General features: G+C 70.6%; 54 protein-coding genes and 2 tRNA genes (2 of these 56 only partly in view). 38 read left to right on the top strand and 18 right to left on the bottom strand.

What is annotated here, in order from left to right:
- The 4 genes from FO059_RS02580 to FO059_RS02595 all read left to right on the top strand — a co-directional run.
- Positions 1–30, top strand: the 3' portion of a protein-coding gene (locus tag FO059_RS02580; protein ID WP_233267021.1) for a fluoride efflux transporter FluC. The gene continues 432 nt to the left of window position 1, outside the view; the window shows 30 of its 462 coding nt (coding positions 433–462); its start codon lies off the left edge, out of view; it ends in the stop codon at positions 28–30.
- The gene (gene crcB / locus FO059_RS02585) at positions 27–395 is read left to right on the top strand and encodes a fluoride efflux transporter CrcB (RefSeq protein WP_143906110.1); all 369 of its coding nucleotides are present in this window, start codon (positions 27–29) and stop codon (positions 393–395) included. Before FO059_RS02580 ends, crcB begins: the two co-directional genes overlap by 4 nt.
- A gap of 54 nt (positions 396–449) precedes the next feature.
- Positions 450–887, top strand: coding sequence for a universal stress protein (locus tag FO059_RS02590; protein WP_168226573.1), 438 nt, complete (start codon positions 450–452; stop codon positions 885–887).
- A gap of 70 nt (positions 888–957) precedes the next feature.
- Positions 958–1,767: an HAD-IIA family hydrolase gene (locus FO059_RS02595; RefSeq protein WP_143906114.1), complete on the top strand. Its 810-nt coding sequence runs from the start codon at positions 958–960 to the stop codon at positions 1,765–1,767.
- A 101-nt stretch (positions 1,768–1,868) separates the two neighbouring features.
- On the opposite strand, the gene FO059_RS02600 is transcribed toward FO059_RS02595, so the two are convergent.
- Both FO059_RS02600 and FO059_RS02605 read right to left on the bottom strand, forming a co-directional pair.
- A tRNA-Pro gene (locus tag FO059_RS02600) sits at positions 1,869–1,942 on the bottom strand.
- 63 nt (positions 1,943–2,005) lie between these two features.
- Positions 2,006–2,959, bottom strand: a complete 954-nt coding sequence (locus FO059_RS02605) for a metallophosphoesterase (protein ID WP_372497877.1) — start codon at positions 2,957–2,959, stop codon at positions 2,006–2,008.
- Between the two features lie 166 nt (positions 2,960–3,125).
- Between FO059_RS02605 and FO059_RS02610 the strand changes: the two genes are divergently transcribed.
- Positions 3,126–3,596 carry a GatB/YqeY domain-containing protein gene (locus tag FO059_RS02610; protein ID WP_143906116.1) on the top strand — a complete coding sequence of 157 codons (471 nt, stop codon included), beginning with the start codon at positions 3,126–3,128 and terminating at the stop codon, positions 3,594–3,596.
- Between the two features lie 13 nt (positions 3,597–3,609).
- Here FO059_RS02610 and FO059_RS02615 read toward each other — a convergent pair whose 3' ends face one another.
- Positions 3,610–5,982, bottom strand: coding sequence for a penicillin-binding protein (locus FO059_RS02615; RefSeq protein ID WP_143906118.1), 2,373 nt, complete (start codon positions 5,980–5,982; stop codon positions 3,610–3,612).
- A gap of 371 nt (positions 5,983–6,353) precedes the next feature.
- On the opposite strand from FO059_RS02615, the gene FO059_RS02620 reads away from it, so the two are divergent.
- Positions 6,354–6,620, top strand: coding sequence for a WhiB family transcriptional regulator (locus FO059_RS02620; protein WP_143910364.1), 267 nt, complete (start codon positions 6,354–6,356; stop codon positions 6,618–6,620).
- 4 nt (positions 6,621–6,624) lie between these two features.
- On the opposite strand, the gene FO059_RS02625 is transcribed toward FO059_RS02620, so the two are convergent.
- Together FO059_RS02625 and FO059_RS02630 are read right to left on the bottom strand one after the other, a co-directional pair.
- On the bottom strand, positions 6,625–7,776 hold the full coding sequence (locus FO059_RS02625; protein WP_143906120.1) for an ArsA family ATPase: 1,152 nt from the start codon (positions 7,774–7,776) through the stop codon (positions 6,625–6,627).
- A complete protein-coding gene (locus FO059_RS02630) occupies positions 7,773–8,801 on the bottom strand; it encodes an ArsA family ATPase (protein ID WP_199257115.1) in 1,029 nt (342 codons plus the stop codon). The genes FO059_RS02625 and FO059_RS02630 overlap by 4 nt, the downstream gene beginning before the upstream one ends.
- Before the next feature lie 128 nt (positions 8,802–8,929).
- On the opposite strand from FO059_RS02630, the gene FO059_RS02635 reads away from it, so the two are divergent.
- Genes FO059_RS02635 through FO059_RS02645 form a run of 3 tightly spaced genes read left to right on the top strand, consistent with a single transcriptional unit; the run spans position 8,930 to position 10,370 of the window.
- Positions 8,930–9,109 carry a hypothetical protein gene (locus FO059_RS02635; protein ID WP_143906122.1) on the top strand — a complete coding sequence of 60 codons (180 nt, stop codon included), beginning with the start codon at positions 8,930–8,932 and terminating at the stop codon, positions 9,107–9,109.
- Positions 9,106–9,573 (top strand): RidA family protein, encoded by a 468-nt coding sequence (locus FO059_RS02640; protein WP_143906124.1) that lies wholly within the window; start codon positions 9,106–9,108, stop codon positions 9,571–9,573. The genes FO059_RS02635 and FO059_RS02640 overlap by 4 nt, the downstream gene beginning before the upstream one ends.
- Positions 9,570–10,370 carry an MBL fold metallo-hydrolase gene (locus FO059_RS02645; protein ID WP_233267020.1) on the top strand — a complete coding sequence of 267 codons (801 nt, stop codon included), beginning with the start codon at positions 9,570–9,572 and terminating at the stop codon, positions 10,368–10,370. Before FO059_RS02640 ends, FO059_RS02645 begins: the two co-directional genes overlap by 4 nt.
- Before the next feature lie 87 nt (positions 10,371–10,457).
- Here FO059_RS02645 and FO059_RS02650 read toward each other — a convergent pair whose 3' ends face one another.
- A complete protein-coding gene (locus tag FO059_RS02650) occupies positions 10,458–11,132 on the bottom strand; it encodes a Crp/Fnr family transcriptional regulator (protein WP_143906126.1) in 675 nt (224 codons plus the stop codon).
- Positions 11,133–11,425: 293 nt separating this feature from the next.
- The gene (locus FO059_RS02655; protein ID WP_143906128.1) at positions 11,426–11,605 is read right to left on the bottom strand and encodes a hypothetical protein; all 180 of its coding nucleotides are present in this window, start codon (positions 11,603–11,605) and stop codon (positions 11,426–11,428) included.
- A gap of 235 nt (positions 11,606–11,840) precedes the next feature.
- Between FO059_RS02655 and nth the strand changes: the two genes are divergently transcribed.
- The 4 genes from nth to FO059_RS02675 all read left to right on the top strand — a co-directional run bounded on the left by nth (position 11,841) and on the right by FO059_RS02675 (position 15,167).
- Complete coding sequence (gene nth, locus FO059_RS02660) at positions 11,841–12,551, top strand: endonuclease III (protein ID WP_143910367.1); 711 nt, start codon at positions 11,841–11,843, stop codon at positions 12,549–12,551.
- A complete protein-coding gene (locus tag FO059_RS02665; protein ID WP_143906130.1) occupies positions 12,548–13,189 on the top strand; it encodes a TlpA family protein disulfide reductase in 642 nt (213 codons plus the stop codon). The genes nth and FO059_RS02665 overlap by 4 nt, the downstream gene beginning before the upstream one ends.
- A 77-nt stretch (positions 13,190–13,266) precedes the next feature.
- Entirely contained in the window at positions 13,267–13,980 is a 714-nt protein-coding gene (locus FO059_RS02670) for an NUDIX hydrolase (protein ID WP_143910368.1), read from the top strand.
- Entirely contained in the window at positions 13,977–15,167 is a 1,191-nt protein-coding gene (locus FO059_RS02675) for a MarP family serine protease (protein ID WP_143906133.1), read from the top strand. Before FO059_RS02670 ends, FO059_RS02675 begins: the two co-directional genes overlap by 4 nt.
- Before the next feature lie 31 nt (positions 15,168–15,198).
- On the opposite strand, the gene FO059_RS02680 is transcribed toward FO059_RS02675, so the two are convergent.
- From FO059_RS02680 to nhaA, 3 genes are all read right to left on the bottom strand, one after another.
- Positions 15,199–16,137, bottom strand: a complete 939-nt coding sequence (locus tag FO059_RS02680) for an alpha/beta fold hydrolase (RefSeq protein WP_143910369.1) — start codon at positions 16,135–16,137, stop codon at positions 15,199–15,201.
- 60 nt (positions 16,138–16,197) lie between these two features.
- Positions 16,198–16,761, bottom strand: coding sequence for a phage holin family protein (locus FO059_RS02685; RefSeq protein WP_143906134.1), 564 nt, complete (start codon positions 16,759–16,761; stop codon positions 16,198–16,200).
- A gap of 195 nt (positions 16,762–16,956) precedes the next feature.
- Complete coding sequence (gene nhaA / locus FO059_RS02690) at positions 16,957–18,201, bottom strand: Na+/H+ antiporter NhaA (protein ID WP_372497871.1); 1,245 nt, start codon at positions 18,199–18,201, stop codon at positions 16,957–16,959.
- Between the two features lie 761 nt (positions 18,202–18,962).
- Here nhaA and FO059_RS02695 point away from each other — a divergent pair.
- Both FO059_RS02695 and FO059_RS02700 read left to right on the top strand, forming a co-directional pair.
- Positions 18,963–21,323, top strand: coding sequence for a hypothetical protein (locus FO059_RS02695; protein ID WP_143906136.1), 2,361 nt, complete (start codon positions 18,963–18,965; stop codon positions 21,321–21,323).
- Between the two features lie 185 nt (positions 21,324–21,508).
- Positions 21,509–22,219: a Fic family protein gene (locus tag FO059_RS02700; protein ID WP_233267005.1), complete on the top strand. Its 711-nt coding sequence runs from the start codon at positions 21,509–21,511 to the stop codon at positions 22,217–22,219.
- Positions 22,220–22,687: 468 nt separating this feature from the next.
- Here the strand turns inward: FO059_RS02700 and FO059_RS02705 are convergent, their stop codons facing one another.
- Entirely contained in the window at positions 22,688–23,518 is an 831-nt protein-coding gene (locus tag FO059_RS02705; RefSeq protein ID WP_143906149.1) for an HAD family hydrolase, read from the bottom strand.
- A 362-nt stretch (positions 23,519–23,880) separates the two neighbouring features.
- On the opposite strand from FO059_RS02705, the gene ssd reads away from it, so the two are divergent.
- From ssd to FO059_RS02740, 7 genes are all read left to right on the top strand, one after another.
- Positions 23,881–25,017, top strand: a complete 1,137-nt coding sequence (ssd, locus tag FO059_RS02710) for a septum site-determining protein Ssd (RefSeq protein ID WP_143906151.1) — start codon at positions 23,881–23,883, stop codon at positions 25,015–25,017.
- Positions 25,018–25,040: 23 nt separating this feature from the next.
- Positions 25,041–26,216: a TadA family conjugal transfer-associated ATPase gene (locus FO059_RS02715; RefSeq protein ID WP_233267003.1), complete on the top strand. Its 1,176-nt coding sequence runs from the start codon at positions 25,041–25,043 to the stop codon at positions 26,214–26,216.
- Positions 26,217–26,243: 27 nt separating this feature from the next.
- Positions 26,244–27,065, top strand: coding sequence for a type II secretion system F family protein (locus FO059_RS02720; RefSeq protein ID WP_143906155.1), 822 nt, complete (start codon positions 26,244–26,246; stop codon positions 27,063–27,065).
- Between the two features lie 263 nt (positions 27,066–27,328).
- Positions 27,329–27,892, top strand: coding sequence for a type II secretion system F family protein (locus FO059_RS02725; RefSeq protein WP_143910371.1), 564 nt, complete (start codon positions 27,329–27,331; stop codon positions 27,890–27,892).
- 387 nt (positions 27,893–28,279) lie between these two features.
- A complete protein-coding gene (locus tag FO059_RS02730) occupies positions 28,280–28,444 on the top strand; it encodes a DUF4244 domain-containing protein (RefSeq protein WP_233267018.1) in 165 nt (54 codons plus the stop codon).
- A 116-nt stretch (positions 28,445–28,560) separates the two neighbouring features.
- Entirely contained in the window at positions 28,561–28,917 is a 357-nt protein-coding gene (locus FO059_RS02735) for a TadE family type IV pilus minor pilin (RefSeq protein ID WP_143906157.1), read from the top strand.
- A complete protein-coding gene (locus tag FO059_RS02740; RefSeq protein ID WP_143906159.1) occupies positions 28,914–29,303 on the top strand; it encodes an Rv3654c family TadE-like protein in 390 nt (129 codons plus the stop codon). Before FO059_RS02735 ends, FO059_RS02740 begins: the two co-directional genes overlap by 4 nt.
- Before the next feature lie 24 nt (positions 29,304–29,327).
- Here the strand turns inward: FO059_RS02740 and FO059_RS02745 are convergent, their stop codons facing one another.
- Complete coding sequence (locus FO059_RS02745; RefSeq protein WP_143906161.1) at positions 29,328–31,670, bottom strand: DEAD/DEAH box helicase; 2,343 nt, start codon at positions 31,668–31,670, stop codon at positions 29,328–29,330.
- A gap of 223 nt (positions 31,671–31,893) precedes the next feature.
- On the opposite strand from FO059_RS02745, the gene FO059_RS02750 reads away from it, so the two are divergent.
- The 3 genes from FO059_RS02750 to topA all read left to right on the top strand — a co-directional run bounded on the left by FO059_RS02750 (position 31,894) and on the right by topA (position 36,178).
- A complete protein-coding gene (locus FO059_RS02750) occupies positions 31,894–32,388 on the top strand; it encodes a hypothetical protein (protein ID WP_143906163.1) in 495 nt (164 codons plus the stop codon).
- A gap of 45 nt (positions 32,389–32,433) precedes the next feature.
- Positions 32,434–33,024 carry a hypothetical protein gene (locus FO059_RS02755; protein ID WP_143906165.1) on the top strand — a complete coding sequence of 197 codons (591 nt, stop codon included), beginning with the start codon at positions 32,434–32,436 and terminating at the stop codon, positions 33,022–33,024.
- Between the two features lie 181 nt (positions 33,025–33,205).
- A complete protein-coding gene (gene topA, locus FO059_RS02760) occupies positions 33,206–36,178 on the top strand; it encodes a type I DNA topoisomerase (RefSeq protein ID WP_143906167.1) in 2,973 nt (990 codons plus the stop codon).
- A 28-nt stretch (positions 36,179–36,206) separates the two neighbouring features.
- On the opposite strand, the gene FO059_RS02765 is transcribed toward topA, so the two are convergent.
- The 3 genes from FO059_RS02765 to FO059_RS02775 all read right to left on the bottom strand — a co-directional run bounded on the left by FO059_RS02765 (position 36,207) and on the right by FO059_RS02775 (position 40,863).
- Complete coding sequence (locus FO059_RS02765; protein WP_143906169.1) at positions 36,207–37,403, bottom strand: polysaccharide deacetylase family protein; 1,197 nt, start codon at positions 37,401–37,403, stop codon at positions 36,207–36,209.
- A gap of 341 nt (positions 37,404–37,744) precedes the next feature.
- On the bottom strand, positions 37,745–39,247 hold the full coding sequence (locus FO059_RS02770; protein WP_143906171.1) for an adenylate/guanylate cyclase domain-containing protein: 1,503 nt from the start codon (positions 39,245–39,247) through the stop codon (positions 37,745–37,747).
- A gap of 80 nt (positions 39,248–39,327) precedes the next feature.
- Entirely contained in the window at positions 39,328–40,863 is a 1,536-nt protein-coding gene (locus FO059_RS02775) for an adenylate/guanylate cyclase domain-containing protein (RefSeq protein ID WP_233267001.1), read from the bottom strand.
- A gap of 52 nt (positions 40,864–40,915) precedes the next feature.
- Here FO059_RS02775 and FO059_RS02780 point away from each other — a divergent pair, with 52 nt between their 5' ends.
- Both FO059_RS02780 and FO059_RS02785 read left to right on the top strand, forming a co-directional pair.
- Positions 40,916–42,130 carry a DNA polymerase III subunit delta' gene (locus FO059_RS02780; protein WP_143906175.1) on the top strand — a complete coding sequence of 405 codons (1,215 nt, stop codon included), beginning with the start codon at positions 40,916–40,918 and terminating at the stop codon, positions 42,128–42,130.
- A 110-nt stretch (positions 42,131–42,240) separates the two neighbouring features.
- A tRNA-Thr gene (locus FO059_RS02785) sits at positions 42,241–42,316 on the top strand.
- 328 nt (positions 42,317–42,644) lie between these two features.
- Here the strand turns inward: FO059_RS02785 and FO059_RS02795 are convergent.
- The gene (locus tag FO059_RS02795; RefSeq protein WP_158726657.1) at positions 42,645–44,141 is read right to left on the bottom strand and encodes an Ig-like domain-containing protein; all 1,497 of its coding nucleotides are present in this window, start codon (positions 44,139–44,141) and stop codon (positions 42,645–42,647) included.
- A 289-nt stretch (positions 44,142–44,430) separates the two neighbouring features.
- Here FO059_RS02795 and FO059_RS02800 point away from each other — a divergent pair, with 289 nt between their 5' ends.
- From FO059_RS02800 to FO059_RS02840, 9 genes are all read left to right on the top strand, one after another.
- Positions 44,431–45,363, top strand: a complete 933-nt coding sequence (locus FO059_RS02800; protein ID WP_143906179.1) for a GDP-mannose 4,6-dehydratase — start codon at positions 44,431–44,433, stop codon at positions 45,361–45,363.
- Position 45,364: 1 nt separating this feature from the next.
- Positions 45,365–46,384: a dTDP-glucose 4,6-dehydratase gene (gene rfbB, locus FO059_RS02805; RefSeq protein ID WP_143906180.1), complete on the top strand. Its 1,020-nt coding sequence runs from the start codon at positions 45,365–45,367 to the stop codon at positions 46,382–46,384.
- 12 nt (positions 46,385–46,396) lie between these two features.
- The gene (locus FO059_RS02810) at positions 46,397–47,041 is read left to right on the top strand and encodes a dTDP-4-dehydrorhamnose 3,5-epimerase family protein (RefSeq protein WP_143906182.1); all 645 of its coding nucleotides are present in this window, start codon (positions 46,397–46,399) and stop codon (positions 47,039–47,041) included.
- Positions 47,038–47,907, top strand: coding sequence for a glucose-1-phosphate thymidylyltransferase RfbA (rfbA, locus tag FO059_RS02815; protein ID WP_143906184.1), 870 nt, complete (start codon positions 47,038–47,040; stop codon positions 47,905–47,907). The genes FO059_RS02810 and rfbA overlap by 4 nt, the downstream gene beginning before the upstream one ends.
- Before the next feature lie 166 nt (positions 47,908–48,073).
- Entirely contained in the window at positions 48,074–48,862 is a 789-nt protein-coding gene (locus FO059_RS02820) for a class I SAM-dependent methyltransferase (protein WP_143906187.1), read from the top strand.
- Entirely contained in the window at positions 48,859–49,764 is a 906-nt protein-coding gene (locus FO059_RS02825; RefSeq protein WP_143906189.1) for a hypothetical protein, read from the top strand. Before FO059_RS02820 ends, FO059_RS02825 begins: the two co-directional genes overlap by 4 nt.
- Before the next feature lie 78 nt (positions 49,765–49,842).
- Entirely contained in the window at positions 49,843–50,583 is a 741-nt protein-coding gene (locus FO059_RS02830; protein WP_143906191.1) for an ABC transporter ATP-binding protein, read from the top strand.
- On the top strand, positions 50,580–51,371 hold the full coding sequence (locus FO059_RS02835) for a hypothetical protein (RefSeq protein WP_143906193.1): 792 nt from the start codon (positions 50,580–50,582) through the stop codon (positions 51,369–51,371). The genes FO059_RS02830 and FO059_RS02835 overlap by 4 nt, the downstream gene beginning before the upstream one ends.
- A 136-nt stretch (positions 51,372–51,507) precedes the next feature.
- Positions 51,508–52,638, top strand: a complete 1,131-nt coding sequence (locus tag FO059_RS02840) for a thiolase family protein (RefSeq protein ID WP_143906195.1) — start codon at positions 51,508–51,510, stop codon at positions 52,636–52,638.
- Positions 52,639–52,720: 82 nt separating this feature from the next.
- Here the strand turns inward: FO059_RS02840 and FO059_RS18285 are convergent, their stop codons facing one another.
- Positions 52,721–52,882 carry a hypothetical protein gene (locus FO059_RS18285; RefSeq protein ID WP_158726656.1) on the bottom strand — a complete coding sequence of 54 codons (162 nt, stop codon included), beginning with the start codon at positions 52,880–52,882 and terminating at the stop codon, positions 52,721–52,723.
- A gap of 292 nt (positions 52,883–53,174) precedes the next feature.
- Here FO059_RS18285 and FO059_RS02845 point away from each other — a divergent pair, with 292 nt between their 5' ends.
- On the top strand, positions 53,175–54,080 hold the full coding sequence (locus FO059_RS02845) for a glycosyltransferase family 2 protein (protein ID WP_308339552.1): 906 nt from the start codon (positions 53,175–53,177) through the stop codon (positions 54,078–54,080).
- Positions 54,081–54,341: 261 nt separating this feature from the next.
- Entirely contained in the window at positions 54,342–56,492 is a 2,151-nt protein-coding gene (locus FO059_RS02850) for a DUF6541 family protein (RefSeq protein ID WP_143906197.1), read from the top strand.
- A gap of 44 nt (positions 56,493–56,536) precedes the next feature.
- Here the strand turns inward: FO059_RS02850 and FO059_RS02855 are convergent, their stop codons facing one another.
- Positions 56,537–57,218 carry the 3' portion of a glycosyltransferase gene (locus FO059_RS02855; RefSeq protein WP_143906200.1) on the bottom strand. 182 nt of this gene lie beyond the right edge of the window, so 682 of the gene's 864 nt are visible here — the last part of the coding sequence; its start codon lies beyond the right edge, outside the window; its stop codon occupies positions 56,537–56,539.

Genomic DNA, 57,218 nt, shown 5'->3' on the forward strand with positions numbered 1-57,218 from the left:
GCCGGACGGCCTGAGCGTGACGGGTCATGACGACGCTGTGGGTCGCGCTCGCCGGCGGCGGGGGTGCGACGGCGCGGTTCCTCCTGGACGGTGCCATCACCTCGCGCCGCGCATGGCGGTTCCCGTGGGCGACGCTCGCGATCAACGTGCTCGGCTCCCTGCTGCTCGGTTATCTCACGGGACTCGCGATGTTCCACGATGCCCCGACGGGATTCACCGTGATCGCGGGCGTGGGATTCTGCGGTGGATTCACCACCTTCAGCGCCGCCAGCGTGGAGACCGTCCGCCTGCTGGAGACGCGCCGCTACGCGGCCGGGCTGGCGAACCTGGGCGGGACGCTCGTCGTCACGGCGGCCGCCGCGGCGCTGGGTCTGTGGCTGGCTTCGGTGTCGTAGCGGGGGTCGCTGAGGGGCGCACGGGAAGTGGGAGACGGGATGGACAGGGTCGGGATGGACAAATGCATCGTGGTGGGGTTCGACGGGCTCCCCGCAGGGCGGGCCGCGTTGGCGAAGTCCGCGGAGCTCGCGGCGGCGCTGGGGGCATGGCTGGCAGTGGTGCACGTTCCGGACACCGCCGACGAGCCGGTGGACCCGGACTCGCCGGCCTGGGCGGAGGGTCGCGATGCCGCGGTGGCGGCGGTGCGGGCCTCAGCGGAGCATGAGCTGGCCGCGACTGCGGTCCGCTGGCGGTTCGACGCGCTCGCGGGACCGCCGGCCGCGGTGCTGGGAAGCGTGGCCGACGAGGAGCACGCCGACATGATCGTGCTCGGGGCGCCGCGGGCGGGCCTGGCGGCGGCGATGGAACGGCTCCTGGGAGACGCCGTCGCGGTGCAACTGCTCCGGCACGGCCACCGCCCGGTCCTGGTCGTCCCGGAACACTCCCGGTGAGCGCCCCGCCCGCAACGGCATTCCCGCACGCCGCCTGTGCAGTGGATGCGGGGCAGGCCATGATGGGGAGATGGCGGACGATACGGATACCTCGGCGCGGCGCTGGACCTACCTGATGGACATGGACGGCGTCCTCGTCCACGAGGAGACACTGATCCCGGGTGCGGACGAGCTCATCGCCGAGCTCACCGTGGCCGGCAACCCGTTCCTGGTGCTCACCAACAACTCCATCCGCACGCCACGCGACCTGCGTGCGCGCCTGGAACAGACGGGATTGGACGTGCCCGAGTCGGCCATCTGGACCTCGGCCCTCGCCACGGCGAGTTTCCTGGACTCGCAGCGGCCCCGCGGCACCGCGTACGTCGTCGGCGAGTCCGGCCTGACCACGGCCCTGCACGACGTCGGCTACGTGCTCACCGACCGCGACCCGGACTACGTGGTGCTGGGGGAGACCCGCACCTACTCGTTCGAGGCGATCACCACGGCGATCCGACTGGTGGAGCGGGGTGCGCGGTTCATCGCCACCAACCCGGACCCGACGGGCCCGTCGCGCGACGGGTCGCTGCCCGCGACGGGTGCAGTGGCGGCGCTCATCAGCAGGGCGACGGGCCGCGAACCGTACTTCGTGGGCAAGCCGAACACGCTGATGATGCGGTCCGCGTTGCGCGCCCTGGGCGCGCACTCGGAGCAGACGCTGATGATCGGCGATCGGATGGACACCGACGTGGTGGTGGGCCTCGAAGCGGGCATGCGGACGATCCTCGTGCTCAGCGGCATCTCCACGCGCCAGACGATGGAGATGTACCCGTACCGGCCCACCCTCGTGGTGGACTCCGTCGCCGACCTCGTGGGGAGGACCGGGGACCCGTTCTCCCGGTGACCCCAGCAGGACACCTGCGCGCGGATTGCGCAATCGAGACCCGATCGAGAGCAAAAGTGCCGGGACACCGTCTGAACGGTGTCCCGGCACTTTTGCCACTGTCGGGGTGGCGGGATTCGAACCCACGACCTCTTCGTCCCGAACGAAGCGCGCTACCAAGCTGCGCCACACCCCGTGGCAGACGGAACGCGCACCGGGAAAACGTCCCCGGGGCACTTCCGAACAAGCCTCGCTGAGTCTAGCGCACACCCGCACCGGATCGCGAAACGGCCTCCCCGTCCTCCGTCGCAGCCCTGTCGACACGCGCGGGGACGAGGGTGAGCAGGGTCGCCTCCGGCCTGCAGAAGAAGCGGGCGGGCGCATACGGCGAGGTGCCCAGGCCGGCGGAGACGTGCAGTTTCATGTGCTCGCCCCACTGCGAGGGCCCCTTGACCCGCGAGCGGTCGATGCCGCAGTTGGTCACCAGCGCGCCGTACACAGGGAGGCAGAGCTGGCCGCCGTGGGTATGCCCGCACATGGCGAGGTCGTAGCCGTCGGAGGCGAAGTGGTCCAGCACCCGCGGCTCGGGGGAATGGCTCAGGGCCAGGCGCAGATCGGCTGCGGGGTCCGCCTTGCCTTCGATCGTGTCGTAGCGGTCGCGTTGCAGGTGAGGGTCGTCCACGCCGGCGACGCTGATCGTGTTGCCGCCCGCGGTGATCTCCTGCTTGCGGTGGGTGGCGTCGATCCACCCCCGTTCGACGAATGCGGCGCGCAGGTCCTGCCACGGCAACGACGGGCCGGGTACGCGCTCGTGGTTCCGGTCGAAGTACTTGAGCGGGTTCTTCGCCACCGGGCCGAAGTAGTCGTTGCTGCCGAAGACGAACGCGCCGGGACGGTCCAAGAGCCCCCCGAGCGCCTGTACCACGGCCGGCACGGCGCGGGGATGCGCCAGGTTGTCGCCGGTGTTGACGACGAGGTCCGGTTCCAGCGCGTCGAGTTCACGCACCCACGCCTGCTTGAGCTGCTGGCGGGGCAGCATGTGCAGGTCGCTGAGGTGCAGCACGCGGATGCTGGGTGAACCGGGGGCGAGCACCTCGAGCGTGGAGGTGCGCAGTGCGAAGGCGTTGCGCTCGATCAGCGTGGCGTATCCGAGCGACGCGGCACCCGCGGCGGCCACCGCCCCGAGCGCCGGCACCACGGGCCCGCGGCGGATCCGCCGACTGCTCGCCGGGCGGGGTGTCCAGTTCAATCCGAAAGTTGTGCCCACGGACGCCACGATACGGCAGGCGTCCGCATTGCGAATCGGTGCGCGAGGTCGGGTCGCGAACCCCCGGGCACGCGGGCCGCGAACGCTTCCCGAGCGCGTACCGTTCCACGTTATGGGAGAACTCAAGGATCAGATCCGCGCCGACCTCACCGCCTCGATGAAGGCCAAGGATGCACTGCGCACGGGGACGCTGCGGATGGTGCTGTCCGCGGTGCAGGCGGAGGAGGTCGCGGGCAAGGAAGCGCGCACCCTCACCGACGACGAGGTGCTCAAGGTCATCGCCAAGGAATCGAAGAAGCGCCTCGAGGCCGCGCAGGTGTTCGACGACGCCGACCGCGCGGAGCTGGCGCAGAAGGAGCGCGCCGAGGAGGAGATCCTCGCGGCGTACCTGCCGCAGCAGCTCGACGACGACGAACTCGCCCAGGTGGCGGACGCGGCCATCGCGGAGGTCCGTGAGCAGCTGGGCGAGCAGCCGGGGATGCGTCAGATGGGACAGGTCATGAAGGCGGCGACAGCGCGCGCCGCGGGGCGCGCGGACGGCTCCCGCCTGTCCGGGGCGGTGAGGTCCCGGCTGGCGGGCTGACCCGGCCTGTTGGTCAGTCGGTGTCGTCGCGTCCGTCGTTCCCGTTGCCGCCGCCGTCGTTGCTCCGGTCCTCGGACCGTGGCGTCCGGTCACCGCGGTCGCCGCGATCGTCGGCGGGCTTACGGCTGCCGTCGCTGATGTTGATGGTGATCGTGGCACCGGGCACGGCGGAGCCGACGGGGCTCACCGAGACCACATTGCCCTTCTGGTTGTCGGACGGCACCGTCACCGACTTCACCTGGAAGCCCGCGCCGCGCAGGCGGGCGGTGGCTCCGGCCTCGGTGCGGCCCGTGACGTCGGGCACGATGGCCGAGGCGTTGCCCTTCACGTACTGCGGGTCCGGCGGGGGCAGCACCGGCGGCGGGTAGTCGCCCAGGATGCGGCCCACGGCTTGATACCAGGCGAGCGCGGGCTCGGTGCCGCCGTACACGTTGCCCTCGGCGCAGGAGCGCAGGGGCGACGTGCAGATGGGTCCTGGATTGGTGCCGTCGTTGTAGACGTAGGAGAACCCGGCGATGGACTGCGTGAAGGCCAGGAACGCCGACGAGCGGTAGGTCTCCGTGGTTCCGGTCTTCGCGGAGACCGGCGCGGTCCATCCGGCTGCGGCGGCCGAGCCGGCTGAGGTGCCGCCGGCCACGTGGTCCTGCCCCAGTCCGACGGCCAGGGTGTTCGCGAGGCCGGGGTCGATGACCTGCTTGCACGCCTCCTGCGTCACCGGTACGGGCTTGCCGTCGCGGTCGAACACGGCCTCGATGGGGGTGGGCGGGCACCAGGTTCCGCCGGACGCCAGCGTGGCTGCCACGTTGGCCATCTCCAGCGGGTCCACCGGGGTGGGGCCGAGCGTGAACGAGCCGCGGTTCTCGTCCTTGACGATCTGCGCGAGGCTGCGGTCGTCCACCCCGGACGTGCCGGGCGTGGTGTACGAGCGCAGTCCCAGGCGCACCGCCATATCTACGGTGGGCGGCACCCCGACGTCCTTGAGCATTTTGACGAACGCGGTGTTCGGCGAGGTGGCCAGGGCCTGCGTCAGCGACATGACCGTGGGGTAGTCGCCCACGTTGCGCACGCAATACGAATCGGCGGGGCAGCCGGCCGCGCCGCCGTGCCCCATCCCCTGCGCGGCGAAGAAGGGCGGGACCTGCACGGTGGTGTCCAGGCCGAGCCCCTTCTCCATCGCGACCGCTGTGGTGAAGATCTTGAAGGTCGAGCCCGCGCCGTCGCCGACCATCGTGAACGGCTGCGGCTGGACGGTCTCGTGCGCGGCCGCGTCGAGCCCGTAGGTGCGGCTGCTGGCCATCGCGACCACCTTGTGGGCGTCCTTGCCGGGCTCGATCAGGTTCATGACCTCGGCGATGCCGTCCAGATCGGGTGAGGCGGTGTCGGTGAGCGCGCGCTTGACCGAGTCCTGGATCTCCGGCCGCAGCGTGGTGCGGATCAGGTAGCCCCCGCGCTGGAGCTGCTCGTCGGTGAATCCGGCGTCGTTGAGGTAGTTGAGGACGTAGTCGCAGAAGAATCCGCGGTCGCCGGCGGCGATGCACCCGCGCGGCAGCGTGTTCGGCTTGGGCAGGATCCCCAGCGGCTCCTTCTTCGCCTCCGCGGCCTGCTGCGGGGTGATCGCCTGGGTCGACGCCATCGCGTCCAGCACTTCGTTGCGCCGGGCAGTGGTCTCGTCGGGATTGATGTAGGGGTTCAGGCGCGAAGGCGACTGCACCATTCCCGCCAGCATCGCCGATTGGGTGAGACTCAGGTCCTTGGCGTCCACTCCGAAGTAGGTGCGCGCCGCATCCTGCACGCCGTAGCTGCCGTTGCCGTAGGGGACCAGGTTCAGGTAGCGCGTCAGGATCTCGTCCTTGGACAGCTGCTTGTCCAGCGTCAGCGCCATGCGGGCCTCGCGGAGCTTGCGCGAGATGGTCGTCTCGGTGGCGGCGCGGCGCTGCGCGTCGGTCTGGGCGGCTACGTACGCCAGATAGTTCTTGACATACTGCTGGTCGATGGTCGACGCGCCCTGCTGCACCTCGCCGCTGCTGGTGTTGGTCAGCACCGCGCGCAGGGTGCCCTGCCAGTCGACGCCCTTGTGGGTGGCGAAACGGCGGTCCTCGATGGAGACCTGGGCCAGCTTCATGTAGTTCGAGATCTGGTCGCTCGGCACCTCGAATCGGCGCTGGTCGTAGAGCCAGGCCAGCGGGTTCCCCGCGGCGTCGACGATGGTGGTCACCGCCGGCGCGTCGCCCTCCAGCACCTGCGACGACGACGAGTCCACGGCATCGCTGGCCTTGTTGACGACGACACCCACGCCCCCGAACACGGGGAACAGGACGCCCGCCAGCACGACGCCTGCGAGCACGCAGATGCCGAGCAACTTCGCGAATGTCTTCCCTGACGGCACGCACCACAGAGTACGCAGGGTGGCGCCCGCGCCGTCTATGCGGCGCGCGGGAAGGCGCCATCGGTGGCGCTGCGGGGCCCGGAAAGGCGGCGGCGGGAGCTTTTACCCGATCCTTGGGGTTGCAAGGCGGTGTTCAGTCGCCTAAGTTAACAATTACTGTGATGCAGTTAACAATCTGAGAGTTGCACGCGAAGGGGGCAGGTCATATGCGCACTTCAGCCCATATGTCGGAATCCGAGAGCGTACGAAAGAACACGGGCGACCCCGCCGCGGGCCGGTCACCCGCCAAGTCCACCGGGCACGGCGCTTCGGTGCCGAAGCTCCGCAAGACCGGAATCCCGCCGCTGTCGGTGGATTCCAGCGAGGCGCGGATGGCCTGGACGTCGCAGGCTCTGTGCCGCAATATCGACCCGGACGAGCTGTTCGTCCGGGGCGCGGCGCAGCGCAAGGCGGCGACGATCTGCCGGCACTGCCCCGTCATGCTCGAATGCGCGGCGGACGCCCTCGACAACCGGGTCGAGTTCGGCGTGTGGGGCGGCATGACGGAGCGTCAGCGCAGGGCGCTGCTCAAGGAGCACCCCAATGTGCGGTCCTGGGCCACCTTTTTCGAGGCCGCCCGCCGCCGCTCCGCAGTCTGACCGGTCAGGGGCCGTCGGCCGCAAGCTGATCGCCCAAGGCCCGCAGCGCGTCCAGGCTCGAGACCTCGAACGGCAATGAGGGCACCCCGACGACGGGCACCTGCGGGTGCGCGCCGGTGAAACGGCCGAGCAGCCGCACCTCGCGCTTCGCGGTCGATCCCCGCTCGGCGTGGATCCGCAGGACCGCGCCGGCCAAGGGCGGCAGGCTCGGCACCGGCGCGTCGTCTGCCGTTGCCCCGCGCTGCTCGTCCAACCGGTCCGCTGCGGCCAGTGCCGTCTCCACCGGCAGCTGCGCCAGCATCGGGTGCGTGCGGTTGAGTACCAACCCGGCCAACGGCATGTCCTCCGCGGTGAGGCGTTCGACGAAGAACGACGCCTCGCGCAACGCGTCCGGCTCCGCGGCGGAGACCACCAGGAACGCGGTGCCCGGCCTGCGCAGGAGCTGATACGTGCGGTCGGCCCGTTCGCGGAACCCGCCGATCATCTCCTCGAACGACTGCACGAACATCGATGCGTCGGCCAGCATCGAGCTGCCGACCACCGTCGACACCGCCCGCATCGCCATGCCGACGGCTCCGCTGACGATCTTGCGGATCCCCCGGCCCGGGGCCATGAACATGCGGATCATGCGGCCGTCGAGGAACGCCCCCAGGCGTTGCGGGGCGTCCAGGAAGTCGAGCGCGTTGCGCGACGGCGGGGTGTCCACCACGATCAGGTCCCACGCGTCTTCGGCGACCAGCTGCCCCAGCTTCTCCATCGCCATGTACTCCTGCGTTCCGGCGAAGGAGGTGGCGACGGTCTGGTAGAAGGGGTTCGCCAGGATCTCCCGGGCCCGCTCGGGAGTCGCGTACTGGACCACCATGTCGTCGAAGGTGCGGCGCATGTCCAGCATCATCGCGTGCAGTCCGCCGCCCGAGTCGTTGTCCGGCAGCGGCACCGGTTGCGGTGTGTTGCCCAGGTCCTCCACTCCCAGCGCCTGCGCCAGCCGGCGCGCCGGGTCGATGGTCAGCACCACCACGGAGCGGCCGGATTCGGCGGCGCGCAGGGCGAGCGCGGCGGCCGTCGTCGTCTTTCCCACGCCGCCGGCGCCGCAGCACACGACCACCCGGGTGGCGCTGTCGCCGAGCATCGCACCGACGTCCACGGTGCCGGTCATCGGACCCCCTGCCCGGCCAGCTGTTCGGCCAATTGGTAGACGCCGCCGAGGTCCATGCCATCGGGCACCTCGCCCAACTCGAGTTGCGCCACGTGCAGGCCGGCGAGCTCCCGTGCGCTCGCGCGCTGTGCCCGGCATCGGATGGCGTGCTCGATCGTCTCGGTCAGCAGTCCCGCGAAGTCCTCGTCTGCGACGGTGAGGTGCACGCGCTCGAAGTCCGCGCGGATGGCCTCGGCGTCGATCTCGCCCTCCGCGGCCGCGGCGATCATCTCGTCGTCGAGATAGGTGGCCTCCGTGCGGTTGACGATCACCGCGCCCGGCTGCAGGTCCAGGCGCTGCAGCTCGGCCATGGCGTCGGCGGTCTCCTGGACCGGAAGAGCCTCGAGGAGGGTCACCAGGTGCACCACCGTCTGCGGGGAGTGCAGCAGATCGACGACGCCCTCCGACTGGGCGCGGATGGGGCCGCCCTTGGCGAGGTCGGCCATCGCCTTGGTGACGTCGAGGAAGCTTCCGATGCGGCCGGTGGGCGGCGCATCGACCACGACCGCGTCGTAGAGGTACCGGCCGTCCACTGTCCGGGTCGTCGCCTCCTTGACCTTGCCCGTGAGCAGAACGTCGCGCAGCCCGGGTGCGAGCGTCGTGGCGAACTCGACGGCGCCGATGCGCTTCATCGCCTTGCCCGCGAAACCCAGGTTGTAGAACATGTCGAGGTACTCGAGGAACGCGGCCTCTATGTCGATGGCGAGTGCATGCACCTCGCCCCCGCCGTCGGCCACGGCGACCTTCGTCTCCGCGTAGGGCAGGGGCGCGGTGTCGAATACCTGGGCGATTCCCTGGCGCTCTTCGACCTCGATAAGCAAGACCCTGCGGCCTCCCGAGGCGAGTGCGAGCGACAGCGCGGCGGCGACGGTGGTCTTGCCGGTACCGCCCTTGCCGCTGACGAAGTGCAGACGCGACTGCGCTGCGGTTTCCGGCCACGTGGACGTCAGTCCCTCCACCGTGGAGCGAGCATGTGTTGTGGGCACCGCCCGAGTGTATGAGGTGAGACGACCGCGCAGGTGCGGAAGCCCGCCCGTGGCCGCGTCGGCAGGATCGGCCGACGGGGTGTCGCGGTGCCCGCAAAAGGGGCCGGCGGCGGGGATATGGTGTCTCCATGAGTGAACCCGAGCAGGCAGCAGGCGCGGTCAGGTGGGAATACTTCGTGGCACCGCTGCTGATCCACAACCCCAAGGCCATCCTCGACAATTTCGGCGACGACGGCTGGGAGCTGGTCTCGGTGCTGCCCGGGCCCACCGGTGAGCAGCACGTCGCCTACCTGAAGCGCCGCAAGTGAGCGCCGCCACGCCGACCGGCCGGCTGGCCGAGCTGGGCCTGACGCTTCCGCCCGTGGCGGCGCCGCTGGCCTCGTACGTGCCCGCCGTGCGCAGCGGGCAGTTCGTGTTCACCTCCGGCCAGCTGCCCACCGTCGGCGGCGAACTGCTGCGGACCGGGAAGGTGGGGGCGGACGTCACGCCGGAGGACGCCAAGGACCTCGCGCGCGTCGCAGCGCTCAATGCTCTTGCCGCCGTCGACTCCGTCGTGGGGCTCGACAACGTCGCGCGGATCGTCAAGGTGGTCGGGTTCGTCTCCTCCGCCCCGGGGTTCGGCGGTCAGCCCGGCGTCGTCAACGGCGCCTCCGAGCTGCTCGGCGAGGTGTTCGGCGAGTCCGGGCGGCACGCGCGCAGCGCCGTCGGGGTTTCGGACCTGCCCATCGACTCCCCGGTCGAGGTGGAACTGCAGGTCGAGGTGCGGTCGTGACCGCGCCGGTCCACCCGGCCTACGGGGTCCTGCGACCGGTGACGGCCACCGCCGGGGTCCTGCTGTGCCGCAACCCCGGAATCATGGAGCTCGACGGAACCAACACCTGGATCCTCCGCGCACCGGACTCGGACGCGGTCGTCGTCGTGGACCCGGGTCCCGACGACCAAGAGCATCTGCAGCGGATCGCGGGCCTGGGCCCCGTGGCCACCACCATCGTCACCCACCGGCACGATGACCACACCGGGGGGATCGACAGGCTCCGTGAGCTCACCGGTACCGGCGTGCACGCCGTGCTACCGGAATACCGCCGAGGCGACGGCGGCGCCCTGGATGACGGTTCGGTGATCGACGCGGCGGGTGTGCGTCTCCGCGTGCTCGCCACGCCCGGACACACCGCGGACAGCGTCTCGCTGGTGGTCGAGGGCGACGGCGGCCACCCTGACGCGGTCCTCACCGGCGACACCATTCTGGGGCGCGGCACCACCGTGATCGACCCGCAGGACGGTTCGCTGCGCGACTATCTGGGTTCGCTGGATCGGCTGATCGACGCGGGGGAGGGGCTCGCGTGCCTTCCCGCGCACGGACCCGACCTGCCTGACACCTCCGCCGTGGCGCGCGACTACCGCGCGCACCGTCAGCAGCGCCTGAACCAGGTGCGCGATGCGCTCGCGGCGCTGGGGGACGACGCCACGGCGCGGCAGGTGGTCGAACACGTCTACCGTGACGTCGACGAATCGCTGTGGCCGGCCGCGGAATGGTCTGTGGCCGCGCAGCTGGACTACCTGCGCGGCTGAGAGGCCGCCTGCACGACCGGAATACGCCTGCGGGCGGCGACACGACGGTCCGGGGGATACCCGGCCGGGATGTCGCCGCCCGTCAGGTCAGCGTGCGCGGCGCGCGAGTCGCTCGGAGTCGATGATGAGCACGCTCTTGCCTTCGAGGCGCAGCCAGCCGCGGTGCGCGAAGTCTGCAAGCGCCTTGTTGACGGTCTCGCGCGAAGCGCCGACGAGCTGCGCGATCTCCTCCTGCGTGAGGTCGTGCGTCACGCGGAGGGCGCCGGCCTCCTGTGTGCCGAAACGCTGGGCCAGCTGGAGCAGCGCCTTGGCGACACGGCCGGGAACGTCGGTGAAGATGAGGTCGGCCAGCGAGTTGTTGGTGCGGCGCAGGCGGCGGGCCAACACGCGCAGAAGCTGTTCGGCGATCTCCGGGCGCTGCGAGATCCAGTCCTTGAGCGCCTCACGGTCCATCGAGACCGCCTTGACCTCGGTGACCGTGATGGCGCTGGACGTGCGCGGGCCCGGGTCGAAGATGGAGAGCTCGCCGAACATGTCCGACGGGCCCATGATCGTCAGCAGGTTCTCGCGGCCGTCCGGCGAACGACGCCCGATCTTGATCTTGCCGGTGCCGATGATGTACAGCCGGTCGCCCGGCTCACCTTCGTGGAAGATCGTGTGGCCTCGCGGAAACTCGACCGGCTGAAGCTGCTTGATCAGGGCGGAAACTGCGGAGGGTTCTACTCCCTGGAAGATTCCGGCTCTGGCCAGGACCTCGTCCACGTGGGCTCCTCATGGTCTGTGCTGTCTGTGTCTGCGCCGTGCAAACCTGCTGTGTGCCCCACGGCTCTTGGTGCCCGCGCATGCCCGGGCACGCGGTGCATCACACGCAAGTCTAGTGACCGGCGCGTAATGCCGTGTGATCGAGGCTACAGGCACGCCGCGCCGCGCGGCGGGATTTGGCTGCGGGCCGGCGCGGAACAGGCGCCGACGCGCGGCATCGCCCTGACGTTACCGTGTGTGACTGCGGCGGCCGCGTGAGCCTCCTCGCAGCCGGCGTGGAACCGCCGGCGGCGTCACTGCACCCGCGCGTGCGCAGGCTCGGTGAGCAGCTCGCTGGGGGTGTGCGACTCGATGAACTCCTGCGGGTCGCCGACGTGGTCGGTGCGGTGCTTGAGCAGCGTCTCGATATGTTCCATCGCCATGGCGAAAGCGATCACGATAACCGGCGCGAGGACGACGAGGACTACCTGCATGCAGGTGAGTAAACACCGTCGAAGTCTCGATACGGACACGAACCCGCCGAGAGTTGTCCTCCGTCACACCCTGTGCGGTCGCCGCCGGGGCGGATGCCCCGTGCGGTGTCCGCAGGCGTCGTACCCGGTCCGTAGTCTGGTCTGCGTGGTGGTGAGCGGAGGTGCCGGTGTGCGGCGCGGTCGGCGGTGGTTGAAACCCGAGAGCCGGCTGGCCCTCGTGCGGCGCGCGCGGCGGATGAACAGGGCGCTGGCGGAGGCTTTCCCGCACGTGTATTGCGAGCTCGACTTCACCACGCCGCTGGAGCTCTCGGTGGCGACGATCCTGTCCGCGCAGTGCACCGACAAGCGCGTCAACATGGTGACCCCCGCGCTCTTCGCGCGGTATCGGACGGCGGAGGACTACGCGAGGGCCGACCGGGCAGAACTCGAGGAGATGATCCGGAGCACCGGCTTCTACCGGAACAAGACGGACTCGCTGATCAGACTCGGCCAGGCGCTGGTGGACGAGCACGGCGGCGTCGTGCCTGGCGACATGTCGGAGCTCACGCGGTTGCCGGGGATAGGGCGTAAGACGGCGAACGTGATCCTCGGCAACGCCTTCGACGTGCCCGGGATCACCGTGGACACCCATTTCCTACGGCTGGTCCGCCGGTGGCGGTGGTCCGCGTCGACCGATCCGGTCAAGGTGGAGCACGAGGTGGGCGGGCTGATCGAGCGGCGCGAGTGGACGCTCCTGTCGCATCGGGTGATCTTCCACGGCCGGCGCGTCTGCCATGCTCGGCGGCCCGCGTGCGGGGTGTGCGTGCTCGCAGGCGACTGCCCCTCCTACGGCGAAGGGCCCACAGATCGCGCGGAGGCCGCGGCGCTGGTACGCGGCCCGGAGAGCGCCCATCTGCTCGATCTCGCCGGAATCGTCCCGCACCCGGACGAGGAGCCCTCCCGGTGAGGGGCCTGAGCGCCTCGGCCAAGACCGGAATCGGCGTGTTCATCGTCCTCGTCGCGCTCATCGTCGCGATGGTCATGACCGTGATGGACGACGACGGCGGGCCCGGCGGGTCCGCCTCCGGTACTGCGACCTCGAGCCCACCGAGCCCGGGTCCGCAGGGCGAGGACGAGCAGGACGCCGGCGAGCAGGACGCGGCGCCGCCGGCTTCCGACACCCCGCTGCAGGGCCTCACGCTCACAGACCTCTACGACGGGCGGCCTGTGGACGTGGGTTCAGCCCTGGCGGGCAAGCCCGCGGTGATCAACCTGTGGGCGTACTGGTGCGCGCCGTGCAGGGAGGAACTGCCGGCGATGGAGCAATTCGCGCAGCAGGCCGGCGACGCGGTAACCGTACTCACGGTGCACAGCGACCTGCACCCGGACAAGGGGCGTGCCCTGCTCGAAGACCTCGGCGTCGACCTGGAGTCGGTGGCGGACCCGGAGCGCAAACTGGCGACGGCCGTGCGCGCGCCGCCGGTGATTCCGGTGACGGTGCTCGTGCGGCCCGACGGCACGGTGGCGAAGGTGGTGGCGATACCGTTCACGGACGCCGACCAGATTGCGAAGGTCGTCGAGGAGGAGCTGGGAGTGACGCTGTGAGTATCGCGGACGAGGGCGCGTCGGCGGCCTGCGACGCCGGGGCGGTACCGGGCTGGCTGGAAGACCTGGCTGAGCGGATGCGCGCCGGCGGCGCGGGTCAGGACGCGCCTGCCGGTGGCGGGCGCCCGCTCGTTCCGCGGGTGCTGCAGTCCCGCGCGGTGCCGCCTGGCGTCCGGACTCGCCCGGCGTCGGTCCTGATGCTGTTCGGGGAGGGTGGCGGTGCCGCCGACGCCGTGCAGGGCGTGCCGCGGACGTCCGGCGGGGTCCCGGACGGCGACGTCCTCCTCACCCAGCGGGCCGCCACGCTGCGGCATCACAGCGGCCAGGTCGCGTTCCCGGGCGGCGCGGCGGACCCCGGCGACGGGGGGCCGGTCCAGACGGCGCTGCGCGAGGCGGAGGAGGAGACCGGGCTGCGTCCCGACGGGGTGCAGCCGCTGACGGTGATGCCGGAGCTGTTCGTGCCGCCGTCGCGATTCCTGGTCAGCCCCGTCCTCGCCTATTGGCGGGAGCCGTGCCCCGTCCGCGTGGTCGACGAGGCCGAGACCTCACGGGTCGCCAGGGTCCCGTTGGCGGACCTCGTAAATCCCGCGAACCGCTTCCAGGTGCGATACCGCAAAGTCTTCACCGGCCCCGCCTTCACCGTCGACGGAATGCTCGTCTGGGGGTTCACAGCCGGACTTCTGTCGGCACTGATCACCGAGGCGGGTTGGGAACAGGAGTGGGACACCGGTGACGTCCGCGAACTGGACGTGACCCTGCCGGAGGTCGACGAGCAGGCTACGCGCAGGTGACCGGCTCGGCCTGGCTCGACATCGCGGTCGTCGCCATCGCGGTACTCGCGGCGATGTCCGGGTGGCGGTACGGCGCGATCGCGTCGGCGCTCGCCTTCCTCGGCGTGCTCGGCGGGCTCGCGGCGGGCATTGAACTGACCCCGCACCTCGTCGGCGGCGTGGAGGACGCCCGTGGGCGATTGATCCTGGGCATCCTGTTGATCGTGTTGCTGGCGGTCTGCGGCGAGATCATCGGAGTCAGCGTCGGCCGTTTCGCACGGCGATTCATCCAGCACCATGCGGTGCGGCTGGTCGATTCGGCCGTGGGCGCGCTGTTCCAGGCCGTGGCGGTTCTGGTCACGGCCTGGTTGCTGGCCGTGCCGGTCGCGACGAACACCCAGAGCACCGCCGCAGCTGCGGTGCGCGATTCGTGGGTGCTCAGCAACGTCGACGCGCTCGCCCCGTCGTGGCTGCGGGCGGTACCCGGCCGGCTGTCCTCCCTTCTCGACACCTCAGGACTCCCCGATGTACTCGGTCCTTTCGCCCGGACACCGATAACCGACGTCGATCCGCCTGTGCCGGGGTCGGTGTCGGCGCCGGGGGTCGTCGCAGCTTCGGAGAGCGTGCTCGAGATCCGTGGCAGGGCGCCGGGCTGCCAGCGCACGCTGGAGGGGAGCGGCTTCGTGGTGGCCCCGCAGCGGGTCATGACCAACGCGCACGTCGTGGCAGGCACGTCCTCCGTGTCGGTGATGACGCGCGACGGCGCGCTTTCGGCGACGGTGGTGCTGTTCGACTCCACCACGGATGTGGCGATCCTGGACGTTCCAGAGTTGAACGTCTCCGCCTTGCGGTTCGCCCCCGAGCCTGCCCACAGCGGCGAGGAGGCCGTCGTCCTCGGGTATCCCGGCGGTGGCCCGTTCACCGCCAGCCCCGCGCGTGTACGCGACAGGATCATGCTCAGCGGGCCGGACATCTATCATTCGACGACGATCGAACGCGAGGTGTACACCATCCGCGGCAAGGTGCGCTCCGGCAATTCAGGGGGGCCGTTGGTGGCCCTTGACGGTAGCGTGCTCGGCGTGGTGTTCGGTGCGGCCGTGGACGATCCGGACACGGGCTTCGTGCTCACCGCGGAAGAAGTGCAAGCCCAGGTGTCGTCGGCGGAGGAGTGGTCGGGGGCCGTCGGCACAGGATCGTGCGTGGCTTAGATCCTGTTTGCCGCGTCCGGCGGGCGCCTCGTCAGGCCCGGAGGAACCGGAGGATCGACGACGTCGTCGCGTCGGGCGCCTCCTGATGGGGGAAGTGCCCCGCGCGCAGGGATTCCAGTTGTCGCTGCGGGGCCCAGCGGGTGCAATGCCGGAACGTGTCGGGCAACATGAACGGGTCGTCCGTGCCGTGGATCTGGACCACGGGGGCACGGGGCGGGGTGCGCATCGCCGTGCGGAAACGCGCCCCGTCGGGCCGGAACTGGCTGCGGAATGCCCAGCGGTGGTACTCCAACGCGCAGTGCGCGGTGCCGTCGATCCTGATGGCGGTGCGTACGCGCCGCTCCGCCTCGGCGAAGTCGGCCGTACGCGCCCACTCCGCACCGGCGCGTTCGCGCAATAACGCGGCCGCTCCGGCCCCGTCGTTCGTGGTGAGCCTGTGCTCGCCGAGGCGCGGTATCTGGTCGGACAACAGTCGTGGCGCCAGAACCGAACGTTGGGACGCGTCCGCCAGCGCCGCGCGCCGGAGTCCGAGCGGATGCGGGGCGGAGACGGTGACGATTCCGCGAACGTGCGCGGGATACAGCACGGACGCCGCCCAGCAGACCTGGCCGCCGTCGCCGTGGCCGACCAGGAATGCCTCGTCGTGTCCGAGCCCGCGGATCAGCCCCGAGAGGTCGCCGGCGAGGGTCCACCCGTCGTAGCCGCGCGGGGGCTTGTCGCTGTCGCCGTAGCCGCGCAGATCGACGGCGACGGCCCGGTAACCGGCGTCGCCGAGGGCGGTGAGCTGATGACGCCACGACCACCAGTACTGGCCGAATCCATGAACGAGCACCACGAGCGGAGCGTCGGCGTCGTCGGGCCCCGCCTGCACGGCATGCAGCCGGATGCCGTTGCCCCGGACGTCGAGATGTCGCCATGGCCCATCGTGACGGACCGTGGACGGATCCGGCGCAGTGCGGTTATCGGCCATCATGATGCCCGGTGCTGCGCCGACTCGAGCGTGCGGCCCGGTGCGGCGGCTGCAACGGCTTCAGCGGGCGTGCCTACCGGACGCCGCAGCGGAGGCCTCGGCCATCGACCGCTCATGCACCGAGGAACCGCCGGGGGCGGATGACGATGCCGGAGACTTGCCGCCGGAAGGCAGTACGGAGGAGATCTCCTTGACCGAGTCGATCGTCTTGTTCGGCGCGCGCAACTTGCGCACGCGCAGATAGCCGAGGAACCCGGCGAACGCGGCCGCGAGCACCTGGATGCCGAACACGATCAGGAATGCCGCCCACCGCGGTAGCCACTCGCTGAGCAGCTCGCCGAGGAAGAAGAAGAAGAAAAACGCGCTGAACAGCAGGATCGTCGCGGCGATGATGAAGAACACGCTGCCCTGCAGGGCCTTCTTCACCTCGCCGGTGACCTCGGCCTTGGCCAACTCGACCTCGGAGCGCACCAGCGTGGATACCTGGCTGGTCGCGTTCTTGACCAGCGCACCGATGGAAGCGTCCTGTGCGGCCGGGTCCAGGTCCGACAGCGGGATCGACGACAGGGACGCGGGCGCCCCGTCGCCGGCGCCGCGGCCTGTGGTGCGGTCGGTGAAGCTCACGTCAACCCTCCGTACTACGTCTGCATACGTCTACGCCCATCGGCGGCCCGTCTGCTGCCCGTTCGCAGCAAGGCTGCGTCCGTACAGCTGCGCGCGGGGGCCGCATCGGCCTCAGGGAATCATCGTGCCATGCGAGGCGGACTCCCACATGCCGGGTGCCGCAGAACGACAGGGGCGGATATCAGGACAGGCCGCTCACACGACCGGATCCTGCCCGGCGGAGTCCGCGGCCACCCGACGGTGGTGCCGTCCGCACAGCGCCATTGCCACCGACCCCAGAATCGCGGCGATCATGGAGCCTGCCAGCACCGCGATCTTGGCCATCTCCACGGCATCGCCGTGCTGCAGGCCCGCCAGAGAGAGTTCCGCGATGAGCAGGCTCACGGTGAATCCGATGCCGCCGAGCATGGCCAGCGCCAGAATATCCAGGTTCTGCAGGCCGCGGGGCCGCTGCGCCAAGCCGAACTTGATGGCCAGCCACGATGCGCCGAAGATCCCGACCGTCTTGCCCACCACCAGGCCGACGACGATGCCGAGGGCGATCCGATCGGAGCCGAGTTCTCCTAGAAGCTCGCTGTCCACGTGCACACCGGCGGCGAAGAAGGCGAAGATCGGCACGCACAATCCGGCGGACCACGGCGTGATCCGCTCGGCGAGCCTTTCTGCGGGGGCCGTTGCCTCTCCACGATCGGCGCGGACGCGGGTCAGCAGTCCCAGGGCGACACCCGCGATGGTCGCGTGGATCCCGGAGCTGTGCATGAACACCCAGGTGAGCACCGCCAGCGGGACATACAGGAACGGTGTGGTGATGCGGCGGTACTGGGCGAACCAGTAGACGGCGAGGCTGGCGACGGCGGCGAGCAGCCATCCGATGGCGATGCCGGATGCGAAGACGAACGCGATGACGGCGATCCCGATGAGGTCGTCGACCACGGCGAGGCTCAGCAGGAACACGCGTGCAGTGGCCGGGACGTTCTTGGCGGTCAGGGAAAGCACGCCAAGCGCGAACGCGATGTCGGTCGCGATCGGAATGGCCCAGGCCTGATCCACCCCCGGGCTGCCCCAACCGATGCCGAGCAGGATCAGCGCGGGGACGACGACGCCGCCGACCGCCGCGATGATGGGGAGCACCGCCTTCTTGCGGTCGGACAGCTCGCCGAGGACCATCTCGCGTTTGAGTTCGACGCCGGCGACGAAGAAGAACACCGCGAGCAGGCCGTCCTTGGCCCAGTCTCCGAGCGTGAGGTCGAGGTGCAGCGCCGACGGGCCGACGACGGTGTCGCGGAGCGAGACATAGGCGTCGAACAACGGGGTGTTGGCGCAGACCAGCGCCAGAACCGCGGCGGCGAGGAGGGCGAGCCCTCCGACGGTTTCCTTGCGGAAGAAGTCGCCCGTCCGTTGGGCGTGGCCGGGGGTGAGGGTCATCGGATTGCTTGGCATGGGAGGCGGAAGACCTTCCGTCTGGTGTCGTCAGCGGAGCCGAACCCGGGCCGGCCCCACGTGCACGGCCACGTTGCATCCTGTACGGCGCGCCGCAGCGTCACCGCGCATCGAGGATCCGTCATGTGAAAACCATACGTAGAGCGATGTCCGTGCATCGACTGCCGACCAGACTTCCCGGCACACCGGACGCGAGCCTACCTTGCCGCGCTCGCCGGTGTCGGACGGCCCGATCTCCGCGTTGATGAGACGTGAGGGAGGACACCCGCTGGGCTACAACAGCTTTCGGCACTCCGGCAACCTGTTCCTGATGGCTGTTTCGGGAAACTGATCAAACCATTGTGATACTTCATTCAACGCGTGACGGAGCGTCGGTTGACTGGAGGGTCCGCTGCGGGATGTGCTTGAGATTCAACCCGATGATGAGGAGCCCGGAATATGCTATGCCGTTCGGATGACAGACGTTGAATCCCATCTATTCCCCTGGGGCTGCTCCACCGCTACTCTCGGGTCATAAAGTGCTACTGTGATGCGCATCAACTGGATGACCAGCGCAATCCGGGCCGAGGGGGCTTCGGGTCGTGCCGGAACCGTGTGGCGTGCCGCGTCGGATATGCGTGCACTCCGGGGCGTCCAGAGTGGAATCAACGTCAAGGTGGGTATCCATGCAAGGTGGCAGAAGGCGTCTTTGTAATTCGCATTCCAGTGGCGGGGGAAAGAGGATCGTCGGCGGGGCTGCGGCATTCGCGACGCTGGCGTGGTTGACGATTCCGGGAATCGCGATCGCGGGTACGCCCGGCCAGCAGTCCGAGCAGGACAGTCAGAGTCGGTGCGAACAGAAGACCGAGGTCGGCGGAGGCGAGGTGTACGTCGGCAGCTCGTGTGACGTCGACATCGACATCCCCGGCATCGACCGGGAGTGGGCGAGCCGGACGGTGACGGACATCATTGCGTCGGCGAACGCCGTGATCCCCGACGGCTGGGTGAACGCCGGCGTGCACGGCCAGCTGACCGTCACGATCCCCGGCCTGCCGGTGTTCGAGGTGCCGGAGTTCAATGTCGGCAGCGCCGTCGGGGTGGCCGTGGGTAGCACGGCGCTCGGCAGCGTGACGTTGGGCAGTTCTGCGCTGCTGCCGATCCTCGCGGCGGGCAGCATGGGTGCGATCGGGAGCGGCGGCTCGGGCAGTTCGAGCCTCGACTTCGGCAGCGGCGACATCACCCTGCCCGGGAGCTCGACCAGCAGCATCTCCGACATCATGCTGGCGCTTGGAAGTACCGGCGGTAGCAGCGGATCCGATGAGGGGTCGGGTTCCTCGGGATCCTCCGGTCAGGGCGGCTTCGGCAGCATGGATCTGACTGGCAGCCTGGGTGATTTCGAGTCGAGCATCGGTGATCTGGTCACGGGCAGTACCGGGTCGTCTGGTTCTGAGGGGGGCTCGGGCAGTGAGGCCGGGCTGGAGCTGGGTTTGCAGTTCATTCTGGGTAGTGCGGCGTTGCCGTTCGCGAGCCTGGCGGGCAGTGTCGACGGCGGTAGCTTGCCGGGGGCGGGGAGCACCGGTTCCGAGTCCGGTGGCAGCAGTGGGGCCGGCAGCAGTGAGTTGACGGGCAGTTTGGAGGACGTCCCGGGGAGCATCGCGGGCAGCATCGGTGATCTGGTCACGGGCAGCATGGGGTCGTCCGGCTCTGAGGGCGGCTCGGGCAGTGGTTCCGGCAGCATGGATCTGACTGGCAGCCTGGGTGATTTCGAGTCGAGCATCGGTGATCTGGTCACGGGCAGTACCGGGTCGTTTGGTTCTGAGGGGGGCTCGGGCAGTGAGGCCGGGCTGGAGCTGGGTTTGCAGTTCATTCTGGGTAGTGCGGCGTTGCCGTTCGCGAGCCTGGCGGGCAGTGTCGACGGCGGTAGCTTGCCGGGGGCGGGGAGCACCGGTTCCGAGTCCGGTGGCAGCAGTGGGGCCGGCAGCAGTGAGTTGACGGGCAGTTTGGAGGACGTCCCGGGGAGCATCGCGGGCAGCATCGGTGATCTGGTCACGGGCAGTACCGGGTCGTCTGGTTCTGAGGGCGGCTCGGGCAGTGAGGCCGGGCTGGAGCTGGGTTTGCAGTTCATTCTGGGTAGTGCGGCGTTGCCGTTCGCGAGCCTGGCGGGCAGTGTCGACGGCGGTAGCTTGCCCGGGGCGGGGAGCACCGGTTCCGAGTCCGGTGGCAGCAGTGCGGCCGGCAGCAGTGAGTTGACGGGCAGCTTGGAGGACGTCCCGGGGAGCATCGCGGGCAGCATCGGTGATCTGGTCACGGGCAGCATGGGGTCGTCCGGCTCTGAGGGCGGCTCGGGCAGTGGTTCCGGCAGCATGGATCTGACTGGCAGCCTGGGTGATTTCGAGTCGAGCATCGGTGATCTGGTCACGGGCAGTACCGGGTCGTCTGGTTCTGAGGGGGGCTCGGGCAGTGAGGCCGGGCTGGAGCTGGGTTTGCAGTTCATTCTGGGTAGTGCGGCGTTGCCGTTCGCGAGCCTGGCGGGCAGTGTCGACGGCGGTAGCTTGCCCGGGGCGGGGAGCACCGGTTCCGAGTCCGGTGGCAGCAGTGCGGCCGGCAGCCTCACGGATTTGTTCACCGGCTCGAGCGACAGCCTTGGTGACGGAAGCCTCGACTCCATCACCTCGAGCCTCGGGCAGCTGACCACCGGATCAGGCGACAGCGTCGAGGGCAGCTTGGATCCGGGCAGCCTCGACGCCGGCAGCGCCGCGGAAATCATCGGGCAAATCACTGCGGGCTCCAGCGACAGCCTTGAGGGCAGCCTCGATCCGGGGAGCCTGGACCCGGGCAGCTTCGACGCAGGAAGTGCGACCGAGAGCCTGGGGCAGATCACCGCCGGTTCCAGCGAGAGCCTCGAGGGCAGCCTGGACCCGGAGAGTGTGAGCGGCAGCGTCAGCGAGAGCCTCGGGCAGCTGACGGCGGGCTCGACGTCGAGCGTGGGTGAAGACAGTAGCCTCCAGCCTCCGGAAGCGAACGGTGGCGGCGGGTTCGAGATCACCGGCAGCCTCGGCAACACCTTCGGCAGCGGGACGGGAGGCGGCATCGGCCCGTTCGGCAGCATCGGCGGCACCGGCATTCAGTTCCCCGGCAGCTGATAGTCGGAACACACCACACCGGCGACACCCCGCGGTACACCGCGGGGTGTCGCCGCATCCGAGGCGTTACAGGATCCGTGCCGGCACTGGGCGGCCCATGTTCGAACGGGCGGTAGCCTGCGACTGTGACATCGAGTCGACATTCTGCGCCCGACCCACTCGCCCGGCTGGCGGAGCTCCCCGGAGTGTCCGACGCCGCAGACCGGGCACGCGCGGCGCTCGAAGAGGCCCACAGGCACAAGGCCAACCGTCGCGGCTGGCAGACGTCCGCCACCGAAGCCTCACTGCGTGCCGCCCGCAACTCTGCCGCCCTCGACGGCGCATCCACCGAGTTGCCTGAGGACGGAGACATCAGCGACCCGCTCCTGGCCGGAGCTCTCCGCGTGTCGGCAATGCTCGACGGGGACGCGCTCACCAACACCCTGGGCACGTGGGAACGGGCGCCACTGCAGGTGATCGCCCGCCTCCACACTGTCGCGGCGGCCGGCATCGTCGACGATCCGGATGAACTGGGCCGCCCCCGCACGGTGCCGGGTATCAGCGAACGCCTCGACGCGCTGGCCGAACTTGCCACGGGCGGTACGAGTGCCGCCGCACCGCTTCTGGCGGCCGTAGTCCACGGCGAGCTGCTGACGCTTCGCCCCTTCGGTACTGCGGATGGCATCGTCGCTCGGGCAGCGTCGAGACTCACCTGTACTGCGACTGGGCTCGATCCGCATAACCTCGGCGTGCCGGAGACCTACTGGCTCAAGCGCCGCAACGCTTATCTTCAGGCCGCTGAGGGCTACGCCGCGGGTACCGCAGAAGGAGTTGCCGGCTGGATCATCACCTGCTGTGCGGCATTGGAGACTGGCGGACATGAAGCCGTGAAAATCGCCGACGCGCATTCCGGATAAGCGAAATATCCTTCTCTGAACATGAAGCGGGCGACGGCATCACCCAACATTTGAGTGCCGTCGCCCGCTAACACAGACTGCCAGTTGCCATGCGTGCATCATTTGGGTTGCGTGGGTGGCCTCGGCGCATTAACTCCGACTGCATGGGGATCCCTACCCAAAGGAATCAGCATCCCAGCAAAGCCGGAACAATAACGCAGGCCCACAACACTTTTGCCTCCTGCGGCGTGCTCTGCGTGGTGAGTCTGGTTGTCCATGTCGGGAAACATCAGCCGGGAGAACGATCCTTCTCTTCTGAATCGGCCTTGGCCTGCTGTGCTTCCGTGACTTCTTTCTACCCTCTATGTGTCGCCGTTGCAAGGGGTTCCGGTTAAGTTTCTCCCGGTGGCAAAATGTGTTCTCATCAGCGATAATTCGCTTGACGATCGTGTGTTGAGCCGACTGATCGAACGGCTCGAGGGGCCGCGTTCAGCGCCGGCGTCGCAGCAGCCTCCACGCGACAGCGCCTGCGGTCATCGCACCCAGGCCGGCGGCGGCCCCGGCGACCGCCGACCGCGATCCATGCCGAGCGCGTCCACGCCTGATGGCGACGGCGTCGACGAACGTCAGGACCGGCCAGCCTCGCTCGGCCGCGGCCTTCCGCAGTTTTCGATCCGGATTGACGGCGGTGGGGTTGCCGACGCATTCGAGCATCGGCAGGTCGGTGCTGGAATCCGAGTACGCGTGGGACCGCGAGAGGTCGTATCCGTGCTGTTCGGCGAGCCGGCGGATGGCCTCCACCTTGCCCGTGCCGAAGCAGTAGAAGTCCACCTCGCCGGTGTATTTCCCCTCGCTGACCTTCATGCGGGTGGCGACGCTGTGGTCGGCGCCCAGGGCGGCGGCGATAGGTGTGACGACCTCCTCGCCGGAAGCGGAGACGACGACGACATCGTGGCCCAGTGCGGTGTGATCGGCGATCAGCTCGGCCGCCTCGGCGAATACCAGCGGAGTGACGATGTCGTCGAGCGTTTCGTCGACGATGGACCGGATCTGCTCGACGTCCCAGCCCGCGCACATGTCCGTGATGTGCCGGCGCATCCGGTCCATCTGGTCGGCGTCCGCTCCGGAGAGCAGGAACAGGAACTGGGCGTAGCTGCTCTTGAGCACGGCGCGGCGGTTCAGCAGCCCCTCATCGAAGAAGGGGCGGCTGAATGCGAGAGTGCTCGATTTCGCGATGAGGGTCTTGTCCAGATCGAAGAAAGCGGCGACACGGCGCTGTGGCGGCGCCGCAGAGGGGCCGGGATTGGCGGACACACTCACAGGATAGAGCCGACGACGCGCGGAAGTGGCTCATGGAAAATCTTGCCGTCGTGGCGTCGCGCGGGTGTAGCATGAAGGCGCTCGGCCAAGCCGAGTGCCTTCAGCCCAACCCCCCGGGGCTGGACGCAACGGCCCCCACCCACTCCCCCCTGGTGGGGGCCGTTCCATGTCGTGGGGCGGTTATGAGGTCTGCTCGAACCGCGCCCGCCCGGAGCCGCGTTTTCCACAGGCTCCGACTTTCCACAGGAATCTGCATAGGGCCTGTTCGGCGGTTGCCGGCCCGCCATCGCGGTGCGTGGGATGCGGAAACGTCGTAGTCGACGCGGAAGCACGTGGCCGGAAGCGGTCGGCAGGGGGGCGAGATGGTGGCAGCGAGCGCGACGCATGCGGTTGGGGTGTGGGTGGCCGGCGCTGAGCTACGGGCGGAGGTGGAACGCGCCGCAGCAGCGGCGGGTGTACGCCTCACGCGGTCCGAAACGCAGGAATCCGGTTCCTTGGCGTCGGGTGCGCAGCCGGGCTTGCCGCCCACGGACAGTGAGTGGGGCCGTTGCCCGATCATCGTTCTCGACAGCGCCGCCGCGGCGGCCTGTGAGGGTGCCGGGTTTCCGCGTCGCCACGCGGTACTGGTCGTGGCCGCGCCCGGCGATGCCGATGCGAGCCTGTGGCAGTGCGCGGTGCGCATCGGGGCGGAGGCCGTGCTCGAGCTGCCGGACGACGGCCACGCACTGCTCGCGGCGTTCAACCGACATGCGGGCTTCGGGGCGTCGGGCGACGGCGGCGTCATCACGGTCGTCTCGGGGCACGGCGGTGCGGGTGCATCGATCCTCGCGACCGCGCTCGCACTGACCGCCGACACGTCCGCGCTGCTTGTGGACCTGGACCCCTCCGGGCCCGGCCTCGACCTTCTGCTGGGGATCGAACGGGACGAGGGACTGCGCTGGCCTGAACTGCGATTGCGGGACGGCCGCGTCGACCCGGACGCCTTGCTCCGCGCGTTGCCCCGCCGCGGATCGACGACGGTGCTGTCGTCGCCCCCTCCGTCGGGCGCAGCGGATGGATCGTGTGCAGCGCCCCGGGCGGGTGCCGTGCGGTCGGTGCTCCAATCCGGGCACGACGGCGGGATGACGGTGATCTGCGATGTGTCCCGTCAACGGTCGGAGGCCACTGAGGCGGCGGTCGAGATGGCCGACCTGACTGTCCTCGTCGTCGCGGCCGACGTCCCGGCGTGCGCGTCCGCGGTCCGATGCTCCGCGTGGCTCCGGCGGCACACCGAGGACGTCGCGCTGGTGGTGCGCGGGCCTTCACCCGGCGGCCTGCGCGGCGGGGATGTGGAGGCGGCATTGGGGCTGCCGCTGCTCGCGTCCATGCGCCCGGAACCGCGGCTGGCGAAAGCACTCGAACGTGGAGGGCTGACGTTCGCCCGCAGGTCGCCGCTGGCGGGTACCGCGCGCGCAGTCCACCGCCTGCACGCGCGCCGCCCGCAGGCCGGTGCGGCTTGACACCCGGATCACCAGCCGGCGCAGTGGTCGACGAGCCGCTTCTGGCGCGCGTGCGCGAACGTCTCGCCGGGGCTGCCGGCGTGCCCGCGCCGGCAGCCGTGGCGGAGGCCGTCCGCGCCGAGGCACGCGGCGTCATCGGGGACGCCGACATGCTGCACGCATTGCGGGAGCTGGAGACCGAACTGGTCGGCGGCGGCCCGCTCGCTTCGCTGCTCGCCGCCCCTGACGTGTCCGATGTGCTCGTCAACGCTCCCGGCGAGGTCTGGGTCGACCGCGGAGGCGGGCTGGAGCGTACAGGGATCAGGTTCGCCGATGAGGCCGCGGTGCGCAGGCTCGCCCAGCGGCTCGCGCTGGCGGCGGGCCGGCGCCTCGATGATGCGCAGCCCTGGGTCGACGCGCACCTGGATGCGGCCGACGGAGGCGCCCACATGATCCGGGTGCATGCGGTGCTCTCGCCGGTGGCGCGTCACGGCACCGCGCTGTCGCTGCGGGTGCTGCGGCCGGCCACACAGAGCCTCGATGCGCTCGCGGCGGGCGGTTCGATAACGCCGGAAGCCTTGCGACTGCTGCGGCGCATCGTCTGTGCGCGGCTGTCCTTTCTCGTCGCGGGCGGGACGGGTTGCGGGAAGACCACGATGACGTCGGCGTTGCTCGGCGAGGTGGATCGGACCCAGCGGATCGTGTGCGTCGAGGATGCGCCGGAGCTCGCGCCGCGCCATCCGCACGTGGTCAATCTGGTCGCCCGGCCCGCCAATGCGGAGGGCGCCGGGGCGATCTCACTGCGGGATCTCGTGCGTCAGGCGCTGCGCATGAGGCCGGACCGGATCGTGGTCGGCGAGGTGCGCGGTGCGGAGGTGCTCGACATGCTGGCCGCGTTGAACACGGGCCACGAGGGCGGCGCGTGCACGCTGCACGCCAACTCCCCGAGTGAAGTGCCGGCGCGGATCGAGGCGCTGGCGGCCACCGCCGGCGACGGCTCCCAGTTCGACAGCCGCGGCCTGCACCGCCAGCTGTGCGCGGCCGTCCAGGTGGTGCTGCACGTTCGGCGCGCGGCGGACGGTCGCCGCGAGCTGGCGGAGATCGCTGTACTCCGATACGGGCCGGCCGGATGCGAGGCGGTGCCGGCGTGGACTGCGGATGGGCCGGGGCCGGGGATCGGCCGATTGCGGGAGCTGCTGGCGGGGACGGAAGCCCCATGACGGCCGGCCGGCGAGGGGGTGTGTGAGGTGGACGCGGGTACTGCGGCGACCGCACTGCTGGGAGCCGCCTTGTGGATGGTGCCGGGGCCGCCGTCGCTCAAGCGGGTTCGCGAGTGGGAACGTACGGACGGGCCCCATACAGGCCGGTGGCGAGTCGTCGGCTCCTGCGCGGCGATCGCCACCCTCGTCGCCGGCGCACTTTGGGGAGCGGGTCCTGCGTTGTGCGTGGTCGTGGCGACCGTGACCGTCCTGCACCTCCGGGCGCGCCGGCGCGCTGCGGCGCGATACCGGGAGGAGTCCGCGCAGCTGGCCGCGGCCCTCGAGATCGTCGTCGCCGAACTGCGCGTGGGCGCGCACCCCGGCCGCGCGTGCGAGGCCGCGGCCTCGCACGCGCGGAAGGGGGCTGTGGCCGTGCGTCTCGCCAGGGCGTCGGCGCAGGCGCAGCTCGGGGGCTCGATATCGCGGGTGCTGGCGGCCGGGGACGGAACGGTCGCCGAGAAGCCAAGCGGTCTGGATCACGACTGGCGGCGGCTCGCCGTGGTGTGGGCGGTTGCCGAACGCCGTGGAATCGCGCTGGGCAGCCTCCTCGACGCCGCGCGCGCCGACCTGGCCGTGCGCGTGTCTTTCCGGCGACGCGCCGAGTCCGGGCTCGCAGGAGCCAGGTCCACCGCGGCGATCCTGGCGGCGTTGCCGGTGGTCGGGATCGGGTTCGGGCACCTTATGGGCGCGGCGCCGCTGACGGTGCTGACCGGTGGTGGAGCCGGAGGCGTTCTGCTGATCGCGGGGGTGCTGTTCGATTGCGCCGGACTCGTCTGGGCAGAACGGATCATGTCGGGAGCCGCTCGGTGAGCCCGTTGGTACTTCTGTTGCTGGTCGGCGTGCTCGTGGTGCTCCCGGCGCATGCGGGACGGCTGCGTGCAGTGGTGCGCCCGCCGCTATCCGCGGTCGACGCAGCGGCGTCGCCACGGGTGACCGTGCGGACTCTCGCCACGGGGGTGCTGGCGAAACTGCGGCGCGAGGATCTTCTCCCACTGGCAGGCGGCACGGTGATCGCGGTGGTGGCGGGAGGGGCGCTCGGAGCCTGCATCGGTGCGGCGCTGTCCGCGGCGGCGATGTGGGCGACGCGACGGTGGGTGGCGCGCGTGGTCCCCGACGACCCGCTCGCTGTGGCCGCCGCGCTCGACCTGCTGGCCGCCTGCCTGCAGGCGGGTCTGGCGGTCCCGGACGCGGCGGTTGCCGCTGCGCAGGTGTGCGACCCGGTCGCGCTGAACAGCGCCGGTCTGGCCCGTGACACGGCTGCGCGCGGCGGCCACTTCGGTGCGGCACCACGACTGGCAACCGCGTTGCGCAGGGTCGCCGACCTGCTCTCGCTCGGAGGCGATCCCGCCGATGCATGGGAAGTGCTGGCTGCGGAGAAGGGGCTGGAGCCGATGGCGCGGTTGGCGCGGCGCAGCGCCGACTCGGGTGCCTCGCTCGCGAGCGAGGCGGGGCGGCTCGCGGACGACTTTCGTACGCGCGCGGCGGATTCGGCGGTCGCGTCGGCGGAGAAGGCCGGCGTCGCCATCGCGGGGCCGTTGGGCGTCTGTTTCCTGCCTGCCTTCGTCTGTCTCGGCATAGCGCCGGTGATCGTCGGGCTCGCGGGGGACATCCTCGGCGGAGGACTCGGTGCCCCATGACAGGACGTGCGCCGGCGCGTCAGGCGGCCGCGCGCGGTGCGACAACGACTTCCGCCGGACGTAATGCACCGGCGGAGACCAGGAAACGGACGAACACGGGAGGGGAATTCGATGGTGGACGCGACCGGAGTGGTCATCGACGACATGCCGGACGACAGGGCACGGGGCGATCTGGTGCCGGAGTACTCGGTGCTGGAGAACCCGGTGCCGTCGGATGCGGTGGAAGGGGAGGGGCTAGCGGAGGGCACAGCGTGGACAGAAGCAGAAGAGGAACACTGCGGCTGCTTCGGGCCGGGCACAGGGGGCGATCCCGGCCTGATGCGCGGGCTTGTCCGCACCGCGGTGGGCAAGGCGCGTGACGTGACCGACGAGGTGCGGCTGCGTCTGATGCTCGCGGCGTCCGGGGATGACGGGATGAGCACCGTCGAGTATGCGATCGGGACGATCGCCGCGGCCGCGTTCGGCGCTGTGCTCTACCAGGTGGTCACCGGAGACGACATCGTCTCCGCGCTCACGGGGATCATCGACGACGCGCTCGCGACCAGCGTGTGACACGCATCGTCGGGCGGGGAGGCGCGTCCGCGGCGACGCGCCTCCCCGCGCCCGGCCCGGATCGCGGTGAGGGCAGTGCTCCGCGCGGTGCCGGCCATCGGCGTGGCGAGAGCGGAATGGCCACCGTCGAGGCCGCGATCGCGCTGGCCGCGCTCGTGGTGGTGATCGCGGCCTGCGTGGCGGCGGTGATGACGGTGGTCACGCAGGTGCGCTGCGTGGATGCGGCCCGCGAGGTGGCGCGGCTCGCGGCGCGGGCGGACGGTCGCGCCGTGGATGCCGGGCGCCGGATACTCCCGGATGCGCGGATCGACGTGACGACCTCCGACGGGATGGTCGTGGCCGTCGTGTCCGTGGACGCGCCGGTACTGCCGATGTCGCTGTCCGCGACGTCGGTGGCAGCGGTCGAACCAGGGGGCGCCGCGGGGGGCCGCGCAGCAGGGGGCGGAGCAGCGGCGGACGGAGCAGCGGGATGACCGGTGCGCGACGTGCGCCGCGGGAGGCCGGGTCGGCCACGGTGTTCGCCGCGCTCGGCATGCTGGCCGTCCTCGCGTTCACGGCGCTGTGCGTGCAGGTGGGCGGCGCGGTGGTGGCGCGGCATCGGGCGCAGGCGGCGGCCGATCTGGCCGCGCTCGCCGCGGCGGCGGCCCTGGCGGACGGCGCGGAGGCATGTTCGGCCGCTCGCCCGGTGGCGCGGCGGAACGGGGCCGGGGTCTCGGCGTGCGAGGTGGAGGGCCGGACGGTTCTGGTACATGCGACGGCGTCGCTGCCGCTGCGCGGATTTCCGGGACCGGACGTCGCCGAGGCGGTGGCGCGCGGCGGCTGGAACGTCGGCCGGCCGGCCGACGTGGAGGCGGGGTGACCCGGCCCGTGCCGATTGCGGCGTCTATCCCGCGCCGCGGCCCAGTTCTCCCAGCACTGCCCGCAGCAGAGCGATGGCGCCGGCCTTGGACAGCGGCTCGTTGCCGTTGCCGCACTTGGGCGACTGGATGCACGACGGGCAGCCCGAGGCGCACTCGCAGGCGGCGACTGCGTCATGCGTGGCGCGCAGCCACCGGGCCAGCTCGGCGTGCCCCCGGTCCGCGAACCCGGCGCCTCCCGGGTGCCCGTCGTAGACGAACACCGTCGGCAGGCCCGTGTCCGCGTGCAGCGCGGTCGACACCCCGCCGATGTCCCACCTGTCGCACGTGGCCACCAGCGGCAGCAGCCCGATCGCGGCGTGTTCCGCGGCGTGCAGGGCGCCGGGGAAGTCGGCCTCCACCAGGCCTGCGTCTGTGAGTAGTTCCGGCGTCACGGTGTACATCACCGCGCGGGTGGGAAGCACCCCCGGCGGCATGTCGAGGTCCACCTGGTCGAGCACCTCGCCGGTGTGCAGGGTGCGCAGGAACCCCACGACCTGGTGCGTCACCTCGACGGAGACCGAGGCCACAGTCACTTCGCCGAAGTCCTCGCGGGCGTGCACGTCGGTGATCTCGATGGAGGTGTCCTCGCGTGAGTGCGTGGTCCAGTCCGGCTCCTCGGCATGTACGAGGGCGATCCCGTCCTCCAGGTCGAGTTCGTCGACGACGAATGAGTCGCCCTGGTGGATGTGCACTGCGCCGGGGTGGATCGTCGCGGGCGCGCGTGCGGAGTCGACCGTGCCGAGCAGTCTGCCGGTCTCCGCATCCACGATCGCCACCTCGCGGCCGCCGGAGCCGCGGATGTCGACGTCGCCGTGGGGCCGGACATCCGCGGTGGGGTACCAGCCGCCGCGGCGGCGCCGCAGCAGGCCGTCCGCGGCCAGGGCCTCGACCACTTCACCCGCGCCCAGCTCCTGGACCTCGGCGGCGGTCAGCGGCGATTCCACCGCCGCGCAGAGCAGCTGCGGGCCCAGCACGTACGGATTGGCCGGGTCGGTGACGGTGGCCTCGACAGGCCGTTCGAGCAGCGCCGCGGGGTGGTGCACCAAGTAGGTGTCCAGCGGATCACCGCGGGCCACCAGCACCACCAGCGAGCCCTCCCCGCGGCGGCCCGCCCGGCCCGCCTGCTGCCAGAACGACGCGACCGTCCCCGGGTACCCGGCGACCACCACCGCGTCGAGCCCGGCGATGTCGACCCCGAGCTCCAGCGCGTTCGTCGTCGCGACGCCGAGCAGCGCGCCGTCGGCCAGCGCGGTCTCCAGCGCGCGCCGGTCGTCGGCGAGGTACCCGGCGCGGTAGGCGGCGATGCGGTCGGCGAGCTCGGGCACGGCGTCGCCGACGAGTCCGGATGCGGTGAGCGCGGTGATCTCGGCGCCGCGCCGTGACCGCACGAAGGTGAGGGTGCGCGCCCCCTCCACCACGAGGTCGGCCATGATCCGCGCCGCCTCGGCGCCCGCCGACCGCCGGACGGGCGCCCCGTTCTCCCCGGTGACCTCCGGCAGCAGCGGCGGCTCCCACAGGGCGACGGTCCGGGGGCCGTGCGGCGAGGCGTCGTCGGTGACCTCGGCGACGTCGGCGCCCACCAGCCGGGACGCCGCCGCGCCCGGTTGCGACGTGGTGGCGCTGGCCAGCACGAACACCGGCGTCGCGCCGAACCTGGCGCACAGGCGCCGGAGCCGCCGCAGGATGAGGGCGACGTTGGATCCGAACACGCCGCGGTAGGAGTGGCACTCGTCGACGACGACATACCGCAGGCGGCGGAAGAACTGGCTCCATCGGGCGTGGCCGCCCAGCATTCCGAGATGCAGCATGTCCGGATTGGTGAACACCCACCGCGAATGGGCGCGCACCCACTCGCGCACCTCGCGGGGGGTGTCGCCGTCGTAGGAGGCGGGGTTGACGGGCGCCGGGGCCGGCGATGTGGCGCCGGACGACTCGACCTCGGCGCACAGCGCGTTCACCGCGCGCAACTGGTCGGCGCCGAGGGCCTTGGTGGGGGAGAGGTACAGCGCTGTCGCGCGCGGGTCGGCATACAACGCGCTCAGCACGGGCAGGTGGTATCCCAACGATTTGCCCGACGCGGTCCCGGTGGACACCACCACGTGCCGACCCGCATGCGCGTGCTCGGCCACCGACGCCTGGTGCAGCCACGGCCGCGGGATGCCGGAGGACTGCAACGCCGCGACGACGCCGGAGTGCGCCCAGACCGGCCACTCGGTGTGGCGGGCCTCGCGCCCGGGGAGGTCGACCGCGTGCGTGAGCACCTCCGGCGCGGCGGCGCCCGCGAGCACGTGTGCGAGAAGCTCGCGTCCGAAGCTCGTCGCCGTCACCGTCCCGCTCCCCTCATCGCCGTCCCACTCCTCCCGCGCGTGGCACCCGGGTTCCGCGGATGCGCGTTCGCGCAGGTATGACCGCCGCACGATATTCGGATTCGTTGACTATGTGATCTGCGCCTCTGTACTATCCGCCTTGAGTTATTAGTCACATGAGAAACATCAACCACATCAGTCACGCGTTCCGGTCCGTCGGGACGTCGCTTCCACGGAGGTCCCCATGAGTATCACCCGCACTCGCAGCGCCGTCGCAGGCGGCGTCGCGCTCGCCGCCGCAGCAGCCCTGGCACTGCCCGCGGTGGCCTCGGCGGCGCCGCAGAACAACAGCCCGCTCGGCAGCATCATGGACGCGGGGTCGTCGCAGTCGGCGATGCCGGACCCGGGGTCGCTCCAGTCGTCGCTGGGCAGCGTCGTCGCTCCCGTCGCCAGCCTGGCCGCGCCGCTGGGGAGCCTGCTGGCACCGGTGGGCAGCCTCGCCGGCTCGCTGGCCTCGGCGATCGTGCTGCCGGCGGGAAGCCTGCTGGCGCCGCTCGGCAGCGCCGTGCCGGGAAGCTCCGGCAGTGCGGCCCCCGGCAGCAGCAGTGTTCTGCCGCTGCCGGACACGGGCAGCACGCAATCGTCCGGGACCGGAGGCGGGTCCTCCGACACTGGCAGCGCCGGCCAGTTCGACGACCTCATCGCGACGCTCACGAACCTGTTCACCGGGATGTCCTGACCGGGACCGGCGCGATACGTCGGCGCGCGACGCTACTATTCGCGGGTGCAGCAGCTGTCCCTCTTCGCGGCGGAGTCCGAGGAGCCCTCGCCGTCCGATCTCGCCGGATTGCTCGCCGCGGGCGGGCACGCGGTGGCGACCGGTGCGGGGGCCCGCATCTCCATCATCGTCGACGACCCATGGCGCGCCCGCGCGATCCTGCTGATGATGGAACAGGCGTTGCCGGCGGGACGCCCGCAGGCCGCCGAGATCCTCGAAACCGACGAGGGGCGCCGGCTTGCGCGCACGGATCCCGCGCCGGAACTGCGGCGGCTTGCCGGGCAGTGGCAGCGCGGCGCGGCCAAACGCGTCCCAGACGGGTGGACTCCCTCGGCGAGGGCGCTGCGCGCGTGGTCCCTCGCTGCGGGGCGGGCCGTCGACGGGCATTACCTGCTGGGCCTCGATCCGCATGCCGAACAGACGCATCAACCGCTGGCCGCGGCGCTCGCTCGCGCCGGGATCGCCGTCACGGTGATCGGCCCGCGCGGCGGCGGGCCGGCGGTGCGCGTGACGGGTCGGCGTCGGCTCGCGCGGCTCCGCGAGAACATCGGCGATCCGCCACCGGACGCCCCGCCGGACGCGTGGCCGCCGGTGTGATCGGCACCGACGGTGAGACGCGCCCGGGTCGGGTGTGCAAGTCTGGTGGCGATGCCGGGATGGCGCATCGGCGGTCGGCATTGCACACGACCGACGGTCGCTGAGTATGGTCGTGTTCCGGTAGCGGCGGGTGCGGTGCGCCGGCTCGCGCGGCGCGACTCGGAAAGGGTTTGGTCAGCAGGTGGCAAGCACGAAGCAGGGCTCCGGTGCGAAGAGCGGATCGGGCGACGCGGTCACGCGTCGGCTCGTTATCGTCGAGTCCCCGGCCAAGGCCCGGACCATCGCCAACTACTTGGGTGCCGGTTACGTCGTCGAGTCGTCACGTGGCCACATCCGCGACCTGCCGCGCGGAGCCGCCGACGTCCCGGCCAAGTACAAAGGTGAGAAGTGGGCGCGCCTGGGGGTGGACGTCGACCACGATTTCAATCCTCTCTACGTGGTGAGCCCGGATAAGAAGTCCACCGTCACCGAGCTGAAGTCTCTGCTCAAGGACGTCGACGAGCTCTACCTCGCCACAGACGGCGACCGCGAAGGCGAGGCCATCGCCTGGCACCTGCTCGAGGCGCTCAAGCCCAAGGTTCCGGTCAAGCGCATGGTGTTCCACGAGATCACCAAGCCCGCCATCATCGCGGCCGCCGAGAACCCCCGTGACCTGGACCAGGATCTGGTCGATGCGCAGGAGACGCGGCGCATCCTCGACCGGCTCTACGGCTACGAGGTCTCGCCGGTGCTGTGGAAGAAGGTGATGCCCAAGCTCTCGGCCGGCCGCGTGCAGTCGGTGGCCACCCGCATCATCGTGCAGCGCGAGCGCGAGCGTATGGCCTTCACCGCCGCCGACTACTGGGACATCGCCGCCACGCTCGACGCGGGGGCGGACGCCGCGCCGCGGTCATTCGGCGCCAAGCTGCAGTCGATCGACGGCAAGCGGGTGGCCACGGGACGCGACTTCGGCCAGGACGGAAGGCTCAAGGCCGCCAAGTCGGGGAAGGCCGAGGTGGCGCTGGTCGACGAGGCCTATGCCAACGCGCTCACCGAGTCGTTGCGGGGCACCGACCTCACGGTGTCCTCGGCGGAGGAGAAGCCGTACACCCGCCGCCCCTATGCGCCGTTCATGACCTCCACGCTGCAGCAGGAGGCCGGGCGCAAGCTGCGGTTCTCGGCCGAGCGCACCATGCGCGTGGCGCAGAAGCTGTATGAGAACGGCCACATCACCTACATGCGTACCGACTCGACCACCCTGAGCGAGTCGGCGATCCGGGCGGCGCGGGAGCAGGCGGGTGAGTTGTACGGGCCGGAGTACGTGCACTCCAGCCCGCGGCAGTACACCCGCAAGGTCAAGAACGCGCAGGAAGCGCACGAGGCGATCCGCCCGGCGGGCGACCAGTTCAAGACGCCCGGCGAACTGCACGGCCGACTCGACGGCGACGAGTTCCGGCTCTACGAGCTTATCTGGCAGCGCACCGTGGCCTCGCAGATGTCCGATGCCCGCGGCGTCACGCTGAGCCTGAAGATCGCCGGCACCGCGCGCAGCGGTGAGCAGTGCGTGTTCTCCGCGTCGGGGCGCACCATCACCTTCCCCGGCTTCCTCAAGGCCTACGTCGAGACGGTGGACGCCCTCGAAGGCGGCGAGGCCGACGACGCCGAGCGCCGGCTGCCGTACCTGTCGGAGGGGCAGGGCGTGACCGCCACGGAGCTCCGGCCGGACGGGCACACGACCACCCCGCCGTCCCGATTCACCGAGGCCAGCCTGGTCAAGGCGCTCGAGGATCTCGGGATCGGCCGACCCTCCACGTACGCGTCGATCATCAAGACCATCCAGGACCGTGGATACGTCTACAAGCGGGGCAGCGCACTGGTTCCCGCATGGGTCGCGTTCGCCGTGATCGGCCTGCTCGAGGCGCACTTCGGGCGGCTGGTGGATTTCGACTTCACGGCCTCCATGGAGAACGAGCTCGATGAGATCGCCGCGGGGACGCAGAGCCGGATCGACTGGCTCACGGACTTCTACTTCGGCAACGAATCGGACCCGGCCGGCACACTGTCCGGTTCGGGCGGGCTCAAGCAGCTGGTGGGCGGCAACCTGGAGGAGATCGACGCGCGCGAGGTCAATTCGATCCGCGTCTTCGACGACTCCGAGGGCCGGCCGGTGTTCGTGCGCGTGGGGCGGTACGGGCCGTACCTGGAGCGCACCGTCGTCGGCGACGACGGCGAACCGAAGTCGCAGCGCGCCAACCTGACCGACTCGATCTCGCCGGACGAACTCACCGTCGAGGTGGCCGAGAAGCTCTTTGCCACCCCGCAGGAGGGGCGCGAGCTCGGCGTGGATCCGGCCACCGGCCACCGGATCCTGGCCAAGGAGGGCAGGTTCGGTCCGTACGTCACGGAGGTGCTGCCCGAACCGGAGCCGGCCGCCGACGGGACCGCGGGCGCGGACTCGGGGATCGGGTCGAAGGCCGAGGAGTCCGGTGCTACCGCGGCCAAGAAGGCACCCGCCAAGAAGGCACCCGCCAAGAAGGCAGCCAAGAAGGCGGCGGGTCCGAAGCCGCGCACCGCTTCGCTGCTGAAATCCATGGAGTTGTCGTCGATCACGCTCGACGAAGCCCTCACTCTGCTGTCGCTGCCGCGGGTGGTGGGTGTGGACCCCGATTCCGGGGAGGAGATCACCAGCCAGAACGGGCGTTACGGTCCGTATATGAAGAAGGGCGCGGACTCGCGGTCGCTGGCCACGGAGGATCAGATCTTCTCGATCACCCTCGACGAGGCCCTCAAGATCTACGCCGAGCCCAAGCGCCGGGGCGGGCAGACTGCGAAACCGCCGCTGCGCGAGCTCGGCGACGACCCGTCCACCGGCAAGGCGATGGTGATCAAGGACGGACGGTTCGGCCCCTACGTCACCGACGGTGAAGTGAACGCGAGCCTCCGCAAGGGAGATGAGGTCGCCGAGGTCACCGTGGACCGCGCCTCCGAGCTGCTGGCGGACCGGCGGGCCAAGGCGCCGGCCAAGAAGACCGCCGCCAAGAAGACTGCCGCCAAGAAGACCCCGGCCAAGAAGACGGCGGCCAAGAAGGCTGCTGCGAAGAAGACCGCCGCCAAGAAGACCGCCGCCAAGAAGACCGCCGCCAAGAAGACCGCCGCCAAGAAGGCCGCGGACTGACGCACGGCCCGCGGAGTGGCCCCGGCGGTCAGGTGTGCGGGCCGGTGGCCACGGGAGGCATCTCCTGCCAGTGGGCGAGGACCGACGGGTCCTGCATCTCCATCCATTCGACGACGTCGGAGTAAGTCGCGCAGATGGTGCCGCCGTCGTCGCATACTTCCCGCATGAAGTCGGCGGTCGCCGGGTTGAACGCGTTGCCGTTCCATTGGTTGAAGTGGTTGGCGATGACGAGCGGCGCACGGTTGCCGCCCCTGGCCTGGTCGTACATGTACATATAGGTGTCCTTGACGATCCGGCGCACCTCCGGGGCGGTGCCCGGCTCGTCACGTGCGCGGTTGAAGGTGTACCAGAAGTTGTAATCCAGTGCGGTCTGGGTCTTTCCGAGCGGCGGCGAGTACACGTTGGGGATGGGGAACTCCCAGACGCCCTCGACTTCGTAGGGCCACGAGATGCCGGTGCTCGGCGACGGCATGGACGAATCCCACGTCATTCCGTGCGCCTTCCACGCGGGGATCAGCTCGTCGATCCGGCCTTCCAGGCACTGGGTGCGGCCGCCGCGGACCTCTTCGGGGCCGAAGAGCAGTTCCTCCGGCGCGCCCTCGAGGCCGTTGTTCGGCTTCCAGTTCGCCATGAGCGTGAAGAACTCGTCCAGTTCGACGTTCCAGTCGGCGGTGTTCCAGCGGTCGCCGTTGTAGCCGCCGCCCGCGCAGAAATGTCCCACGTAGTGAGTGCCCATCTCGTGGCCGCCGAGCCAGGTCTCGTTGAGGTAGCGAACCTGTTCGAGGACCTCGCCCGGGGTGCCGCCGAAGGCCACCGCCGCTTCCCCGGGGTCGTGCCCCGGCCCCTGGTAATGGAATGCGTTGTCGTCGGTGAGGAAGTACAGCCCGGTCATCAGCGCGGTGAAACGGGCGCCTGAGGCGCGGGCGGCGTCGAGGAACATGTCCCAGTTGGGAGTGACCCCGACGCCGTCGAAGGAGAACAGGACGAATTGCGGGGGCTTCTCCCCGGGGGCGAGACGCGTCATCGGGACGTTGGAGGGGGGCGGCGCGGGGAGCGCCGGGACCTCGGCGGGTTCGGCGGCGTTGGCGGGGTGCTGGAGGTCTCCGGCTCCCGCCGCATTGCTGTTGCCGGTGCTCTGCCACTCGAGGACGCCGATCAGCGCGGTCACCACGAAGACCACTGCGGCGATGGCGACGTATTCGGTTCCGCCGGGCCGCCGACGCATGCCGGGGCGGCGATAGCGTGCGCGGCGGGCACGCGTGCGGCTCCGCAGACCGATCCGGCGGGGGCGGGTGTGGCGTCCTTTCATGGGCGGCGCCGCACCGCGGCACGACGGGCGCCGACGGTGTGCCTCCGATCATCCGCCCTGCCATGGCTGTCCGTCGACACACGGGTGTTGCTGGGCCGCAAGGTACTTCGGCGTCCGACGTGGAGCTGAGTGCGGGGTGTGGCGGCTGTCACGTCCCGCACTATAACAACGGTCGCCCCACGTGGCCGACAGGCGTTTCACTGCGTGTCAGCCGTCCGCGCACGGACGGCCCGGGTGTGGCGAGCGGGGCCTGACCGTCATTCCTCCGGTCGCATCAGCCGTGTCGTCTCGGTGCGACCGCGCAGGAGTACCGCGTCGCCCGCGCGCCATCGCGCCCGCTCGTCGGCGGACGCGGCGTCCCACACGGTGGACGACGCCAGCGTCCGCGTCGGCTCGTTCTTCGCCAGCTCCGTGAGACGTGCGGCCTCGTTGACCGGCGTTCCGATCACGGTGTACTCCATCCGGTCCGCACCGCCGACGTGTCCGGCCACCGCCGTGCCCGCGGAAACGCCGATGCCCATCCCGCTCCGGCCAACGATGCCGGTCAGGATGGGGCGCAGTTCGCGGGCCGCGGCGAGGGCGGACGAGCAGGAGTCGCCGTGGTCGATGGGCGCGCCGAACACCGCGAGCGTCGCGTCGCCCTGGAACTTGTTGACGAATCCGCCGTGCGCGTCGACGACCCTGATGACGGCGTCGAAGAACTCGTTGAGCATCCCGACGACCTCCCTGGGGCCGGACCGGTCGGTGATCGTGGTCGACCCGACGAGGTCCACGAACAGCACGGCCACCTGATGTTCCTCGCCGCCGAGATCCGTGCCGCGCTCGAGAGCCCGGCGGGCCACGTCCTCGCCGACGAACCGGCCGAACATCTCGCGCAGCCGCCGTCGTTCCGCGAGCCCCGCGACCATCCCGTTGAAACCCATCTGCAGTTCGCCCAGCTCGGTGGTGTCGTACACGGTGACCTGCGCGGTGAGGTCGCCTCTTCTGACCTGCTGCATGCCGCGCTGGAGCGCGCGGATCGGATCGCCGACGGCGCCCGCGGCCAGCCACGTGGTGAACGCGCCCAGGACCAGGCCCGCGACGCTCAGAGTGATCACGGCGGGGCGGATGTCCGCGGGCCGGCCCACGTCGTCCGCAAGGCCGACATCCGCGGCGACCATGAGGATCCCCAGTACTGGGATCCCGGTGCCCAGCAGCCAGGCCGTGAGGATGCGCTGGCGCACGCCGGGCGTGAAGACCTGCGCGAGGATCGTGCCGTCGAGGAGTGCGGTGGTGGCGGGTCGAAGGAACCGCTCGGCCTCGAAGTACGTGAGCGCGGCGCTGGCGATCCCGCCCAGGATGACTGCGAGCGTGACAACGCTGCCCATCCCCGCGGAGATCCTCGTGCCCTCCCAGACGACCGGCACCCCGCACACCACCCACAGCGCGCCCACCAGTATCGCCTGCGCGATGGGCATGCGGATGACCCGACGGCGCACCGCACTCTGCGCGGGGCGCCCGCCGACGCCCGGGGCGGCGCGCTGCCACCGGATCACCGGCCATGCGATCCACAGCGTTCCGACGATCAGCAGGACCGCGGAAGCCGCTACCACCCCGAGGAACTGAGGGAGATGACCGGCGGCGAAGTCGTTCACCGCGGGCGAGAGTGCGTATCGCATGAGCAGGTACAGGAAGATCGCGCCCGCGAGGTTCGACGCCGTCGTGCCGACGACGAGCGCGGCCAGCACTGCGCGCGGGCGCGTCGACGGTGCGAGGACCATGGGGTCAACCTAGCGTCCCCGACGGTGGTGGGTGCCGTGCTCCGGGCCGAACGGGTGGATCCGGAACGCGGTGCGCAGGGCTAGGCCGTCGAATGGGCGGCGTCGCGTGCCGGGCGGGGCCGGCTCAGCCGGGTTTCGGCACGTCGCCCCCGCAGCAGAACCGATTCACCGGGCGCCCAGCGCCGGGCCTCGTCCGCGGAGGCGGAAGCGACCGCGGTGGCCGAGGCGAGCACCGCGCACGGCTCGTTCTTCGCGAGTTCGGTGAGCCGGGCCGCTTCGTTGACCGGATCGCCGATCACGGTGAACTCGAATCGCGCAGCGGCCCCCACGTGCCCGGCGATGGCGGTCCCCGCAGAGACGCCGATGCCGAACTCCCCCTCCCCGACGACGATGTCGAGACGTTCGCGCAGCTCACGCGCGGCGGCGAGCGCGCCGCCCGCGGGGTCGGGATGTTCGAGGGGAGCCCCGAAGACGGCGAGTGCCGCATCGCCCTGGAACTTGTTGACGAACCCGCCGTGGTGCCCGACCGCGTCGACGATCTCACGGAAGAACTCGTTGAGGAGCACCACCACCACCTCGGCGCCGACCGTCGCGGCGAGCCGCGTGGAACCGACCAGGTCGACGAACAGCACGGCGACGTGGCGTTCCGCCCCGCCCAGCTCGGTACCGCGTTCCAGCGCCCTGCGGGCTACGTCCTCGCCGACGTACCGGCCGAAGAGATCTCGCAGGCGCTGACGTTCCTCCAGGCCGCGCGTCAGGTCGTTGAAGCCGGCCTGCAGCAGCCCGATGTCACTGCCGTCGTACACCTCCACGGCCGCGGTCAAGTCGCCGGCCTGGACCCGCCGCTGCGCTTCGCGCAGCTGCGCGATGGGATCGCCGATGGCACTCCCGACCAGGTAGAACGCGAATACCCCGACGACGAGCGTGATCAGCGAGACGATCAGGACCACGTCGAGCACCCGGGTCGCGTCGGACGGCAGCACGCCGAGCTTGAGGCCGCCGACGGTGAGGGTGATGCCGACGACGGGGATGCCCGTACTCACCGCCCACGCCAGCATGATGCGGCTGGACACGCCGGGGGCGTTGGTCTGCTCCATCACGCCGTAGCTCAGGGCCTCCGCCGCGAGGGGGCGCAGTATGCGCTCGGCCTGCAGGTAGCCGAGGGCGCTGGTGGTGACTGCGCCCAGCCCGCCGGCGACGGCGATGGACAGCACCCCGCCGCCGAGCGTGGTGACGTTGATGAGGGTGAGCAGCAGGACTCCGCCCGCCCACATGCACATGTGCAGGATCGCGTGGTACAGGGGAACCCGCATGGCCCGCCGCCGCACTTTGAGGGTGTCCTCGATGCTGTCGCGCTGCCATCGCAGTACGGGCAGCACGAGCATGATGCCCCCGATGCCGCCGACGATGAGGGCGACGACGAGGTAGCTGAAGAACAGTGCAGCCGAGGCGGGCGTGAACGCGGACGGGGTGGTGATGGGGCTGTCCGGGATGAGGATCTTCATGCACAGGAACACCAGCAGCGCCCCGACGACGTTGGCGCTGAGCATCGCCATGGCATACACCGGCCACGGCGTCTTCACCAGCCAGCGGGCCAGCCGCCATAAGCGTCGCACGGTTGTCACCGTAGTCGCAGCGTGTCGGCGGGGGAGACTATTGTCGGGCCACATGGTGGTGAGTGCGGGGAGCGTGTTCGATCGGCTGGTGGGCCAGGACCGGGCTGTGGCGACGCTGGCGGCCGCGGCGTCCGCAGCGCGCGGTGCGGCGGGCGACGGCGGCACACCGTCGGGGATGACGCATTCCTGGCTCTTCACCGGTCCGCCGGGGTCGGGGCGGTCCATCGCCGCGCTGGCCTTCGCGGCCGCACTGCAGTGCACGTCGGAGGGGGCTCCCGGATGCGGCGAGTGTTCCGCGTGCCGGACGGCCCTCGCGGGCACCCACGGCGATGTGCGCCGCGTGGTGCCGGAGGGGCTGAGCATCCCAGTCAAGGAGATGCGCGCCATCGTGCAGATTGCCAACCGCCGGCCCAGCGTGGGCCGCTGGCTCGTCGTGGTGGTCGAAGACGCGGACCGGCTCACCGAGGGCGCGTCGAACGCACTGCTCAAGGTGGTGGAGGAGCCGCCGGAGCGCACGGTGTTCCTGCTGTGCGCCCCGTCCACGGACCCGGGCGACGTGTCGGTGACGATCCGTTCCCGCTGTCGGCACGTTGGGCTGGTGCAGCCGCCCACAAGCGCGGTGGCGCAGGTCCTCCGGGAACGCGACGGGTTGGACGAGGCACAGTCGCAGTGGGCGGCGTCGGTGAGCGGTGGGCATGTGGGACGGGCCCGGTGGCTGGCGCGCGACGAGGCGGCACGCGCCCGGAGGCTGCAGGCCCTGCGGCTGCCCACTGCGGTGCTGCGGCCGGCCGGCGGCTACCTGCTGAGCAAGCAATTGGTGGACGCCGCCGAGGCCGAGGCCAAGGATGCCAACGCGGAGCGGGAAGCGAGGGAACTGGACGAGCTGCGCACCGCGTTGGGGGCCGGCGGCACGGGCAAGGGCACCGCAGGCACGATGCGCGGCACCGCCGGGCTGATCAAGGACCTGGAGAAGCAGCAGAAGACCCGGCGCACCCGGTCGCAGCGCGATGCGCTGGACCGTGCGCTGATGGACGTCGTGGGCCTGTACCGGGACGCATTGGCTGTGAGTATGGGCTCGTCAGTGCCGGCTCTGCATCCCGACCTGGCCGATGACGCCCGCACGATTGCGCGCGAGGCGCCGCGGCCGGGGTTGCTGCAGGCGGTCGAGTCGGTGCTCGAGTGCCGCGAGGCGCTGTCGTCGAACGTCAAGCCGCAGGTGGCGATGGACGCGATGATCGCGGGGCTCGAGGCGGCCACGCGGCGGTGAGGCGGGCGGTGACGCGGGCTGCGCCCCCCGATTTTTGTTGCGGGCCGCTGTGCCGCTAGACTTCAATCCGCTCGGTCACCCCGGGCGGATAGTCCGGGGTGACCGGAAACGCCACCTTAGCTCAGTCGGTAGAGCGATTCACTCGTAATGAATAGGTCACCGGTTCGATTCCGGTAGGTGGCTCCAACGCACCGGACCCCACCCCCCGAGGGGGGTGGGGTCCGGTGCGTTCGGCGCGCAGAACGAGGGCTGTGCCCCCGGTCAGGCCGGTGAAATCCGCGCTGCCGCGGCAGCGCGACGCGCGCCGGGGAATCGACTTGGCACCCTGCGCGCGGTGCTGTTAGCCTGTGTATTAGCGGCGGTTCGCGCCTACCCCCCCCTGGCGCACCCCGCTCTCGATTCCTTCCGCCACCTCCCCCCCGGCGGAAGGAATCCCGGCCCGTCCCGCCTCCACCCCCCGGATGGCGGGACGGGCCCCTTACTTTCCCGGCCTGCTAGGCGTCCGGCGTTACCGTCACCCGCCCAGGGATCCCAGCGAGCCGAACAGTGTACTCAGGTCGAAGGATCCGCCCGTGGCTCCGCCGTCACCGGGGTCGCCCGGGCCCGGGGTCTCGGGGGTGTCGACGGTCACGGTGATGGCCGCGTTCGACGCCAGCGTGTCGCCGATGCCGGAGAATTCCGCGCTGATCGCGTGGTCGCCGCCGATCGTGGGCTTCCAGTCTTCCAGCGTCGCCACGCCGTTCACGACGTCGACGGTGCCGAGGATCTCGTCGCCGTCGCGGAAGGTGACGGTCCCGTCGGTCGCCCCCTCCGAGGTGACGGTGGCCTTCAACGTGGCGGTGCCGCCGAGGTCGAACGGGGCGACCGGGTCGAGCGTGGTGGTGGAAGTGACGGACTCGGCGGGCTTGGGGGCCACGGTCACCGTCTGCTGGGCGCCGCTGCCGTTCACGCCGTCGCGGCCGGAGAACACGGCCTTGATCGTGTGGGAGCCCTCGCTGCCGGGGATCCAGTCCACGCTGACGCCACCGTCTCCATCGGTGACCGGGACGGTGGCGAAGTCGACCTCGTTGTCCTTGAACGTCACCGTTCCGCCGGCCCCGGGCGGTGCGACCGTGGCGGTGACGGAGGTGGCGGAACCGACCTGTGCGCCGGACGCCACGCTCAACGAGGTCTTGGAATCGACGGTCTGCTGTGCCACGGAGACGGTGCGCGGGTCGGAGGTGGAGCCGTCGGTGTTGAGATTGCCGAGGAACACCGCGGTGAGGGACGTGTTCCCGGCGTCCGCCGGAGTCCAGCCGGTCTGCGCGATGCCCGTCGCCGGGTCCACGGCGACGGGCGCGCCGATATCGACGCCGTCCGCCTTGAACTGCACGTCGCCACCGTTCTGGGGCACCGTGCCGCCCGCCACCTTGGCGGCGATGGTGACGGGCTGTCCGGCCTTCGCGCCGTACACCGGCTGGACCTGCGTCTGAGAGGCGGCGAACTCGACGGTGACCGTCGGCCCCTCGTCCTGGTACGTCCCGGCGCCCAATGACCCGTCGTAGTGCATCGACGTCATGAAGTCGGAGCCGGCCCGGCAGTCGGTGCCGACGGTGTAGGAGAACGAGAAGGTCCGGCTCTTCGGGCCGAGGACAGGCCGGACCGGCCATTCGAACGATCCGCCGTTCACCGCGGTGAAGGAGGAGCCGGTCTCGACGTCGTCGATCGCGCTGCCGCCCACCTGCGCCGACCCCGGCACGTACGCGAAGCACTCGGGGTGGAGATCCTTGACGCGGTAGAGGTACTCGTCGACGATCCCGTCGCGCGTGAACGTGGTCGTCGTGGTGATCGTGTCGCCTACCGACGGCGTCGCGTCGCTGACCGTGCGCTGGAAGTTGGAGCTTCCGTCGCCCCAGCTGACGCTGGACGTCTCGGCCCCCGCGGCGCCCACGCCGATCGTCGTCGCGAGCGAGGCGGCCAGCGCCCCCGCGCTCACGCCGGCGGCGATCCGCCGCGTCGTCGTCCTGCTCATCCTGTTCCTCCGCGAGGGGTGTGCGGCCCGGGTCCCGGGCGGCTGGTTTCGATCCGGTCGTCCGTCATGGACGGTTGACCGAGTGATTGCGGACACAGTAGCTAACGCGGGCGGACGTTTCAAGCGATTGGGCGGATGCGGGCCCTTGGCAGTCCCGGACGCCCCGGCCGCGCACCGTTGCGGACGCGTCGGGCAGACTGTTGGTTTGTGCGTTCGCAGGGCGCGCGGTGCACGCCGCGGCCGCCGTCCGGGCGCGATACCGCAGCACTGCCGGAAGGAACACTCCACGATGCGCGCACTCGTCACCGGCGGGGCCGGCTTCATCGGCTCCACCCTGGTCGACAGGCTCCTCGACGACGGGCACGAAGTCACCGTCGTCGACAACCTCAGTCGCGGCCGGGCCGGCAATCTGAGCCGGGCCCGTGAGAACGAGAACTACAAGTTCGTGCACGGCGACCTCGTCACCGCGGACCTGTGCGAGATCGTCGCCGAGCGCGAGCCCGAGGTGATCTTCCACCTGGCCGCGCAGATCGACGTGCGGCAGAGCGTGCAGAACCCGGCCGCGGACGCGTCCGTCAACGTGCTGGGCACGGTGCGGCTGGCCGAGGCCGCGCGCCGGGCGGGCGTCCGCAAGATCGTCTTCACATCGTCGGGCGGCTCCATCTACGGCTCGCCGGAGACGTTCCCGGTCGCCGAGTCGATGCCGGTCGACCCGCAGTCGCCCTACGCGGCCGGCAAGGTCTCCGGCGAGATCTACCTGAACACCTTCCGCAACCTCTACGGGCTCGACTGCACCCACATCGCGCCCGCGAACGTCTACGGCCCGCGCCAGGATCCGCACGGCGAGGCCGGGGTGGTGGCGATCTTCTCGCAGGCGCTGCTGCACGGCACGGAGACGAAGGTCTTCGGCGACGGCGGGAACACCCGCGACTACGTGTTCGTCGACGACGTGGTCGAGGCGTTCGTACTGGCCTCGGGCACCGCGGGCGGCGGCCGACGGTTCAACATCGGCACCGGCATCGAAACGTCGGACCGCGAACTGCACACCATGGTGGCGCAGGCCTCGGACGCCCCCGACACCCCCGCGCTGCTGGCGCCCCGCCTGGGCGACGTCCGGCGTTCCGTCCTCGATCCCACGCTCGCCGGGGAGGTCCTCGGATGGCGGCCGAAGGTCGACGTCGAAGAAGGCATCCGCCGGACCGTCGAGTACTTTCGCAGCTGAGATGACGTCACGGGCGGCGCGCATCCTGGTCACGGGCGGGGCCGGGTTCATCGGCTCGGGTTTCGTGCACTACACGGCGCGCGCCCGTCCCGAGGTGCGGGTGACGGTGCTGGACAAGCTCACCTACGCGGGCAGCCGCGCGTCGCTCGAGGGGACCGGTGCGCGCCTGGTCGTCGGCGACGTGGCCGACCCGAAGACGGTCGATGCGCTCGTCGGCGAACTCGACCCGGCCACCGACGCTGTCGTGCACTTCGCCGCAGAATCGCACAACGACAACTCGCTGGACGATCCGTCCCCGTTCGTGCAGACGAACCTGGTGGGCACTTTCACCCTGCTCGAGGCGGTGCGCCGCAGGGGCGTGCGCCTGCATCACGTCTCCACCGACGAGGTGTACGGCGATCTGCCGCTGGGCGGCCGGGGCCGGTTCACCGAGCAGACCGCCTACAACCCGTCCAGCCCGTACTCGGCGACCAAGGCCGGCTCGGACATGCTGGTGCGGGCGTGGGTGCGTTCGTTCGGGGTCACCGCGACGCTGTCCAATTGCTCCAACAACTACGGGCCCCGCCAGCACATCGAGAAGTTCATCCCCCGTCAGATCACCAACCTGCTGTCCGGGCGCCGCGCCAAGCTCTACGGGGCCGGCCGCAACGTGCGCGACTGGATCCACGTCGACGACCACAACGCGGCGGTGTGGCGGATCCTCGACGGTGGTCGGAGTGGCCGCACGTACCTGATCGGTGCCGACGGCGAACGTTCCAACCTCCAAGTGCTCCAGTCGATCCTGAGCATCATGGGCCGTGGCCCCGACGAGTTCGACCACGTCGCCGACAGGCCGGGGCACGACCTGCGCTACGCCATCGACGCGGGCCCCCTGCGCCGCGAGCTGGGGTGGGAGCCGCGCTACGCGGACATGGAGGCGGGGCTGGCGGACACCGTCGCCTGGTACCGCGACAACCGCGACTGGTGGTCCGGAGTGAAGGACCGCGTCGAGGACCGCTACGACGCGCTGGGATGGGGGTGAGCGGTGCCGGGCATGACCTTCGACGCCCTCGACGTCCCGGGGGCCTGGAGCTTCACCCCGCGACAGCATCACGACGAGCGCGGGATGTTCCTGGAGGCGTTCACGGCGGACGCGCTGCGTGAGGCGACGGGCCGCACGCTGACGCTCGAGCAGGCGAACTGCTCGGTCTCGCGGGCCGGGGTGCTGCGCGGGATCCACTTCTCCGACGTCCCCCCTGGCCAGGCGAAGTACATCTCCTGCGTACGCGGCGCGGTCCTGGACGTCGTGGTGGACGTGCGGACGGGGTCGCCCACGTTCGGCGTCGCGGACGCGGTGCGCCTCGACGACGTCGACCGGCGGGCGGTGTTCGTCTCGGAGGGACTGGGACACGGGTTCGTCGCGCTCACCGACGACGCGACGGTGATGTATCAGTGTTCCACCGGATACGCCCCGGGCCGTGAGCACGGCGTGCACCCGCTGAGCGTCGGCGTCGACTGGGGCGTGGACCCCGCCGCGCTGGTGCTCTCCGCCAAGGACCTGGTGCTTTCCGCCAAGGACCTCGTGCTTTCCGCCAAGGACGCCGCCGCGCCGACGCTGAGCGAAGCCGCAGAGCAGGGGATACTGCCGCGCTACGATGCCGTGATGGAGTGGATCGCGCTGCAGGAGGACAAGGCGTGAAGGGGATTATCCTCGCGGGCGGGTCCGGAACGCGCCTGCACCCCATCACCCGCGGCATCAGCAAGCAACTGGTGCCGGTGTACGACAAGCCGATGGTCTACTACCCGCTGAGCACCCTGATGCTGGCGGGCATCCGCGACATCCTCGTCATCACCACCCCGGAGGACCGGGGGCTGTTCGAGCGGCTCCTGGGCGACGGCGGGCAGTTCGGCGTCTCGCTCACCTACCGCGTGCAGGAGCGCCCCGAGGGGCTCGCGCAGGCTTTCGTGCTGGGGGCGGAGCACATCGGTTCCGATCCGGTTGCACTCGTCCTGGGCGACAACATCTTCTACGGCCCCGGACTGGGCACGCAGCTGCGGCGGTTCAACCGCATCGACGGCGGCGCCGTGTTCGCCTACCGGGTGGCCGACCCGTGCGCCTACGGGGTCGTGGAGTTCTCCGAGGACGGCCGGGCGCTGTCGCTCGAGGAGAAGCCGACGGCGCCGCGTTCGCACTACGCGGTGCCGGGGCTGTACTTCTTCGACAACGACGTGGTGGATATCGCCCGCGAGTTGTCGCCCTCGGCGCGGGGGGAGTACGAGATCACCGACATCAACCGCGCCTATCTCGACGCGGGCCGGCTGCACGTGGAGGTGCTGCCGCGCGGCACCGCGTGGCTGGACACCGGCACGTTCGACTCGCTGCTCGAGGCCGGCAACTTCGTGCGCACCATCGAGCAGCGCCAGGGCCTCAAGATCGGGGCTCCCGAAGAGGTCGCGTGGCGCCAGGGTTACATCGGCGACGCGGAACTCGAATCGCTGGCCTGCGCCCAGGTCAAATCCGGGTACGGGAAGTACCTGCTGGAGATGCTCGCGCGCGGGAGGTAGACGGAGCGGCCGGGCCCCGTGCACGCGTTCCACGTGCGGGCGCGATGGCCCGATCGCGGCGTCCTCCGACAAGTACCTATAAACCTAGCCTTGCCTTACTCGTGTGGAGTCCCCCACAATAGGCTGTACAACAGCTTGATTAATTCGCCGAACCCGGAGGCCCGTCATGACCGTCAGCATCCCGCTCCCACAGCGCCCCATCGAAGATCTGCCGGGGCACTGGCTGCTGGCACGTCTGGGCAAGCGTGTTCTGCGCCCCGGGGGCCGGGGGATGACGGAAACGCTGCTCTCGGCGGCGAAGATCCCGGGCGCGGACGTCGTGGAGCTGGCACCGGGGCTGGGCAAGACGGCGGCGCTGATCCTCGAGGGCGGACCGCGCAGCTACACGGGCGTCGACGAGGACCCGGACGCCGTCCTGTCCACGCGTGCGGGCATCGGGGGCCGCGGGACCGTCCACGAGGCGCCGGCGGCGGAGACCGGGCTGGGCGACGCGAGTGCGGACCTGGTGGTGGGTGAGGCGATGCTGACGATGCAGAGCCCGCGCGGCAAGGATGCGATCGTCGCCGAGGCCCACCGGGTCCTCCGTGCGGGCGGCCGCTACGCGATCCACGAGCTGGCCATCGAACCCGACACCCTCGACGACGAGCAGAAGACCGAGATCCGCAAGGCCCTGGCCCGCTCGATCAAGGTCAACGCGCGCCCGCTGACCGAGCGGGAGTGGACGGAACTGTTCGAGAAGCACGGGTTCCGGGTCGAAACGGTGCGGCACGCGGACATGGCGTTGCTGGAAGCCAGGCGCAATCTTGAGGACGAGGGCCTGCGCGGTGTCCTGACGATCGTCGTCAACCTGCTGCGCAACCCGGGGGCGCGCAAGCGTGTTCTGGAGATGCGCTCGGTGTTCCGCCGCCACCGCGACAACATGTCGGCGATCGCGCTCGTCGCCGTCAAGCAGTGAGCGGCCGCGTCGGTGACGGCGACGGATTCGGCGATGAGGGGCATTTCATCGTCGACGAGGGGGCACAGCGGAATCCGCATGCACTCAACTGGCCGACGGTTCTCGCCTCCGCGGGAGTGGCGGCCGTCGTCGCGTCGCTGATCCTCAGCATCGGCATCGTCGGAATGCACCGTGACGATTCCGCGGCCGCCGCGCAACCGGCGGTGGTGCGTGTGGTCGCCGATCCGGGCACCGGAATCCAGGCTGACGGGGCAGCGGGTGCAGGTGTCGAAGCCGCGGATCCTCCGGCGTCCGGCGCACCGCCCGTGGACGGCGGCCCCGCTCCCATTCCCGGAGCGACGGCCGCTGCACCGGCGACCGGAACGGGCGCCGCGGGCGTATCACCGGCCCCGCCGGCCCCGGCGGATGCGCAGGCCCCACCGGCTGCAGCGCCGCAGGAGCAGTCGACCGAAACGCCGCAGGGGCACGCCGCGGAACCGCAGGACCCGGCCGAGCCGACCGCGTGGGCGCCCTCGTCCCCGCTGCCGCCGGATTTCGCCGTCTCCGCCGCAGAACCGACGCTCGCCGACCTCAACAACCTGGTCTACTTCATCACCGCCACTGCCGCGTCCGACGAGGCCAAGGCCCGCAACATCGAGGCGGGCATGGGCGGCGTGATCGTGCCGAAGACCGTCTACAACCTGGGGCTGTTCCGTGCGCCCCGCGGCTGGAGCCGGGTCACCGGCCCGGTGCAACGCCAGGGCGACCGGATCACCGTGCAGTTGCACAGCTTGTCCGCGGGGATGCCGGGCGTGGACATGCCGATCGAGTTCGTCCGGCAAGGCGGAGTCTGGAAGCTGGCGTCGTCGTCGCTGTGCGCGGGCGTGCGGACGGTGGGGCTGCCGGTCTACTGCAATGGCTGAGTCGGCGGGCGCGGCCTCCACTGCGCCGCCCTCGCATGCCGGACCGGCCCCGACGGACCCGATGACCAGGACCACGCCATGATCGAGGCACACGCACTCACCCGTACTTTCGGAACCAGGCGGCGCGCCGCGACGCCGTTGGCCGGAGTCTCGCACGTGTTCGCCGACCGGACGCTGACCTACGTTCTCGGCCTCAATGGAACCGGCAAGTCGACGCTGCTGCGCTGTCTGAGCGGGGTGCTCCGCCCGGATTCGGGGCGGGCGCTGGTGGACGGTCGGGAGCTCGCCCGCGCCCCGGCACCGGCGCGGCTCCTGGGCATGTACCTGGACGCGGACGGCTTCCATCCCGGGCATTCGGGGCGACGGCACCTGCGCTGGCTCGCGGCGCAGTCGGGGGTTCGCGCAGTCTCCGTGGAGGCCCTGCTGCGGCGGACGGGCCTCGAAGCGGTGGCGGACCGCCCGGTCCGCGGCTACTCGCTGGGCATGCGGCAACGGCTCGGTATCGCGTCGGCCCTGGTCGGAAACCCGCGCAACGTGATCCTGGACGAGCCGATGAACGGGCTCGACGTCGCGGGAGTGCTCTGGCTGCGCGGGCTGCTGCGCGAGTGGGCCGACGAGGGGCGGTGCGTGATCGTGGCGTCGCACAACCTCGCCGAGATCGAAGCCACGGCGGACGCGGTCCTCATCCTGGAAGGCGGCGGGATCGTCGCGCACGGGACCGTCGACGAGGTGCGCGGGCCGCACGCGGACCTGGAGCAGGCGTTCATCGCCCGCGTCCCGCGCGCCGCGGGTGCGCCCCGCGTGCGGGAGGCGGCGTGACGGCCGCCGTGGTGCTCGCGCGCAGCGTGCGCGCCGAGGGCGTGCGGCTCGGCGGGGGCCGGGGGCTCCTGCTTCGCGTCGCCCTGCCGCTGGGGTTGGCGCTGCCGGTGTGCATCACGCTTGCGGTCGGGGCGGTGTCCGAGAAGCTGCACGGCACCGACAGCCTGCTGCGGGTGCGGCAGGTACCGACGTCGAACTCCGTCTACTGGCTCGTCTACCTGGGAGTGACGGTGTTCGCGGTGCTCGCCGCCTACGCGCAGGGCTCGGCCACGCGCGGTCCCGGCGCCGAGGCCGCCCGCCACGCTGCGCCGAGGCCGTTCACCGGGATGCTCGGCCGGTGGATCCTGGTGGGCGCCGCGTCCGCCTCCGGGATGCTGCTGTGCGGGTTCCTGCTCATGGTCGCGCTTCCCGTGCTGTTTCCGGGGGTGTACGGGCAGGTGGACGTGGTGTCGGCCGACGGCGTCCGTCTGCTGTGGGCGCTGCCGGCCTATGCGTTTCTCGCATCGGGGATCGGGGTCGCCGTGGGGGCGCTCGTCCCGTGGCCGGCGGCGGCGGTCGCGGCGCTGACACTGTGGGCGCTGTTCATCGAGAACGCCTCGGTGATGCTGCCGGGCGGTGGCGACCTGATCGGGTGGATGCCATTCCTGAACGGCATCTACGCGTCGGGCCAGGACATCGCGCTGAGCCCGTCCTGGGGGAGGGACGGCGCGCTGGCCTACGTGGCCGTGGTGATGGCCGTGCTGCTGGCGGCCGGCTGGGCCCGGCTGCGCCACGAGCGGTCGCGGTGAGCGGAGGGTTCTACCTGGCGGGCGGCCGGATCGTGGGGCGGGGCGCTCTCCCGTAGCCTGAACCTGTTTCAGTGCGGGCGCGTGCGCAGGTCATGCGAAGCCGCCGCCGAAGTTCGTCGTCCCAGGAAGGACCCCCATGACCTCTGCCGTCATCGTCGATGCCGTCCGGACCCCCATCGGCAAGCGCAAGGGCGCCTACGCCGAGACCCATCCGGTGGACCTGTCCGCCCACGTGCTGGGCGCGCTCGCCGGGCGCACCGGGATCGACCCGGCCCTCATCGACGACGTGGTGTGGGGGACCGTCATGCAGTACTCGGAGCAGGCGGGGAACGTCGCCCGCAACGCCGTGCTGGCCGCGGGCTGGCCGGTGTCGGTGCCGGGCACGACGATCACCCGCGCGTGCGGGTCCAGTCAGCAGGCGCTGAGCTTCGCGGCGGCGACGGTGGCCTCCGGTCAGCAGGACTTCGTGGTGGCGGGCGGCGCGGAGTCGATGACCCGGGTGCCGATGGGCTCGAACACCGGCGGCGACCCCAACCCGCCGAGCATGCTCGAGCGCTTCGGCGTGCAGGGTTTCAACCAGGGTGTGGGCGCCGAGATGGTGGCGGAGAAGTGGGGCTTCAGCAGGGCCGTGCTGGATGAGTACTCGGTGCGCTCGCACGAGCTCTCCGCGCAGGCCATCGACGCCGGGGCGTTCGACGCGCAGTTGGCGCCGCTCGCCGGTCTGGAACAGGACGAGGGCGTGCGCCGCGGCAGCACCGTCGAGGGCCTGGGCAAGCTGAAGACCGTGTTCAAGGAGGACGGGGTCATCCATGCCGGCAACGCCTCCCAGATCTCCGACGGCGCCGGCGCGCTGCTGGTCGCCACCGAGGAGACGGCGCGCAAGCACGGGATGCGGCCCATCGCGCGCGTACACACGGTGGCGGTGGCCGCCGACGACCCGGTGATCATGCTCACCGCGCCCATCGCCGCCACGGCGAAGGCGCTGAAGAAGTCGGGCCTGTCCATCGGCGACATCGGCGCCTACGAGGTCAACGAGGCGTTCGCCCCGGTGCCGCTGGCGTGGCTCGCGGAGTCCGGCGCGGACATGGAGCGGATGAACCCGCTGGGCGGGGCGATCGCCGTGGGGCACCCGCTGGGCGGCTCCGGCGCGATCCTCATGACCCGCCTGATCAACCACATGCGCGACAACGGCATCCGGTACGGACTGCAGACCATGTGCGAGGCCGGCGGGATGGCCAACGCCACGATCGTCGAGCTCATGGACTGAGTGCCGGATCGCCGTTGCGGTCACGGCACGGGGAGGGGCCGGGTGTCTTCACCCGGCCCCTCCCCGTGTGCGTGAGCGGAGTTCAGCTGCCGAGGGCGTCTCTGAGTGAGCCCCACATCTTGGCGCCGGTGTCGTAGAACGAACCCATATCGCCCGAGCCCATGGCGTCGAGGACGTTGTCCATCGTGCCCAGCGACCCCTTGCCGATCTCCTTGATGACGTCTGTGATGGAACCGAGGTCCATGCGATTCTCCTGTCCGTGCGGTCCAGCGGAGATGCCGGAACGCTGAAATTCTAACCGCCCCGAACCAAGGAATGTGACCTGCATCAAATATGCAAGCGATTAGTATCGCATCCGTGCTGGTCGGCACTCCGGGTGAGGTATCTCACAGTAAGGTGAGGTGCGTGGCAGCCGCAGCGCGTGCGGACCGATGACCAGCGGTCGTGGCACGCGGTGCACCGTGCCCGTAGGTTCGTCCCGGTAAGAGCTGCGACCATCCGAGCGTGCGGCAGACGGCACGCGGTGAGGAATTCCTGTGCAACCCGAATCCCTGCAGATCGACGTGCTCCTGCCGTACTACGGCGACGTCGACTACATGAAGGCCGCGGCCTCGAGCGTGCTGAACCAGACGCACTCCGCCTGGCGCCTGATCGTGCTTGACGACGGCTACCCCAGCGACGAACCCGCCCGCTGGTTCGGGGAGATCTCCGCCCGCGACGACCGCGTCGTCTACGAGCGCAACGCGGAGAACCTGGGCGCCAACGGCAACTACCGGAAGGCCCTGGCGATGGCCACCGCCCCGGCCGTGGTGGTCATGGGGGCGGACGACATCATGCTGCCCAACTACCTCGCGCACGTCGCCGAGGCCTTCTCCGCCCACCCCGACGCGGCCGTGTTCGAGTGCGGCGTGCAGGTGGTCGACGAGCACGACCGGGCGATCCGCCCGCTCAGCGACGCGATCAAGGGGCGCGTGGCCCCGCGCCCGGAATCCCGCACCGTCTACGAGGGCGAAGAGCTCGCGGTAGGCCTGATGCGGGGCAACTGGACCTACTTCCCGTCGCTGGCGTGGAAGTCGGAGACCGTGCAGCGCATCGGTTTCCGTGAGGGGCTCGACGTCGTCCAGGACCTGGCGCTGCTGTGCGACGTGGTCGCCGCCGGCGGGCGGATGGTCTACGACCCGCGGCTGGGGTTCCTGTACCGGAGGCACTCCGCGTCGGACTCCTCGGTGCGCGCGCTGGACGGGCGGCGGTTCGACGAGGAGCGCCGCTTCTATCTCGAACAGGCCGAGCGGTTCGAGGCTCTCGGCTGGAAGCGTGCCGCCCGTGAGGCTCGCAACCACCTGACTTCACGCCTGCACGCACTGGCGCTCGTCCCGAAGGCCGCGCGCACCAAGGAGGCCCGCGGCGGTCTGGTCCCCCTGCTGCGCCACGTGGTGCGCTGAACCCCCGCAGCCCTCGCGCGCGCGTGCGCGAATTCAACTTGAAAAAGTGCCAACGCGCACCCCCACCCTTATGACACCGGCATGGCTCGCACGTATGCTTCCCCACGGTGTCGTTCGGCCGGTCGACACCGCCCCGGATTGGGGACACGGACGGGCACGGCCATTCTTCACTCGGCCCGTCGGCATACGTGACGCTCGGCGCCAGCCGACGCACCCGCGCGGGGGGACCCGTCGCTTGGGACGAAGGGAGTCGGCTCGGCCGTGCAGACAGCCTTGCTCGCGATAGTCGGCGCTCTCCTCCTGCTGGCGCCAGGGTTCCTCGTGGGACTCACCGTGCGTCTGCGCTGGACGGTAGCTGCGGCGCTGGCGATTCCGGTCACCTTCGGCATGGTGGTGGTGGGCACCATCGTGACCGGTGCGTCGGACCTGCCCTGGAATCTGTGGTCGGCGCTCGTGACGCTCCTGGCGTTCCTCGGGCTGGGTTCGGTCTACAGTCTCGTGCTCGCCCGCCGCCGCGGCGGTGCCGAACCTGCAGCCCAGGGCGAAGCGGACGACGGCTCCGACGCCGATGAGGCCGGCCCCGTCGGCGGCGCCGCCCGTCGTGCGTGGCTCGCCCCGCCCGGCGGCGTCCCGTGGGCGGGCGTGGCCGCTGCGGGGGTCGGCGTCCTCGTGGGCGCCGGCACCATCTTCGGAATCCTGTTCCGCGGGCTTTCCAAGGTGCCCGACGGCATCGCGAGCCTGTCGAATGTCTGGGACCAGCAGTGGCACGCCAACGTCATCTCGTTCATCGACAACACAGGGATCGCAGGGGCCACGGACCTGGGCCGGCTGTTCCAGGTGGAGACGCACGCGGACTTCTACTACCCGGACGCGTGGCACGCGCTCGGGGCACTGCTGAAGAGCATCACCGGCTCGGAGATCCTGCCCGTCATCAACATCTGGACGATGACGTGCCTGGCGTTGGTGATTCCGCTGTCCGCGGCCGTCCTGGCCTGGCGGATCGTGCGCGACCGCTTCTCGCCCGGGGCGGCCGCGCTGGCCGCGGGCTGCGCGGGGGCGGTGAGCGGTGTGCTCCCGTCGCTGCCGTACGTGGAGTTCCTGACCACCGCCAATCCCAATGCCGTGGGCGCGGCGATGTCGGGCATGGTGGTCGTGCTGGTGATGTCGGTCACCGGAGCCCCGCGCCGGATCCCGCTCGCGGCGCTCGGCCTGATCGGCATCGCGGGCGTGCACCCGTCCGGGGCCGTGTTCTCCGCGCTGCTGCTGGGGTTGTGGTGGCTGTTCGAAGCCCTGTGGCGGCCCCGCCGCAGTCGCCTCCGCGACCTTGCCGCCCTCGTGGGTGTCGCGGTGCTCACCATCGCGGTGATGCTCCCGCAGATCCAGGGAGTGCTGGGCGAGCAGACGTCGATCGAGTCCTACGATTTCAGCCTCGACATCTCCAGGCTGACCGCCGTGCACGACGCCTTCACCCTGACCAACCAGTGGACCGATCCGTTCCCCGCCCCGTGGGTGCTGCTGGCGTTCGCCGTACTGGCGTGCGTGGTGCTGCTGGCCCGCTTCAGCGTGTGGATGACCGTCGTGTGGGCGGTGATGCTTCTCGTGGTGTGCGATGCCATCGAGCCCATCGGGGGCATGGCGACGGATCTGCTGAGGGTCTTCTCGAACGCCTTCTACACCGATCCGCGCCGGCTGCAGTACGCGGTGGCGCTGATCGTGGTGGCGCTCGCCGGAGCGGGGATCGCGCTCGCCGTGTGGGGCGTGTACTCGGCGCTGCGCCGTTGGGCGCCGGCACGCCGTCGACTTGCGGTGACGGTGCTGGTGTTGCTCACCCTGGCCGTGCCGGTGACTTCGAGCGCGGTCGTGTCCACCTACGCGGACCGGATGGGCGCGATGGCCGTGGGCGACCGCTTCGGCAGGATGATCTCGCCGGAGGACCGGGCGGCCATGGAGTATCTGGCCACGCTTCCCGACGCGCGCACCACGACGATCTTCGTCGACCCGGACCAGGGAATGGGGTGGATGTACGCACTCGAGGGGCTGCACCCGCTGTTCACCCACTTCGCCTTCCCCGAACCGATCGGCCCGCGCACGTGGACGCTTTGGGACCGGCTGAACACCGCCGGCATCAACCCGCGGGTGGACGCCGCACTGCAGCAACTCGACATCAAATACGTGGTGATGAGCCCACCGGTGTACTGGCCGTTCCAGACGGTGCCTCGCGGCCTGCTCGACTTGGACCGCACCCCGGGGCTCGAGCGGATCTACTTCAACGGCGAGACGAAGATCTACGAAGTGCGCGGCTGGGAGCCGCCGAAGCCCGGCGAGACGAGGTACGGCTGGGATCCGTTCGCCGACCGCTCCAGCGCGGAGAACTGGGTGGCGCCGGCGGAGGTCCTGCCGCCGGGATTCTGACCTCCCGATGCGGCGGGGGCGATTGATTCCGGCGAGACCGGGCCTCAGCGCGGGTGCTTGTGGAACAGCCCCCGATAGGCGCGGCGCAGCAGCGGCGCGGGCAGCATGCGGAATGCCGTGCGCGCGGCGAGGTTGATCCGCGATTCGATCGGCCCCACGAGCCCGTACGCGCGCAGGTTGCGTTGCATCGTCCGTTCCGCCGCGAAGATGCCTGGCGCTCGCCTGCGGCCCAGCATCGCGTCCCCCGCCCGGAAGAGCACCAGCGGCTCGGGAAGGTTGGCCATGCGGGCACCCGCCGCCAGCATGCGGCCGAACAGGTCGTAGTCCTCCATGTAGGGGACGTGCCGGTAGCCGCCGACGCTCCGGGCCAGGTCGCGCCGGTAGAGCACCGTCGGATGGTTCAGCGGGCTGTTGCGACGGGCATAGCGGGAGAGGGCGCGGGGTGCGCAGGGGAGGCTGCGGAGCCCCACCACGTGGTCGGCCTCTTCGCCGGCCGGCCCGCCGTCGAACTCGAACATCGCCGAGCCCACGCAGTCGAGCGGGCGGCCGTCGCGCTCAGCCTGCTGGATCGCCTCCACCTGCACTGCGAAGCGGGCCGGGAGGTTGACGTCGTCGGAGTCGGCCTTGGCGATCCATGCGAACCGTGCGGCCTCCAGGCCCGCCTGGTTGCCCGCGGCCGCCCCGCGGTTCTCCGGGAGGACGATCCGGCGCGGCACGGGTGTGCGG

The sequence above is a fragment of the Tomitella fengzijianii genome, from assembly GCF_007559025.1.
Classification (GTDB): domain Bacteria; phylum Actinomycetota; class Actinomycetes; order Mycobacteriales; family Mycobacteriaceae; genus Tomitella; species Tomitella fengzijianii.

Excerpts from the sequence above, each read along its gene's own strand:
- FO059_RS02620 (WP_143910364.1), top strand. The coding sequence starts at position 6,354 with ATGGCCTGGACGTCGCAGGCTCTGTGCCGCAATATCGACCCGGACGAG.
- FO059_RS02610 (WP_143906116.1), top strand. The coding sequence starts at position 3,126 with ATGGGAGAACTCAAGGATCAGATCCGCGCCGACCTCACCGCCTCGATG.
- FO059_RS02770 (WP_143906171.1), bottom strand. The coding sequence starts at position 39,247 with ATGGTCCTCGCACCGTCGACGCGCCCGCGCGCAGTGCTGGCCGCGCTC.
- ssd (WP_143906151.1), top strand. The coding sequence starts at position 23,881 with ATGGTGGCAGCGAGCGCGACGCATGCGGTTGGGGTGTGGGTGGCCGGC.
- FO059_RS02780 (WP_143906175.1), top strand. The coding sequence starts at position 40,916 with ATGGTGGTGAGTGCGGGGAGCGTGTTCGATCGGCTGGTGGGCCAGGAC.
- FO059_RS02795 (WP_158726657.1), bottom strand. The coding sequence starts at position 44,141 with ATGAGCAGGACGACGACGCGGCGGATCGCCGCCGGCGTGAGCGCGGGG.
- crcB (WP_143906110.1), top strand. The coding sequence starts at position 27 with ATGACGACGCTGTGGGTCGCGCTCGCCGGCGGCGGGGGTGCGACGGCG.
- FO059_RS02730 (WP_233267018.1), top strand. The coding sequence starts at position 28,280 with ATGCTCGCGGCGTCCGGGGATGACGGGATGAGCACCGTCGAGTATGCG.
- FO059_RS02735 (WP_143906157.1), top strand. The coding sequence starts at position 28,561 with ATGGCCACCGTCGAGGCCGCGATCGCGCTGGCCGCGCTCGTGGTGGTG.
- nhaA (WP_372497871.1), bottom strand. The coding sequence starts at position 18,201 with ATGCCAAGCAATCCGATGACCCTCACCCCCGGCCACGCCCAACGGACG.
- FO059_RS02670 (WP_143910368.1), top strand. The coding sequence starts at position 13,267 with ATGCGCGCCGGCGGCGCGGGTCAGGACGCGCCTGCCGGTGGCGGGCGC.
- nth (WP_143910367.1), top strand. The coding sequence starts at position 11,841 with ATGAACAGGGCGCTGGCGGAGGCTTTCCCGCACGTGTATTGCGAGCTC.
- FO059_RS02590 (WP_168226573.1), top strand. The coding sequence starts at position 450 with ATGGACAAATGCATCGTGGTGGGGTTCGACGGGCTCCCCGCAGGGCGG.
- FO059_RS02830 (WP_143906191.1), top strand. The coding sequence starts at position 49,843 with ATGATCGAGGCACACGCACTCACCCGTACTTTCGGAACCAGGCGGCGC.
- FO059_RS18285 (WP_158726656.1), bottom strand. The coding sequence starts at position 52,882 with ATGGACCTCGGTTCCATCACAGACGTCATCAAGGAGATCGGCAAGGGG.
- FO059_RS02725 (WP_143910371.1), top strand. The coding sequence starts at position 27,329 with ATGTGGGCGACGCGACGGTGGGTGGCGCGCGTGGTCCCCGACGACCCG.
- FO059_RS02750 (WP_143906163.1), top strand. The coding sequence starts at position 31,894 with ATGAGTATCACCCGCACTCGCAGCGCCGTCGCAGGCGGCGTCGCGCTC.
- FO059_RS02740 (WP_143906159.1), top strand. The coding sequence starts at position 28,914 with ATGACCGGTGCGCGACGTGCGCCGCGGGAGGCCGGGTCGGCCACGGTG.
- rfbB (WP_143906180.1), top strand. The coding sequence starts at position 45,365 with ATGACGTCACGGGCGGCGCGCATCCTGGTCACGGGCGGGGCCGGGTTC.
- FO059_RS02595 (WP_143906114.1), top strand. The coding sequence starts at position 958 with ATGGCGGACGATACGGATACCTCGGCGCGGCGCTGGACCTACCTGATG.
- FO059_RS02800 (WP_143906179.1), top strand. The coding sequence starts at position 44,431 with ATGCGCGCACTCGTCACCGGCGGGGCCGGCTTCATCGGCTCCACCCTG.
- FO059_RS02840 (WP_143906195.1), top strand. The coding sequence starts at position 51,508 with ATGACCTCTGCCGTCATCGTCGATGCCGTCCGGACCCCCATCGGCAAG.
- FO059_RS02810 (WP_143906182.1), top strand. The coding sequence starts at position 46,397 with ATGACCTTCGACGCCCTCGACGTCCCGGGGGCCTGGAGCTTCACCCCG.
- FO059_RS02655 (WP_143906128.1), bottom strand. The coding sequence starts at position 11,605 with ATGCAGGTAGTCCTCGTCGTCCTCGCGCCGGTTATCGTGATCGCTTTC.
- FO059_RS02625 (WP_143906120.1), bottom strand. The coding sequence starts at position 7,776 with ATGACCGGCACCGTGGACGTCGGTGCGATGCTCGGCGACAGCGCCACC.
- FO059_RS02635 (WP_143906122.1), top strand. The coding sequence starts at position 8,930 with ATGAGTGAACCCGAGCAGGCAGCAGGCGCGGTCAGGTGGGAATACTTC.
- FO059_RS02820 (WP_143906187.1), top strand. The coding sequence starts at position 48,074 with ATGACCGTCAGCATCCCGCTCCCACAGCGCCCCATCGAAGATCTGCCG.
- FO059_RS02680 (WP_143910369.1), bottom strand. The coding sequence starts at position 16,137 with ATGGCCGATAACCGCACTGCGCCGGATCCGTCCACGGTCCGTCACGAT.
- FO059_RS02765 (WP_143906169.1), bottom strand. The coding sequence starts at position 37,403 with ATGCGTCGGCGGCCCGGCGGAACCGAATACGTCGCCATCGCCGCAGTG.